Raw genomic sequence first — 43,339 nt, forward strand, 5'->3', positions numbered from 1 at the left:
ACCAGCTTGATCAAAAATGGTGCCGAATTTTAATCCGATAGCTACGGCTTTGTAAAGTACTTTGTCGCTTACAGTCTGTACAAAATTTGTTTGTGAAGCCAAGCCGAGGTAACATGACGCCAATTTCGAATTCTAGATGACAGCGTGCTGAGAAAACTATGCGCATTATTGGTATTGAAACCTCTTGTGACGAGACAGGTGTAGCGATTTACGACGATGAGAAAGGATTGCTGTCGCATCAACTCTACAGTCAGATCAAACTTCATGCAGATTACGGCGGCGTGGTGCCAGAACTGGCTTCGCGCGATCATGTCAAAAAAACAATTCCTCTGATTAAAGCGGCAATGGCCGACGCGAATTTAACCCCTGCGGACATTGATGGTGTGGCTTACACCGCAGGCCCGGGGCTTGTGGGCGCGTTGCTGGTTGGCGCAACCATTGGCCGCAGCTTGGCTTATGCGTGGAATGTGCCGGCAGTGCCTGTACACCACATGGAAGGCCACTTGCTGGCGCCGATGCTGGAAGACAATCCGCCGCCATTTCCGTTTGTGGCTGTGCTGGTGTCTGGCGGTCACTCCATGATGGTGGAAGTGAACGGCATTGGCCAATACCACATTCTGGGTGAATCGATCGACGATGCGGCGGGTGAAGCGTTCGACAAAACGGCGAAGCTGATGGGGCTGGATTACCCCGGTGGTCCCCTGTTGGCGCGTTTGGCGGAAAAAGGCACGCCGGGTCGCTTTAAGTTCCCGCGCCCGATGACGGATCGTCCGGGTTTGGACATGAGCTTCTCTGGCCTGAAAACGTTCACGGCGAACACCATTGCCGCCAACGGTGATGATGAGCAGACGCGCGCCGATATCGCTTATGCGTTCCAAGAAGCGGTGTGTGACACCTTGGTGATCAAGTGTCGTCGTGCGTTGGAACAGACGGGCATGAAGCGCATTGTGATTGCCGGTGGCGTGAGTGCCAATAAACAGTTGCGTGCAGATTTGGGTAAATTGGCTCAGAACGTGGGCGGTGACGTCTATTACCCGCGTACCGAATTTTGTACCGACAACGGTGCGATGATCGCCTATGCTGGTATGCAACGTCTGAAAAACGGCGATGTGACGGACTTGAGCTTGGAAGCACGTCCGCGCTGGCCGATTGATCAGCTCACGCCGATCAACAATTAATTGGGAACGACGGTCGCTTAGGCGGCCGTTTTTATATCAGTGAATCAAGCGATTAGGCGCCAGTGGTCCATCTGCTCAGAGCTGATGATGCCGAAGGCAGTGGTATAGTCGCGCCAAATTTGATGACAGGAAAAGAAGCATGCACACGTTTAACGTCGACGGGCAGCAAATGCGCTATCAGGATGTGGGTCAGGGGGACGTCATCGTCTTGGGTCACAGCTATTTATGGGACAGCACCATGTGGGCGCCACAAGTGGCCGCGCTCAGTCAGCAGTACCGCTGCATTGTGCCCGATATGTGGGCACACGGTGAATCGGATGCCGCGCCAGCGGCGATGCGCAATCTGACTGATTACGCGCAGCACGTGTTGGCGTTGATGGATCATTTGGACATTGAAACGTTCTCGGTTGTGGGGCTGTCGGTTGGCGGCATGTGGGGCGCAGAGTTAGTCGATTTGGCGCCGCAACGCGTGAAAGCGTTGGTGATGATGGATACCTTCATTGGCTTGGAGCCAGAAGTGACGCACGCCAAGTACTTTCAGATCCTCGATACCATCAGCCAATTGCAAGCCGTGCCGGAACCTTTGGTCGAGGTGGTGACGCCGATGTTTTTTGCGCGCGAAGCCACTCAGAAAACGCCAGCGTTGGTGCAGTCATTCCGAAGCCGTTTGGCAGCGCTTCGCGGCACCCAAGCGGTCGAAGTGGCACGCATTGGACGCATGGTGTTTGATCGCCGCGATCTGATGGAAGATGTGGTGGAAAAGTTTGCTTTGCCGGTTTTGGTGGCGGTCGGGGCTGAAGATGCGCCGCGTCCGGTTCTGGAATCGTACTTAATGCACGACAGCATTACGGGCAGTGAGTTGGTGGTGGTGCCAGAGGCTGGCCACATCAGTAACTTGGAACAACCGCAATTTGTGACAGACATGCTGACGCGTTTCTTGGCCAAGGTGCAGGCGTAACGATAAACGTAAAAAAGGCCGTTAGGCCTTTTTTATTGTGCAGAATCTCTACTCAAGCGAAGACGAGAGTTAATCGAGGCCGCTCGGCTTCTTCTCGCCCACCTTGGGTTCGGTGCCGGCAAATAGGCGCTTAATATTTTGATGATGGCGCAGCACAATCAGGCAGCACAGCATTGCGACGGGCAACGTATATTGCGGTTTGACCATCCAGGTATAAAACGGCGCCAATAACACCGTGACCAAGGCGGCCAGTGAGGAATAACGAAAGATCACAGCGACCACCAACCAAGTGAGCATGATCATCAGCGTGAGGTCGAGCCCGATTGGTGCGATGGCACCCAAGGCCGTGGCGACACCTTTGCCGCCTTTAAAATGGAAAAACAGTGGGTACATGTGACCCAAGCAGGCCGCAATGGCGATGATGCCGAGCAGCAGTGAATCAATGCCGAGGAAATAAGCGCTCCAGACCGGAATGGTGCCTTTGAGCATGTCGCACAACAGTACGGCTACCGCGGTTTTCTTTCCGCCGATGCGCAGCACGTTGGTGGCACCGGGGTTGTGTGAACCGACAGCGCGTGGATCCGGCAATCCCATGACACGGCAGATCAACACCGCGCTGGAGATGGACCCCAACAGGTAAGCGGAAATGATCATAATGAGTGCCAATGGCGTCATAATTGCCTCAACGTGGTGTTTTACCTAAGCGACGGCTCACAAGTCTTTGTAAACCAAGCTCAAAAGTAAAAATTCTGTTCGGATTTCGCATCTTGAGGTGGTTTGGGTATATGATATCGCGATTCGCTAAGATAGTACGTTTTTTTACTCAATTTGGGTATCCGACCTGTAAAAAGGATGCAATAGAACTATGGATAAAGTTTTTATCGAACAACTGGAAGTGATCACGACGATTGGTGTTTACGACTGGGAGCAGGAAATTAAGCAGAAGCTGGTGCTGGATCTGGAAATGGCACACGACAATCAGCCTGCCGGTAAAAGTGATGATGTGGCGGATGCGCTGGACTACGCCCAAGTGAGTCAGGCGGTGATTGAACACATCGAAACAGGTCGTTTTCTGTTGGTTGAGCGTGTGGCAGAAGAAGTGGCACAGCTCATCATGACACGCTTTTCTGTGCCTTGGATTCGTATTCGTCTCACCAAACCCGGCGCCGTCGCGCAAGCGAAAGGGGTGGGTGTGATCATTGAGCGAGGAAACGCATGATCACCACGTATGTGGGTATCGGTTCGAATCTACAACGTCATCAACACATTGAAGCCGCCGTGGGCGAATTGCGCCGCATCGGCCATGATTTGCGTTTGTCGACTATTTACGAATGTGAGTCGGTGGGCTTTGACAGCCATGCGTTTTATAACCTCGTGGTTGAAATGAAGACGGAACTTAGCTTGGCGGAATTGGCTCTAACCCTGCGCGACATTGAATTGCGTTGGGGGCGGGAGAGCCAGGCGAAGAAGTTTCAGGATCGCACGCTGGATCTGGACATCATCCTGTTTGGGGACACGATTTCAGCCACCGCGCCGGTGCTGCCACGGCCGGATATCTACCATTATCCTTTTGTGATTCAACCGTTGTATGAACTGTGCCCAGAACGTTGTATTCCCGGCACACAGGACACCATTCAACATGTATGGCAACAAGCCCAGGGATTAGAGGCATTAAAGCCCGTCGAACTGTGGTTTGCTCTTAACTAATCAACGAGAAAACAATGAGTTATTTCGAATCGTTCATTTTGGCTTTAATTCAGGGCTTTACCGAATTCCTTCCTATTTCCAGTTCTGCACACCTGATTTTACCCTCGGCTATTTTCGGCTGGGCGGATCAGGGGCTTGCGTTTGATGTCGCGGTACACGTCGGCACATTGGCGGCGGTTGTGATTTACTTCCGCCGTGAAGTGGTGTCGTTGCTGCGGGCATTTTTCGGCTCAATCTTTCAAGGGGATCGTAGCAAAGAAGCGAAGCTGGCTTGGCTGATTGTGCTGGCCACCATTCCGGCCTGTGTATTTGGCTTCCTCATGAAAGACATTGTCGAAGTCTATTTGCGCAGCGCGTGGGTGATTGCAACCACCACCATCGTGTTTGGTTTATTGCTGTGGTACGTCGATAAGCACGCATCATTGGTTGACGATGAATATCAGGCCGGTTGGAAGAAAGCCCTGTTCATCGGGGTGGCGCAAGCCATGGCAATCATTCCCGGCACGTCACGTTCTGGCGCAACCATGACCGCAGCGCTGTACTTAGGGTTTACCCGGGAAGCGGCAGCGCGTTTTTCATTTCTGATGTCGATTCCGATCATTATGCTGGCGGGTGGTTACTTAGGTTTGAAACTGGTGACCAGTGGCGAGCCAGTACATACCGGATTCCTACTGACGGGGGTTGTGACGTCGTTCATTAGCGCTTATATCTGTATTTTCTTCTTCCTGAAGCTGATTTCCCGCATGGGAATGACCCCGTTTGTGATTTATCGTCTGCTGCTGGGCGCGGGTCTGTTTGCGTTTCTGCTCAGTCAGTAAGCGCTTCTCCCTTGTGCTGACTCGCCTGAGATTCGGGGGTGTGGTATAAGTGGTGAACGTTTGTTAACAATGAATCTCATCTTATGCCGCCTTTGTGCGGCATAGTTTCACTTCACGAGAGAGACGGTTATGCGAGTATTTGCGGTGGCACTGACGCTGCTGTTTGCCTTACTACAATATGATCTGTGGATGGGGAAAAACGGCATTGCTGATTATCGCGCGGTGTCGAGCGAAATTCAGGTTCAAGAGCAGGTGAATAGCAACCTGCATCTGCGCAATCAGGAAATGTTCGCAGAGATTGACGACCTACGTCAGGGGCTGGATGCCATTGAAGAGCGTGCCCGACACGAACTGGGTATGGTGAAAGAGGGGGAAACCTTCTATCGCATCATTGGTGAGGAAAACCGCCCATGACCGCAAAGATTACCGCGATTGTGCCAGCCGCTGGCGTCGGCAGCCGTATGCAGGCCGATCGCCCCAAGCAATATTTAATCCTGCATGGTCACACCGTGCTGGAGCACACCGTCGAAGCGTTGCTGCGCCATCCTGACGTGGGCCAAGTGGTCGTGGCTGTCAGCGACAGTGACCCTTACTTTGAGTCGCTGACACTGGCGAATCACCCCCGTGTGATTCGAGTCTCCGGTGGCAAAGAGCGCGCTGATTCGGTGCTGTCTGCGCTGGACTATGTGTGTCAGCATCAGCTCAGCGAGTGGGTGATGGTACACGATGCCGCCCGTCCTTGCGTGAAACATGCCGACATCAACCAACTGGTGGCCACGGCGCAAGCGCATGCCGTGGGCGCGATTTTGGCGGCACCAGTGCGTGACACCATGAAGCGTGCCGATGGGCAGCAAAACATTGAACACACGGTGGATCGCGTGGCCTTGTGGCATGCGTTAACGCCGCAAATGTTTCGCGCGCAGCCGCTGCAACAGGCGCTGACGCAAGCACTCGATGCCCAAGCGGTGATCACAGACGAAGCGTCGGCCTTTGAGTGGTTGGGGCTCAATCCGGCTTTAGTCGCTGGGCGCGCGGACAATATTAAAATTACTCAACCAGAAGATCTCGCATTGGCTGAGTTCTATTTAAGCCGCAGTGATTTCAGTGACAATATGATTAAGTAACAAGAAGATCTAAGCAACAAGATGATCTAAGTAACCACAAGGACTGAACATGATTCGAATTGGCCACGGTTTTGACGTACACAAATTTGGCGGAGAAGGTCCGGTGATCATTGGGGGCGTCGCCGTTCCTTACGAACAGGGGCTGATTGCCCATTCTGATGGGGATGTGGCGCTGCATGCATTGAGCGATGCACTGCTGGGCGCGATTGCCGCTGGTGACATTGGCCGTCACTTCCCGGACACCGATGACAAGTGGAAAGGTGCTGACAGCCGCGAGTTGCTCAAAGATGTTTATCGCCGCGTGAAAGCGCAGGGCTACCGTCTGGGCAATGCCGATGTGACCATCATGGCGCAGGCCCCCAAAATGGCCCCGCACATTGAAGCGATGTGCGCCGCGATTGCTGACGATCTTGAAACGGATCTGGGCAACGTCAACGTCAAAGCAACCACCACCGAACGTCTTGGTTTCACCGGCCGCAAAGAAGGCATCGCGTGTGAAGCCGTCGTATTACTCGTGAAGGCTTGATTGTCACTGCTTTCACTTATCGGAATAAAAAATGACAGATCTTTTATCTTCGTTGGCTTATTTATGTGGTAAACCAACAGCAAAGGCCAAAATTAAGGCCAAACCAGAACATTTTAAAGTTGTTGAAGATTTGGGGTACCGTTTTAGCGGTGACGGCGAACACGTGATGGTGCGGATTCGTAAAACCGGCGAAAACACCAGTTTTGTGGCCAACGAATTGGCCAAAGCGTGCGGTGTGAAATCAAAAGATGTCAGTTGGGCTGGCCTGAAAGATCGCCACGCGGTGACCGAACAGTGGCTGAGTGTGCACATGCCGCAGGGGAAATTTCCCAATCTGAGCATGTTTTTGGCGCAATACCCAAGCATTGAAGTGCTGGAAATGCAGCGTCATAACAAAAAGCTGCGTCCGGGCGATCTGCGTGGCAATCGCTTTGAAGTGGTTCTATCGGAAGTCACCGACATGGACGATGTGCTGCGTCGGTTAGCGGTGGTTGCCGAGCAAGGCGTGCCTAATTATTTTGGTAATCAGCGATTTGGCCGTGAAGGAAACAACGTGACGGAAGCGCGCCGCTGGGGACGCGACAATGTTCGCAGTCGTAATCAAAACCAACGCAGTTTGTATCTGTCGAGCGCCCGTTCGTGGATCTTCAACCACATTGTGTCTGCACGTATTGAAGCGGCGTGTTTCTACCGTTTTATTGACGGTGATGTGGCGCTGGTGGGCAAAGAACAAGTATTGGTGGCAGCAGATCAACTGGCAGAGTGGAACGCCAAACTGCAACAGGGTGAAGCGGTGATTTCAGCGGCTCTGGCGGGTGACAATGCGCTGCCGACGCAAAACGAGGCGCTGGCACTGGAGCAGCCTCAGTTAGACGCAGAACCCGATCTGATGGCGCTGATTCGCGGGAATCGCATGCGTCATGACCGCCGCGCGGTGTCGCTAATGCCGCAGGATCTGAGTTGGGACGTCGATGGCGATCAGATCACGCTGCGCTTTGCGTTGGACGCGGGCAGCTTTGCGACCTCGATCGTGCGTGAATTGATCGAAGAAATTCCAGTAGAGCGTGTGTATGAGTGAGAACAAGCTAAGAATCTTGCTGAGTAACGATGATGGCGTGTATGCCGAAGGCATTCGCGCGCTGGCGTACGCCTTGTCCGACTTGGCCGAAATCATTATTGTCGCGCCGGACCGCAACCGTTCAGGGGCATCAAACTCTTTAACGTTAGAGCAGCCGCTGCGCGTCACGCGTATTGAGCCGAATACCTATTCTGTGCAAGGCACGCCGACCGATTGCGTTCATTTTGCCCTCAATGAGCTGCTCAAAGATGACTTACCGGATCTGGTGCTCAGTGGCATCAATCACGGCGCCAATTTGGGCGATGACGTGCTGTATTCGGGCACCGTCGCGGCGGCGATGGAAGGCCATTTCCTGGGCGTTCAGTCGATTGCATTTTCGTTGGTTGGAAAACATCATTTTGCCACTGCGGGAAAAATTGCCCGTCAGCTGGTGCTGCAACATCTTTCTGCTCCGATTCCAACCAACCGTCTGATTAACGTGAATATTCCGGATCTGCCTTTTGATCAACTCAAAGGTCATCAAGTGACACGCCTTGGTGCACGTCATCACGCTGAGAGCATGATCAAACAGAAAGATCCGCGGGGTCATGACATCTATTGGCTTGGCCCTCCGGGGAAAGAACAGGATGCGGGTGAAGGCACCGATTTTCATGCGGTCGAGCACGGTTATGTCTCGATCACGCCGATGCAGGTGGATTTAACGGCACACGAGTCATTGGGCGCGATGAATCTCTGGTTAAAGGAAGGTGCCGATGGCTAACCCGAAGGCGGACAGACTGATTCAATTACTCACTGAGCACGGGATCCGTGATCAGAGCGTACTGGCCGCAATTCATGCTCTTCCGAGAGAAGCATTTGTCGCTCAGGCGATGATGCATCAAGCCTACGACAACAATGCGTTGCCGATCGGACAAGGGCAGACCATCTCACAGCCCTACATTGTGGCTAAAATGACGCAAATGCTGGCGCTCAAACGCGACAGCCGAGTGTTGGAAGTCGGCACCGGCTCAGGTTACCAGACGGCAGTCTTGGCGCAATTGGTGGATCATGTGTTTTCCATCGAACGCATTAAGTCGTTGCAATGGGAGGCCAAACGCCGTCTCAAGCAACTGGATATCTACAATGTGTCGACCAAGCATGGTGATGGCTGGCAAGGGTGGCCGGCCAAAGGGCCGTTCGATGCCATCATTGTGACGGCCGCTGCGCCCGTGGTTCCGCAAGCGTTGTTGGCACAATTGGCTGAAGGGGGGCGTTTGGTAATCCCGGTTGGTGAAGAAGAACAGCAACTCCTGCACATCGTGCGTCAAGGCGATCAATTTGTCACCCAAGTGGTGGAGATGGTGCGTTTCGTCCCTTTAGTGGCAGGTGATCTCGCATAATGAATGGCTTTCAATTCCGCAATTGGATGGTGATGGGACTCTGCTACCTCGTCATGGGGTGCGTTGCGAACACGCCTGCGCCGGTGTTGGGATTGAGAAAAGATTACACTGCGATTGAGCGCGGCAGTTATCGAGGCAGCTACTACGAAGTAAAGCGCGGTGACACGCTTTATTTTATCGCTTACATCACAGATAAAGATGTAAAAGAGTTGATTCGTTACAACAATTTGACCGCGCCATACACGATTCATCCGGGACAAAAACTGAAACTTTGGACGCCGGTATACACGCCGCCAGCCTACGGTGGTACCGGTGCAGGCCCAGTCGTAACTGCGGCCAGCAAAAGTTCAACAGCAGTAAAAACTGTCAATCCTCCCGTTGTTGCGCCAAATGTGAGCAAAAGCTCTAAAACAACCGCCTCATCCCAAAGTACTAAAACTGCACCAAAAGCGGTCAAAAAACAGCCAGAAAAGAGTATTGATCAATCGAAAGCAAAAGAGTATGTTGGAGCCTCAAGTAAACAAAATGTTAATAAAACTGTAAATAAACCTAAACCATCCAACGATAAAGTCGCGAAGTGGTTATGGCCGACTCAAGGCAGAGTTGTTAAGAACTTCTCTGCGGGGGATCAAGGCAACAAAGGGATCGACATTGCAGGACAGCGAGGTCAATCCATTGTCTCCACCGCAGCAGGAACGGTAGTGTACTCGGGCAATGCACTACGGGGTTATGGCAACCTTGTCATTATAAAGCACAACGATCACTATCTCAGTGCTTACGCCCACAACGATCGGTTGCTGGTTAAAGAAGGACAAAGTGTGAAAGCTGGCCAGAAGATAGCAACAATGGGCAGTTCAGGAACCAACAGTGTTCGCTTGCACTTTGAAATTCGATATCAAGGTAAGTCAGTGAATCCAAAACGCTACTTGCCATAAACATACTTGTTTAAGAGTCATGTAGTGACATTCAGAGTAGTAATGTCTTGCTAGCTCGCCAGGGGAGGCGCTATGAGTATCAGCAATACAGCCACTAAAGTCGAAGAGTTTGAGTTCGATTCAGAAGCCGTGAATAACGCGGCGACCGACCAAGAACTGACTACCAACGATAATGACCAATCTGAAGAGGTTCGTGAAGAGTTTGATGCTTCCACGAAAAGCCTGGATGCCACTCAGATGTATCTGAGCGAGATTGGTTTCTCACCCTTATTAACCGCCGAAGAAGAAGTGCTCTATGCTCGCCGCGCCTTGCGTGGTGATGAGGCTGCGCGCAAACGCATGATCGAGAGCAACTTACGTCTGGTGGTCAAAATCTCTCGCCGTTATAGCAATCGGGGCTTGGCACTGCTTGACCTGATTGAAGAGGGCAACCTTGGCCTCATTCGTGCAGTAGAGAAATTCGACCCAGAACGCGGTTTCCGTTTTTCGACTTATGCTACCTGGTGGATTCGTCAGACCATTGAACGTGCCCTGATGAACCAGACTCGTACGATTCGTTTACCAATTCATGTGGTGAAAGAACTGAACATTTACTTGCGTACTGCGCGTGAGCTGTCTCAGAAACTCGACCACGAACCGACCGCAGAAGAAATTGCTGTGGAACTGGATAAGCCAGTGGATGATGTCAGCAAAATGCTCCGTCTGAACGAGCGCATTAGCTCCGTCGATACGCCAATTGGCGGTGATGGTGACAAAGCATTGCTCGATATCATTCCTGATATCAACAATTCCGACCCTGAAGTCTCCACACAGGATGACGATATTCGTGATTCGCTGGTGGCTTGGCTCGATGAGCTCAATCCGAAACAGAAAGAAGTGCTGGCTCGCCGTTTTGGCTTGTTAGGGTATGAACCATCAACACTGGAAGAAGTGGGCCGCGAGATCAATTTGACCCGTGAACGTGTGCGTCAAATTCAGGTGGAAGGTTTGCGCCGTCTGAGAGAAATCCTGATGAAACAGGGTTTGAACATGGAATCGCTGTTTAATGTGGAAAACGACTAATTACAGCCGATAGATTGAAATAAAAAGGCACTCATCGAGTGCCTTTTTTGATCGACGCGGGAAGCGGACTAGAGCATCTTTTTCAGACGGTAGAGCGCTTCAAGTGCTTGGCGAGGCGTGAGATCGTCAGGATCAATCTCGGCTAAGGTTTGTTCGACTTCGCTGGGTTCAGGGATCAAGCTGAGCTGATTGGCAATGTCCACGGTGTTGGGTTTGCTGCTGGGTTGTTGCAAGCTCAGTTGTTCTAACTGCGTTAACTTGGTGCGAGCATTTTTGATCACCGCTTTCGGCACGCCGGCTAACCCCGCAACGGCTAAGCCGTACGATTTGCTGGCTGCGCCTTCTTGCACAGCATGCATGAAGGCAATGCTATCGCCGTGCTCGACGGCATCGAGGTGAACATTCGCCAGATGCGGTAAGGCATTTGGCAATTCAGTCAGCTCGAAATAGTGCGTGGCAAACAGCGTCATGGCACCAATTTCTTTGGCCAACCATTCCGCGCTGGCCCAAGCCAATGACAGGCCATCATACGTGCTGGTGCCGCGACCGATTTCATCCATTAAGACCAAACTACGTTCGGTGGCGTTGTGAAGAATGTTGGCTGTTTCTGTCATCTCGACCATGAAGGTAGAACGACCCGAGGCCAAATCATCAGACGCGCCGATACGCGTAAAGATACGATCCAACGAACCAATCTGCGCCGCTTCGGCTGGCACATAAGAACCAATGTGCGCAAGCAGCGCAATCAACGCCGTTTGACGCATGTAGGTTGATTTACCGCCCATGTTCGGACCGGTGATGATCAGCATCTTGCGTTGCGGATTCAGTTCAATCGGGTTGGCAATGAAGGGTTCGCTCATCACTTGCTCGACCACTGGATGACGACCAGCTTGAATCCGAATCCCCGGTTCATCACTGAGCGTTGGACGGCAGTAATCGAGGCTTTCCGCGCGTTCGGCCAGATTTTGTAGCACGTCAATCTGCGACAGGGCAGATGCCAGATTTTGCATCTGTTCTAAATGCGGCAGTAACTGATCAAACAGGGCTTCCCATAGCTGTTTTTCCAATGCCAGCGCTTTGGATTTTGAATTGAGCACTTTGTCTTCGTGCTCTTTCAATTCCGGAATGATGTAGCGCTCGGCATTTTTCAGGGTTTGGCGACGCACGTAATGCGGCGGCACCAAATGGCTTTGCCCACGGCTGACTTGAATATAGAAGCCGTGCACGGCGTTGTAGCCGACTTTGAGGGTGTCGATGCCATGACGCTCGCGTTCGTCAGCTTCGAGTTTGTCGAGGTACTCTGTCGCGCCATTGGCCAGATCCCGCCATTCGTCTAGCTCTGCGTTATAGCCATCAGCAATCACGCCACCATCACGGATAACGACCGGCGGATTTTCTTTGATTGCCTGTTCCAGTAGTTCACACAGGTTGTCCATCGGTTGCGCGTCATCGCGCAATTGACCCAGATAGGGCAGTGTTAGACTGCTGAGCACATCCGCCAGCTCGGGCAGTTGCTGCAGCGCATGACGCAGGCGAGCTAAGTCGCGCGGCCGCGCAGAGCGCAGAGCGAGGCGCGCCAGAATGCGTTCAATGTCGCCAATCTGTTTGAGCACCGGATGCAACTCGGCAAACAAGGCATGCTGCTTTAATTCCCCAATCGCATCGAGGCGCTGATTCAAGGTGTCTAAACCGCGCATCGGTTGATGCAGCCAGCGTTTGAGCATACGACTGCCCATCGGGGTCGCGCAGTGATCCAACACTTCGGCCAGTGTATTATCGGTGCCGCCGGCTAAGTTCTGCGTCAACTCGAGGTTACGACGGGTTGCGGCATCTAGAATCACCGATTGATCTTGGCGATCAAAGGTCAGTGAACGAATGTGTGGCAGGGCAGTACGCTGAGTATCTTTCACGTACTGAATCAAACAACCCGCGGCGCATAAGCCGAGTTTGGCTTGCTCGACACCAAAACCGACTAAGTCACGGGTGCCGAACTGCTGATTGAGCTGCTGTTTGGCGGTATCCAGTTCAAATTCCCACACCGGGCGGCGGCGGTTGCCTTTGCGGCTGGCCATCAGTTGCACCGGTTCGAAATCTTCAGGAAACAGCAATTCGCGCGGTGAGGTGCGTTGCAGTTCTGCCGCCATCGCTTCTTCCGATTCCGGTTCACACAACTGGAAACGGCCAGAGGTAATATCCAATGTCGCGTAACCAAAGCGACCATCATGGTGATAAATCGCGGCAATCAGGTTGTCCACCCGTTCTGACAACAACGCTTCATCGGTGACAGTGCCCGGCGTGACGATGCGTACGACTTTGCGCTCAACCGGACCTTTACTGGTGGCAGGATCGCCAATCTGTTCGCAAATCGCGACCGACTCACCTAACTGAACCAGTTTCGCCAAATAGCCTTCGACCGCATGAAACGGTACGCCGGCCATCGGAATCGGCTCACCAGCGGACGCGCCGCGCTTGGTGAGGGAAATATCCAGCAATTGCGATGCGCGTTTGGCATCGTCATAGAACAGTTCGTAAAAATCGCCCATGCGATAAAACAGCAAAATCTCCGGGTTCTCAGCTTTGAGCTTGAGGTATTGCTGCATCATTGGCGTATGTTTTTGTTCAGCAGTCACGGGTTACATCTTTTGTTTGTGGACATAGCGGCTTAGGATACGTGAATCCCTATCGAGCGAAAAGACGCAAAGAGGTTTTTGGTTATGGAATTGCACCAAACATTAAGTCAGCAGGTTGGCGAACAATTACAGGCCGCCAATGAAGTGCTGGTGACGGCCGAATCATGCACCGGTGGCGGTGTGGCCACCGCGATTACGGATATTGCAGGCAGCTCCGCGTGGTTTGATCGCGCGTTTGTGACCTACAGTAATGAAGCAAAGCAAGAGATGATTGGGGTGAGCGCAGCCACGTTAACGCAATATGGCGCGGTGTCCGAACCGGTAGTGATTGAAATGGTGCAGGGCGCACTTGAGCACTCTTTGGGCACGGTCGGCGTCGCGATCAGCGGCATCGCTGGGCCCGGTGGTGGCAGCGAAGAAAAACCGGTCGGGACGGTTTGTTTTGCTTGGGCCGATACCCGTGGATGGTTGCTGGTAGAGACGCAGCGTTTCGCTGGCGATCGCGCGCAAGTTCGTCAACACGCGGTGGAATATGCGCTGCGGACGTTGAGCAAACATTTATCAATGGCTGAAGCGTGACGTTTATCGGCTTGCGGCAACTTTTTTCCATACAGGGGTGGACACTGTATGAATCAACAGTATAATGAGCAGCAATCTGACAACAAATGTCGAACCGATTTCTACGCATTCACGTATCACTGTCGGTGCTCAAACATAAATAGATAGTGACAGTCTGGAGAAAGTAATGGACGAGAACAAACAGAAGGCTCTGGCCGCGGCCCTGGGTCAAATTGAAAAGCAATTCGGTAAAGGTTCTATCATGCGCTTGGGTGACAACCGCACGATGGACGTAGAAACGATTTCTACTGGTTCACTTTCTCTGGATATCGCATTGGGTGCAGGTGGCCTGCCAATGGGCCGTATCGTGGAAATCTACGGTCCAGAATCGTCGGGTAAAACCACGCTGACTCTGGAGCTGATTTCAGCGGCGCAACGCGAAGGTAAAACTTGTGCTTTCATCGATGCAGAGCACGCTCTGGATCCGGTTTACGCTCGTCGTCTGGGCGTGAAAATTGATGAGCTGCTGGTGTCTCAGCCAGATACCGGTGAGCAAGCGCTGGAAATCTGTGACGCGTTAGCGCGTTCAGGTGCTGTTGACGTGATCGTGGTTGACTCGGTTGCCGCATTGACGCCAAAAGCGGAGATTGAAGGTGAAATGGGCGACAGCCACATGGGTCTGCAAGCGCGTATGCTGTCTCAAGCGATGCGTAAACTGACAGGTAACCTGAAACAGTCAAACTGTATGTGTATCTTCATCAACCAAATCCGTATGAAGATTGGTGTGATGTTTGGTAACCCAGAAACCACAACTGGTGGTAACGCACTGAAATTCTATGCTTCTGTTCGTTTGGACATTCGTCGTACGGGTTCGATTAAAGAAGGCGATGAAGTGGTGGGCAACGAAACGCGCATCAAAGTCGTGAAGAACAAAATTGCAGCACCGTTTAAAGAAGCCAACACGCAAATCATGTACGGCCAAGGCTTTAACCGTGAAGGTGAGCTGATTGAACTGGGCGTGAAGCACAAGCTGGTCGAAAAAGCAGGTGCTTGGTACAGCTACAACGGCGACAAAATTGGTCAAGGTAAAGCGAACGCATGCAAATACCTGCGCGAAAATCCTGAAGTGGCAAAGTTCATTGACGGCAAACTGCGTGAGATGCTGCTAAGCCCTGAACAAGTGGAAGTTGCGGAAGAGCCAGAGTTTGGTACTGTTCCAGAACAACAAGAAGAGTTTTAATTCAACGCTGATTGATAAAGCCCTGCACATGCGGGGCTTTTTGCTATCCGACTCTCTGCGATGAGATTGTGATTCGATTCTCAATGGAAACACCATGTATTCACGTGCCCCCAAAATGACCTGTAAAGAAAACGCCCTATTTCTGCTCTCGCGACGCGACCATGGGGAGTATGAACTGCACCAAAAGCTGCTGATTAAAGGATTTGAAGTGGCGGACGTCGAACAAGCCGTGTTGTATTGCCAAGAGCAGGGCTACCTCGATGATTTGCGCTACGCACAAAGTCAGGTTCGTCAGCACGTTGCCAAAGGGCATGGTGAACGTCGCATTCGTCAGGAATTACAACAGAAGCGAGTTGCGGCGGATGTGGTGTCTGAGGCGCTCGACGAGGAAGGCGCCGATTGGTTTGAACTGGCCAAACAGACTGCGCAAAAAAAGTTTTCTTCACTCGCGACCCGTGACAACAAAGAATATGCCAAACGAGTACGTTTTTTGCAGTACCGCGGCTTTAGTTTCGATCAAATTCAGTACGCCCTCAGTGACGACGATGATTCCTCAATGGGATAATTTTTCACACTTACAACGGATATTTCTCGCCGCTTGACGCCCAATGAAATCGAATGCGCTACGTCACATGAGGTTTCAATTCAGGTTTCAATTCATTTTCGTCTTTTCTTTAAGAAAACTAGGCGAACTCTTATCCATGCTTTACAATATCGCAAAATTCTAACTTGAGTATTTCAGGAAGAGCTGCATGTACATGAGCACGGATGAGGTTCGCCGCGCGTTCCTCTCATTCTTTGAAAGCAAAGGTCACCAAATCGTCGACAGTTCGTCGTTGGTGCCTGCTAATGACCCGACCCTGCTGTTCACCAACGCAGGTATGAACCAGTTTAAAGATTGTTTCCTAGGTTTGGAAAAGCGCGCCTATACGCGCGCGACCACGGCGCAACGTTGTGTGCGTGCCGGTGGTAAGCACAATGACCTGGAAAACGTCGGTTTCACCGCACGTCACCACACATTCTTCGAAATGTTGGGTAACTTCAGCTTTGGTGATTATTTCAAAGAAGATGCCATCAAGTTTGCATGGGAATTTCTGACTGAAGTACTGCAGCTACCAAAAGAGCGCCTGCTGGTCACCGTTTACCAAACTGACGACGAAGCGTTTGATATCTGGAACAAGCAGGTTGGTATTCCGGCGGATCGTATTGTTCGCATTGGTGACAAGCCAGGCGGTAAAGCGTACGAGTCCGATAACTTCTGGCAGATGGGTGACACGGGGCCTTGTGGTCCATGTACCGAGATCTTCTACGATCACGGCGAACACATCTGGGGTGGTCGTCCTGGCTCACCAGAAGAAGACGGTGACCGTTTCATCGAAATCTGGAACAACGTCTTTATGCAGTTCAACCGTCATGCCGATGGCAAGATGGAACCACTGCCGAAGCCGTCTGTAGATACCGGTATGGGCATCGAGCGTATCTCTGCCATCATGCAGGGTGTGCACTCCAACTATGAAATCGACGTCTTCCAAACACTGATCAAAGCTGCGGCTGATGTGATTGGCTACGACGATCTGTCGAACCAATCTCTACGCGTGGTTGCAGACCACATTCGTTCTTGTGCTTTCTTGATTGTTGATGGTGTGATGCCGTCAAACGAAGGTCGTGGTTACGTGCTGCGTCGTATCATTCGTCGCGCCGTTCGTCACGGGAACAAACTGGGCGCGAAAGGCGCATTCTTCTACAAACTGGTTGGCCCACTGGCAGACGTGATGGGTTCTGCGGGTGAAGAGCTGAAGAAACAGCACGCGATTGTGGAAAAAGTTCTGCGTATCGAAGAAGAAAACTTCGGCCGTACGTTGGATCGCGGCATGGCAATTCTGAACGAAGCGCTTGATGCACTGTCAGGCACTGAGCTGGATGGCGAAACCGTTTTCAAACTGTACGACACGTACGGCTTCCCAGCAGACTTGACCAATGATGTGGCACGTGAACGTGGCTTTACCATTGATGAAGCTGGTTTTGAAGCAGCGATGGAAGAGCAGCGTCAACGTGCACGTGAAGCGGGTCATTTCGGTACCGACTACAACCAGTTGATTAAAGTGGAAGGTGCAACGGAGTTCTGCGGTTACAGCGCGACTCAAGGTGAAAGCACCATCACAGAAATGTTTGTGGAAGGCCAAGCTGCGGCGTCTTTGTCTGCGGGCGATAAAGCCATCATCGTGCTGAATGAAACGCCATTCTATGCGGAATCGGGAGGTCAATGTGGCGATGCGGGCGTGCTGAAAACTGACGCCGGTGTGTTCCACGTGGTCGACACTCAGAAACTGGGTAACGCGATTGCGCATCACGGCGTGATGGCCGAAGGCGTATTTGCTCAAGGCGATACCGTTCATGCGATCGTCGACGCGAAACGTCGCGCTGCGATTTCTCTGAACCACTCTGCGACGCACTTGCTGCACGCTGCGCTGCGCCGCGTTCTGGGCGAGCACGTCACGCAAAAAGGTTCGCTGGTTCGCGCTGAAGGCCTACGTTTTGACTTTTCTCATCTGGAAGCTGTTTCTGCGGCTGAGCTGAAAGAAGTTGAGCGTCTGGTGAACGAACAAGTGCGTACCAACCACCGTATTGAAACCAACATCATGGATATCGACGCTGCGAAAGCAAAAGGCGCGATGGCTCTATTTGGTGAGAAATACGACGAACAGGTGCGTGTGTTGTCCATGGGCGATTTCTCGACTGAACTGTGTGGCGGTATTCACGCCAGCAGTACCGGTGATATCGGTCTATTCAAGATCACCTCGGAAAGCGGCATCGCTGCGGGCATTCGCCGTATTGAAGCGGTTACGGGTGAAGCAGCATTGGATTATCTTGACGCCCAGCACGCTCAGTTTGAAAGCAAAGTGGCTGACATGGCCTCGAAAGCCAAAGGTCTGGAAAAAGAAATTCAGCACCTGAAAGACAAACTGGCGGCGAAAGAAAGTGCCAGCCTGACGAGCAAAGTGAAAGACATTGCTGGCGTCAAAGTGCTGGTGGCACAGCTTGACGGTGCGGATAACAAAGCACTGCGCGGTATGGTTGATGAACTGAAAAACCAACTGGGTAGTGGCATCATCATGCTGGGTAACGTGGCAGACGATAAAGTTGGCCTGATTGCCGGTGTAACCAAGGACCTGACGTCGAAAGTGAAAGCTGGAGAACTGGTGAACATGGTTGCGCAGCAAGTGGGTGGTAAAGGCGGTGGTCGCCCAGATATGGCTCAAGCCGGTGGTAGCGATGCAGCGGCATTGCCATCCGCCTTGGAGTCTGTAGACGCTTGGATTGCTGAGCGTCTATAACAAACTGAAATAATTAGCGCTCAATCAAGACAAATTTTGATTGAGCGTAACTTTATCTGGTCAACCAAGTGGTTTAATTGGCGTGAGTTTCATACAGTCGATTAACCGCTTGGTTTTGTTTTTGTAACTACTAAACTGATAGACAACTCGTTGGTGAGCAACAGTTTAGTCCGAATGAGACTTTGGTCTTGGGAAGGTGAATACTGGTGAAAAAGCCCCTTATCGTGCAAAAGTTCGGTGGAACTTCCGTTGGCTCAATTGAGCGCATGCATACTGTCGCCGAACACATCATTAAAGCGAAAAATGATGGTAATCAAGTTGTTGTTGTTGTTTCTGCCATGTCAGGAGAAACCAACCGACTGCTGGGTTTAGCCCAACAAGTGGATAGCGTACCAACCGCTAGGGAACTTGATGTTTTGCTCTCTGCTGGTGAGCAGGTGTCTATGGCACTGGTAGCGATGACTCTGAATAAACTGGGTTATGCTGCTCGCTCTCTAACCGGAGCTCAAGCGAACATTGTGACGGATAATCAACACAATGACGCGACGATTAAAACGATTGATACACGAACGATTACGGAACTGCTGGCGCAAGACCAGATTGTTGTTGTAGCCGGTTTTCAGGGTATCAATGAAAATGGGGATATCACCACTTTAGGTCGTGGTGGCTCGGATACCAGTGCAGTGACATTGGCCGGAGCGCTCAACGCAGATGAATGTCAAATCTTCACTGATGTTGATGGGGTTTATACATGTGACCCTCGTGTTGTACCCAAAGCAAAGAAACTGGACATCATTGATTTTCCATCGATGGAAGAAATGGCTCGTAAAGGCGCGAAAGTGCTGCACCTGCCGTGTGTTCAGTATGCTTGGGAAAATCAGGTTCCACTGCGCGTGCTGTCGACGTTTGATGTAAACGACGGCAGCTTGATTAAAGGCGAACAAGGTTCGCAAGCTGTATGTGGCCTGGCAATCCAACGTGACATGTCTTTGGTGACCGTTGAACAGGATTCATTAGCCAGCCTGATGAAACAGTGTCAGATGCTAGGTGTAGAAGTCTGGAATGTGATCGAAAAGACAGAATGGGCAGGTGTTGTGATAAAACGCGATGCCTGTGCCAAGTTGGATCTGGTGTTCAGCGACAAAATCCGTAATAGTGAACATGTGAGTTTACTGACTACGGTCGGTCTGCAAGCGCCTGACTTAGCGGAGCATTCTTGTGCATTGTTGTCAGAACAGGGCATCGATGTACATTATGTCTCCACGACTTCACAATCATTGATGTTAATGCTTGCGCCGCACTGCGTTGAGGAAGCGGCAAATATTTTGCACGAAGCTTATATCGATTCTGAAACACTCGTGGACTTTCAGCCTAAACATGCATTTTTAGGCTGATTTGACTGCAATAGAGAGTTTACGAAAATATAACTTTTAGTGGATAATAACGTAGTTGCAAGATAATACAGAGATTACTCAAGGAGCAAAGAATGCTAATTTTGACTCGCCGCGTTGGCGAAACACTCATGATCGGTGACGAAGTAACAGTAACTGTACTGGGCGTAAAAGGTAACCAAGTACGTATCGGTGTGAACGCACCGAAAGAAGTTTCTGTGCACCGTGAAGAAATCTACATGCGCATTCAAGCTGAAAAAGGTAATGGTAACGTTGCGTCAGGCAACTACTAATTATCAACGAAAAGGCTGGCAATTTTGTCAGCCTTTTTTGTGCTTCATGTGTCCGTTTTTAATAAAAGTGTAATTTCACACCGCTTTGATTAAATAGCCAACGGTTAAGCAGTTTTTTCCAATTTTTGCCAAGAAAGTGTTTGACATATTTTTGGTAAATCGTAATATGTGCCTCCGCAAGACGGTGAGGTGGCCGAGAGGCCGAAGGCGCTCCCCTGCTAAGGGAGTATGCGGTTTATAGCCGCATCGAGGGTTCGAATCCCTCCCTCACCGCCATTTCTTGCGACGCTTAATTTAGCACATTAAGTGAAATGCGCGTCCGTAGCTCAGCTGGATAGAGTACCTGGCTACGAACCAGGCGGTCAGAGGTTCGAATCCTCTCGGACGCGCCATATTCTCTCGGGAATATGAAGATTCTGAAACGTAAGTTTTGGAAAAGAAACGTGGTGAGGTGGCCGAGAGGCCGAAGGCGCTCCCCTGCTAAGGGAGTATGCGGTTTGTAGCCGCATCGAGGGTTCGAATCCCTCCCTCACCGCCATTTCTTCGCCTTCGGGCAAATTTTTGTTTTCAAACAACAAAAATGTGATATACTTCACACCCTGCGCGCTCGTAGCTCAGCTGGATAGAGTACCTGGCTACGAACCAGGCGGTCAGAGGTTCGAATCCTCTCGAGCGCGCCATTATTAATAAGCTCTTGATTTATCAGGAGTCGATTGTGAAAACAATCAAGCCTGCGCGTCCGTAGCTCAGCTGGATAGAGTACCTGGCTACGAACCAGGCGGTCAGAGGTTCGAATCCTCTCGGACGCGCCATTCTTTCTTCTTGAAAGAATACAGTGAATAAGGGTAATGCCCTGATCCTGAACAGTTTTGTTTAGCATCGAAAACAGCGCGCTCGTAGCTCAGCTGGATAGAGTACCTGGCTACGAACCAGGCGGTCAGAGGTTCGAATCCTCTCGAGCGCGCCATTATTAATAAGCTCTTGATTTTTCAAGAGTCGATTGTGAAAACAATCAAGCCTGCGCGTCCGTAGCTCAGCTGGATAGAGTACCTGGCTACGAACCAGGCGGTCAGAGGTTCGAATCCTCTCGGACGCGCCATTCTTTCTTCTTGAAAGAATACAGTGAATAAGGGTAATGCCCTGATCCTGAACACCCTTGTTTGGTATCGAAAATAGCGCGCTCGTAGCTCAGCTGGATAGAGTACCTGGCTACGAACCAGGCGGTCAGAGGTTCGAATCCTCTCGAGCGCGCCATCCTTACAAAGCCTCGCATTCGCGAGGCTTTTTTATTTACATTTCATTATCATCTTGTTTATCTATATTTTACAACTCATTGTTTTAAAGGGATTTTTTCCACTTTATTAACTGCATCTCAATTTTCGTTTTGAATCTTCTTTAATCTGGGCATATTCGCCACAAAAGTTAGAACGTTTGTCGGTCATTTCACGACGTTTTGTGATTTGTGTGACGAATTTTCAACCGATTGTGTGTGCCGAGCACAACTGTGTAGTGAACAAAATTGACAATTTTTCACCAAAATTGATAATTTCGTTTCACATGTTGGCGTGAGATGGTCGCTCATGCTCAGCATATGTTGTCAGGATGACAAAGAAAGGAAGCAACATGACTAATATTGGAAGCCTGCTAGTGGATGCGGCCACCCTCATGATCACGGGGATGTCGGTCGTATTTCTATTCCTCACCATTCTGGTTTATCTCGTTCGATGCATGTCTAAATGGGCACCACAAGAAGTGCCACCATCGTTCGCCGCACCAACCCCAGCGAAAAAAGTGCAACCCACCTCTGCGGCTGTGAGTCCTCAGGTTGTCGCCGCTATTTCCGCTGCCGTACATCAGTATCGTACTTCAGCGTCGAAGTAGTCCGGATTAAAAGGAGTTATACACATGTCTAAACCTCTCGCTATTACCGATGTCGTCCTTCGTGACGCGCATCAATCACTGTTTGCGACGCGTCTGCGTCTGGACGATATGCTGCCGATTGCGGCTGAACTGGATAAAGTGGGTTACTGGTCGCTGGAAACTTGGGGTGGCGCGACCTTTGACGCTTGCATTCGTTATCTCGGGGAAGACCCATGGGAACGTCTACGCACGCTCAAACAGGCCATGCCGAACACACCGATGCAAATGCTGTTGCGTGGGCAAAACTTGCTGGGTTATCGCCATTACGCTGATGATGTGGTGGCAAAATTCGTGGAACGTGCGCATACCAACGGGATGGATGTGTTCCGTATCTTTGATGCCATGAACGATGTCCGCAACTTCGAACAAGCGGTCAAAGCGACGATTGATGTCGGCGCGCACGCTCAAGGCACGCTCTCTTACACCACCAGTCCAGTGCACAACGCGGATACGTGGGTTGATTTGGCGAAACGCTTGGAAGATCTCGGCTGCCATTCGCTGTGTATCAAAGACATGTCAGGGCTGCTGAAGCCGTATGAGGCAGAAGAGCTGATCACACGTATCAAAGCATCCTGTGCTGTGCCCCTAGCGCTGCATTGCCATGCCACTACAGGTTTATCGACCGCAACGGCAATCAAAGCGGTGGAAGCGGGCATTGATATTCTTGACACCGCCATCTCTTCGATGAGTCAAACATACGGGCATACCCCTACGGAAACCGTGGTGGCGATGCTGCAAGGTACGGCGCGTGATACGCATTTGCAGCTGGAACAACTGGAACCGATTGCTGCTTATTTCCGTGACGTACGCAAGAAGTACGCGAAGTTTGAAGGTCAGTTGAAAGGGGTGGATTCACGCATTCTGATTGCTCAGGTGCCGGGCGGCATGCTGACGAATATGGAAAGTCAGTTGAAAGAGCAAGGAGCCGCGGATCGCTTGGATGAGGTTCTAAAAGAGATCCCTCGCGTGCGTGAAGACTTGGGCTTTATTCCTTTGGTGACGCCGACCTCGCAAATTGTGGGCACGCAAGCGGTGATCAACGTCTTGACCGGTGAGCGCTATAAGAGCATTACCAAAGAAACTGCAGGTGTTCTCAAAGGGGAATATGGTGCGGCACCAGCCTCAGTCAATGCGGAGCTGCAAGCCAAAGTGCTTGAAGGGAAAGCCGCTATCACTTGTCGTCCTGCGGATCTGCTGAACGCCGAAATGGATCATTTGACCACTGAATTGCTAGAAAAAGCGAAAGCGGACGGCATTTCACTGGCTGAAGATACGGCCGATGACGTGCTGACTTATGCCTTGTTCCCTCAGGTAGGGCTCAAGTTCCTGAAAAATCGTCATAATCCGGACGCTTTTGAGCCGGCTCCAGGTTGTGAACCTGCGCCAGCAGCGTCACCTGTCGTATCGGCATCGAGCGGAGGTGTGGAAACTTACAGCGTACGCGTTGATGGACAGGTATATAACGTTGAAGTCGGCCCCCAAGGTCAGCTCACTTCAGTGACTCCTACAGCAGCAACCCAAGCGGCTCCGGTTGCCGCACCCGCTGAGACTGTATCGGATGCGGAAGCCGTTCCGGCTCCTCTGGCGGGGAACATCTTCAAAATCAATGTGCAAAGCGGGAGCGAAGTGGCCGAAGGTGACATTTTGATCGTGCTGGAAGCGATGAAGATGGAAACCGAAATTCGCGCGGCGCGCGGCGGTGTTGTGCAGGATCTTCATGTTAAAGAAGGGGATTCTGTGACGGTTGGTGCGCCTCTGTTGAGTTTGGCATAAGGAAGAACCATGGACGGATTAATCACCTTATGGTCTGAAACAGGCATTGCAAACTTCGAACTCGGCCAGATCATCATGATCATGGTGGGCGGCTTGCTGCTGTTTTTGGCGATTCGTAAAGGGTTTGAGCCTTTGCTGCTATTGCCCATCGGGTTTGGCGCTGTGTTGGCCAACATTCCCAATGCTGGTTTTACTGAACCGGGTGGTCTGCTGTACTACGTCTATCACGTGGGGATTGAGTCAGGGGTCTTCCCACTCTTGATCTTCATGGGGGTTGGGGCGATGACGGATTTCGGGGCATTGATTGCGAACCCGAAAACGTTATGGTTAGGTGCGGCAGCGCAGTTGGGGATTTTTGCGACCCTGTTCGGCGCTATTTTGTTGAACTACGTGCCGGGCATGGAATTCACCATGGCAGACGCTTCCTCCATCGCGATTATCGGAGGCGCGGATGGCCCAACGGCGATATTCCTTGCCAGTCAGCTTTCGCCTGATCTGTTGGGCGCGATTGCGGTGGCGGCCTACAGCTACATGGCGTTGGTGCCGATCATTCAACCGCCCATCATGAAAGCGTTGACCACACCAGAAGAACGTCAGATCAAAATGGCGCAATTGCGCCACGTTGGCAAAACCGAAAAAATCATCTTTCCTTTGGTGGTGTTATTGATGACGATTTTGTTCTTGCCTGCGGCGACACCTTTGGTGGGCATGTTCTGTCTCGGTAACTTGATGCGCGAAGCGGGCGTCGTGGAGCGTTTGTCGAAGACGGCGCAAAACGAGCTGATCAACATCGTGACGATTTTCTTGGGCTTAGGGGTCGGTTCAAAATTGCAGGCTGATAAATTCCTAAACCTTGAAACGTTGGGCATTTTGGCGCTGGGCGCGGTCGCGTTCAGCATCGGGACGGCTGGCGGTGTGATCATGGCGAAGATCCTCAACAAGTTCTCCAAAGAAGACATCAACCCACTGATTGGTGCGGCCGGTGTGTCGGCGGTGCCAATGGCGGCGCGCGTGGTGAATAAAGTGGGTTTGGAAGCCAATCCACAGAACTTCTTGCTGATGCATGCCATGGGGCCCAACGTGGCTGGGGTGCTGGGGTCGGCGGTTGCGGCCGGGGTGCTGTTGGCGCTGGTCGGTTAATCTCTGGTTAAATTGCGAACTGAGAGTTAACGGTTACTAATAAAATGGTATATATTCAAAGGGATGCTTCGGCATCCCTTTTTATTTGCCTCAATAGGGACCTTGGAAATGGACAACAAGCAGATTGCAATCACCCAGTTTGGCGGGCCAGAAGTGCTCGCGATTCAAACCACCGCGATACCTGAACCTCAGGCTGGCGAAGTGTTAGTCAAAGTGGCATTTTCAGGCATCAACCCTATTGATGTAAAAACCCGTGCCGGTCTTGGCTGGGCAGCCGCGCAGAACAAAGACAATCTACCTTGGGTGCCGGGCTACGATATTGCAGGCACCGTGGTCAGCGTGGGTGACGGCGTTCGCGAACTCAAAGCTGGGGTTCATGTGGCCGGTTTTATTGGTTTTCCACTGCGTGGCGGTGGGTACAGCCAATATGTGTGCGTGCCGGAAAAAGAGCTCAGCATTGTTCCTGATGCCGTGACCCTTGAAGCTGCGGCGGTGCTGCCTCTGGCGGGGCAGACCGCGGCACAGGCGCTCAATAAAGCCCAAGTGAAAGAGGGCGATCGGGTGTTGATCCTCGCAGGTGCCGGTGGTGTGGGGCATTTGGCGGTGCAAATCGCGATTGCAGCGAAAGCCGAAGTCTATACCACATGCAGCGAAAGCAACCTCGATTATCTGGCGACTTTGGGCGCGCACGCGATCAATTATAACTTTGCGCCAGTGTCTCAACGCTTAGAGCAAGTGGACGTGCTGATCGATTTGGTTGGTGGTGATGCAGCGTTGGATGCGCTCAAATGTCTGAACGATCATGCCCGTGTGGTGACGGTACCGACTTTGAGTGCGGAACTGATCTGCGAGAAAGCCAAAATGCTCGGCTTTGAGGCGACTGGCATGCTGGTTGACCCCAACCCAGAACAACTCAACACCATGCTCTACATGGTGAGTGTTGGGCTCTTGAAGACCGAAATTCAGCAAGTGTATCCAATGAGCGACGTGCAGCAAGCGCACACTCAAATTGAGTCCGGACACACGCGGGGCAAGGTGTTGCTTGATATGCAATGCTAGAGTGGTTTAACTCTGGCTTTACCGAACTGGCACTGTTGTTTTCCAACTCCGCCCTCTGGGTTTTGTTCCTCGGGGGCTTTTTGAGTGCAACGTTGCTTCCGGGCGGCTCGGAAGCGGCGTTATTGGCAACGCTGTCTCTGCAACAATATTCCGTGTTGATGGTGATCGTGGTCGCGACCGTGGGCAATACCCTCGGTGGCGTGACCAACTATTGGTTAGGTTTGTGGCTGCCTAATCGAACTGAACACGAAAAACAAGGTCATAAAGCATTAGCCTGGCTGAATAAACACGGCTATTGGGCATTACTGTTGAGCTGGTTACCCATCATTGGTGATCCGCTCTGTCTGGCAGCTGGCTGGCTTCGCATGAATTGGTTTCCCGTCTTTACACTCATCCTGATTGGTAAAGCATTACGTTATTCACTGCTGGCTGCTCTCTTTTATGGTTTTTTCTAAGGAGAAGTCATGAGAAAACTTTGGTTTGGTGCTGTTTCTCTTATCGCCTTGTATGGCTGCTCATCCACATCGGCACCGGTGTCGCTTTTCTCCTCTCTGCCTTCCGGAGTGTCGCTGGTCGAAACCGTCGACGCACAACCGGGAAAAGTGATGATCCCGTATTCCAAATACCGTCTTGATAATGGGTTGACGGTGATTCTATCGCCGGATCACTCCGATCCGCTAGTGCATGTGGACGTGACTTATCACGTGGGATCTGCCCGCGAAGTGGCCGGGAAATCGGGTTTCGCGCATTTCTTTGAGCACATGATGTTTCAAGGCTCAAAGCACGTTGGCGATCAGCAACATTTTCGCATTATCACCGAAGCGGGCGGGTCGCTGAATGGCACCACCAACCGCGACCGGACCAACTACTACGAAACCGTACCGTCGAATCAGTTGGAAAAAGTGTTGTGGTTGGAATCGGATCGCATGGGCTTTTTGCTCGATGCGGTATCGCAGCGTAAATTTGAAATTCAGCGCGATACGGTGAAAAACGAGCGCGCGCAAAACTACGACAACCGTCCGTATGGTTTGATCTGGGAGAAAATGGGTGAAGCCATGTACCCAGAAGGTCATCCGTATTCATGGCAAACTATTGGCTATGTTGACGATCTCGACCGAGTCGACGTGAATGATCTGAAAGCGTTTTTCCTCCGCTGGTATGGTCCGAACAATGCGGTGCTCACCATTGGTGGTGACATCGATGTGGATAAAACGCTGGCGTGGGTGAGCAAATACTTTGGCTCGATTCCACAAGGCCCTGAAGTCGACAATGCGCCCAAACAACCTGCTACCTTGACCGAAGATCGCTTTGTGACGCTGCAAGATCGCATTCAGCAACCGATGGTGGTGATTGGTTGGCCAACGGCTTATCGCGGCGCAAGCGATCAGGCCTCACTGGATGCACTGGCCAAAGTGTTGGGCAGTGGTTCAAACAGCTTGTTGTATCAGAATCTGGTCAAAACACAAAAAGCGGTCGATGCCGGCGCGTTCCAAGATTGTGCGGAATTGGCGTGTAATTTTTACGTTTATGCCATGGCGCCTTCGGGGGACAAAGCGCAGCTTCAACCGTTGTATCACGAGTTGATGCAGACGTTGCAACAGTTCAAACAGTCGGGTGTTGATAAAGCGCGCCTTGAGCAGATCACCGGCATGGCGGAAGCCAATGCGGTGTTTGCGCTGGAAAGCGTGCAAGGCAAAGTGACTCAACTGGCCAGTAACCAAACGTTCTACGGCCAACCGGATCGCATCGAAACGCAACTCGCGGAATTACGTGCAGTGTCGCCACAATCGGTGTCGCAGGCGTATCAGCGTTACCTTGAAGGGCAGCATAAAGTGACCTTGAGCGTCGTGCCGAAAGGTCAAACGCAACTGGCGGTTCAAGCGGATAACTTTACGCCGCCAGCACGCACCTTGCCGACGTATCATAAGATCAGCGACAGTGATCTTCATTATCGTGCAGTGAAGGACAATTTCGATCGTTCATTGATGCCGAAAGTGGCTGAAGCGGTGCAAGCACACATGCCACCGCTGTATGACATCTATTTCGACAATGGTGCAGAACTTCTCGGCACGCAGACCACCGAAACACCTACCGTGCTGGTCGAGATCAAGCTGCCTGCAGGGGAGCGCCATGTGGCACCGGGGAAAGAAGGATTGGCGAATCTGACGGCAGCCATGCTGGAAGAAGGGTCGACGACGCGAACCGTTGAGCAGATTCAAGCCCAATTGGATCAATTGGGCTCGCAAGTGAGTGTCAGTGCCAATGCTTATTCAACCAGCGTTGTGATTTCGAGTTTGAAAAAGAACCTAGCCGAAACCATGGCTGTGGTTGAAGAAGTGCTGTTTAAACCCGGATTTCGAAAAGACGATTTCAACCGCATCAAACAGCAAATGATTCAAGGCACCGTGTATCAACACCAGCAACCAGGGTGGTTGGCTTCGCAAGCCACGCGTCAGGTGCTGTTCGGCGATTCGATTTTTGCGCGCGCCAGTGATGGGACGCAGGCATCCATTGCGGCGTTGACGCTCGAAGATGTGAAGCACTTCTATCACCAATACTACACACCGCATGGTGCGCAGATTGTGGTTGTGGGCGACATCGGTAAACGGGACGTGCGTAAACAGCTGCAATTCTTTGCTCAGTGGCAAGGGGAAGCGTCTCCATTGCTGCGCCCGCAAGTGGTGCCGAATCTGACGGGGCAGAAAATCTACCTCGTTGATAAACCGGGAGCGCCGCAAACCATCGTCCGTTTGGTGCGTCGAGGTCTGCCGTTTGACGCGACTGGCGAGCTGTATTTAAGTCAACTGGCCAACTTTAACTTGGCCGGGAATTTCAACAGTCGCATCAACCAGAATCTGCGTGAAGATAAAGGCTACACCTACGGCGCCAGCAGTTACTTTGCCAGCAATCGAGAAGTGGGGGCGATTGTGTTCAATGCGCAGGTACGCGCCGATGCCACAGTGCCTTCGATTGTCGAAATGGAAAAAGAGATGGATCGATTTAGCCAGCAAGGGCTGACAAAAGAAGAGATGACGTTCTTGCGTTTGGCGGTGGGCCAGCAAGATGCGCTCAGTTATGAAACGCCATCACAGAAAGCGCAGCTCCTAAGTAGTATCCTGACTTACAGCTTGGATAAGGATTATCTGCAGCAGCGCAATGACATCGTCAAAAGCGTGGATAAGTCGACATTGGATGAACTGGCCGCAAAATGGTTTGTGCCAACGGACTACCAAATCATTGTTGTGGGTGATGCCAAATCGCTCAAACCCCAACTAGAAAAGTTAACTATTCCCGTAGAAGAGCTTGAAATCATCCGCTAGAGTACACATTAAAGAGGAGGCGAAGTTCCGCCTCCTGCTTCTATCGTGGCGGGTTAAGCTCAGCTTCATTGGATTTATAACATTTATAAGCGAATCTCATTTTGACTAATTTTGCCGCGCGACTTGAACGAGTTGCTCATCAACCTGAAGTGTTTCAACAGTTTGGCCGAGGTGTTGAACGTGAAACGCTGCGTTACACTCCTGAGGGGGCGATTGCCCAAACACCTCATCCAACCGCGCTGGGTTCGGCACTGACCAATCGCTGGATCACGACGGATTTCGCTGAATCTCTGCTGGAGTTTATTACTCCGGTTTCGCATGATGTTCCGACGTTGATGTCGCAGTTGGCCGATATTCACCACTTTGCACAAAGCAAAATCGGTGAAGAAAAATTGTGGCCATTGTCGATGCCATGCTATGTCGGCAATGAAGATGATATCACGCTGGCTCAATACGGCTCGTCCAATTCTGGCCGCATGAAAACCCTTTATCGTACCGGCCTGAAGCGTCGCTACGGTAGCCTGATGCAAATCATTTCTGGTGTTCATTTCAACTTTTCTTTCCCGGACTCATTTTGGGACGCCCTGTATGGTGAGCAATCAGAAGAACAACGTCAGGCCACTAAATCGGATGCCTATTTTGCGCTGATCCGCAACTATTACCGCTTTGGCTGGTTGATCCCTTATTTCTTTGGGGCGTCACCGGCATTGTGCTCGTCATTCATTCAAGGGCGTGAAACGTCGTTGGCGTTTGAGAACATCGGGCAGACCTTGTATCTGCCGCATGCCACCTCTTTGCGTTTGAGTGATTTGGGTTACACCAACCACGCACAAAGCGTGCTTAAAATTGGATTTAATGGCATTGAGCAATACCTCGCCGGACTCAATGCGGCGATTCGCACCCCGTCTGACGAGTTTGCCGAGATTGGCGTGAAAGTGGCGGGTGAATACCGTCAGCTCAACAGTAATGTGCTGCAGATTGAGAATGAACTCTACGCGCCCATTCGTCCAAAACGTGTGGCGAAAAGTGGCGAGAAACCGTCTGAAGCGCTGGCGCGTGGCGGCGTGGAATACATTGAAGTACGCTCACTGGATGTGAACCCATTTAGTCCGATTGGCATCAGCGAGCAGCAAGTCCGCTTCCTCGATCTGTTCCTCACGTGGACAGCATTGACCGATTCGGATCCAATGGACGATTGCGAACTGGCTTGCTGGCGTGATAACTGGAGCAAAGTGGTGCTGGAAGGGCGCAAGCCAGGGCTGGAGCTGCAAATTGGTTGTCATGGCGAGAAATTGTCGCTGCAAGCTTGGGCCAAACGCGTATTTGCTGATTTGTCTCTGATTGCTGAACTGATGGATTCCGTGCATGGCGGCAGTGCGTATCAGGATGTGTGTCGCGAGCTAGAAAGCTGGATCGATCATCCGGAACGGACGTTGTCAGCACAGACGTTGGCGCTAACCAAAGAACATGGCGGTCTTGGAAAAACGGGCTGCGCACTGGGCTTGAAATACCGCGAACAGAACTTGAACCATCAATACAAAGTGTACTCCGCGACGCTCATGGAAGAGGAAGTTGTGCGCTCGGTTGCCGCTCAGCAGCAGCTTGAGCAGCAAGACCAACAGAGCTTTGATGCGTTTCTTGAACACTACTTTGCCTATCTGAAATAACATGGCAACAAAGGCGAAATGGCTTTCGGTGAGCACACTCCTGCTTTTGGCGGGGTGTGCGACCACACCACCAAGCCAACAAAGCAATCTGTGTGACATTTTTCGAGAAAAGCCGCAATGGTATGACGATGCGGTGGCGATGAATGACGCGTGGGGCACGCCGATTCAGATTGCGATGGCGATCATCAAGCAGGAGAGCAGTTTTCGCCACGATGCCAAACCGCCCAAAGATTACCTATTAGGGTTTATTCCCTGGGGCCGAGTCAGCAGTGCGTATGGCTATGCGCAGGCGCAAGATCCTGCTTGGGAAGATTTTCAACGCGCGACCGACCACGGTGGCTCGCGAACCAATTTTGATGATTCGTTAATGTTTATTGGCTGGTATACCAGCGAAACACAAAAAACGCTTGGGATCTCGAAATGGGATACCTATCATCAATATCTCGCCTATCATGAAGGTCGAGGCGGCTTTAAGCGTAAAAGCTACCAGTCAAAACCGGCCTTGATCAAGGTGGCTCGTAAAGTCGAGCAACAGGCAAAAGACTATGGATGGCAGCTCAAACAGTGCCGTCAGGAATTAGAAGACAATCGAAGCTGGTTTTTCTGAACTGGCATGCAATGGAGAAAGGACAATGCCATTATTAGACAGTTTTACCGTCGACCACACTCGCATGAACGCACCGGCTGTGCGTGTTGCGAAAACCATGCAAACGCCGAAAGGCGACACCATTACGGTGTTTGACCTGCGTTTCACCATGCCAAACAAAGACATTCTGTCCGAGAAAGGGATTCATACGCTGGAGCATCTGTACGCTGGCTTTATGCGTGCGCACCTCAATGGCGCGAACGTGGAAATTATCGACATCTCGCCGATGGGATGTCGCACCGGGTTTTACATGAGCCTGATTGGTGCGCCAAGCGAAGAGCAAGTCGCCGCCGCTTGGTTGGCGTCGATGCAAGACGTATTGAGTGTCGAAAGCCAGGATCAAATTCCTGAGCTGAACGAATACCAGTGCGGCACCGCAGCGATGCACTCCCTGAATGAAGCCAAAGCGATTGCTGAAACCGTGATTACCGCAGGCATTCAGGTCAACAAGAATGATGAACTGGCGTTGCCCGAATCGATGCTTAATGAGCTGAAAGTGCACTAAAGCTGCGCGTAACGATTACTGAGCGTAACCATTGCGAGTGAAAATTCGAGTAATAAAAAAGGCTTGGGATGACCAAGCCTTTTTTGTGGATGCTGAATGTGGGCGCTTACGCTTTCTTCGTTTTACGCGGGTAGACTCGAACCAGTTTGATGCGGTTTTCTTCGAGTTCGACGATCTCCATCGGATGACCAGCAACTTTGACACTCAGGTGACTGGCTGGAATTTCTTCCAGATGTTCCAAAATCAACCCGTTGAGTGTGCGAGGACCATCGGTCGGCAATTTCCACTTCAAGCTCTTGTTGATGTCACGGATGTTGGCACTGCCTTCCATCAGGAAACTGCCATCGCCTTGCGGGGTAATCTCTTCCGCTAAACTTGGCGCAATCGATGTGGTGAACTCGCCGACAATTTCTTCCAGAATGTCTTCTAGCGTGATGAGACCAATGATGTCGCCATACTCGTCGACGATGAGGCCAATCCGCTCTTTATTGCGCTGGAACTTGAGCAATTGCACATTGAGTGGGGTACTTTCTGGAATGAAGTACACTTCATCGGCGGCCCGCAATAAGGTCTCTTTGGTGAATTCGTTTTTCTCCAACACGAAACGCGCAGCTTCACGCAGACGCAACATGCCAACCACTTCATCAATGTGATCGCGATACAGCACCACGCGGCCATGTGGTGAGTGTGTTAGCTGACGCACAATGGATTTCCAGTCATCGTTGATGTTGATGCCGGTGATCTCGTTGCGGGGAATCATGATGTCGTTCACGGTGACGTGTTCCAAATCGAGGATCGATAGCAACATGTCTTGGTGGCGACGTGGGATCAACCCACCGGCTTCATTCACCACCGTGCGTAGTTCTTCCGAGCTGAGCGGGTCATCGCCTCCGTGTTGCGCAGAGAGCCCCAGCAGGCGAATAAATCCATTGGTAATGAAGTTGACGAACACCACCAGTGGCGACAACACCTTCATCAAAATCGAGAGCAGGACGCTGCTGGCGTAAGAGACGCGTTCTGGATACAGCGCGGCCAGCGTTTTGGGCGTGACTTCGGCAAACACCAAAATCACTAAGGTGAGCACACCGGTGGCAATGGCCACGCCGATATCCCCGTACAGACGCATCCCCAAAATGGTCGCAATCGCCGACGCTAAAATGTTAACGAGGTTATTACCGATCAGAATCAAGCCGATCAAACGGTCGGGGCGGCCAAGGAGTTTTTCAACGCGTTTGGCGCCTTTGTGTCCCGTGTTCGCCAAGTGTTTCAGGCGGTAGCGGTTCAGCGACATCATGCCGGTTTCTGAACCCGAGAAATAGGCGGAAATAATAATAAGACACGCGAGTAGCGCAAATAAGATACCCGTTGATATGTCGTCCAAAACGCTTGTTTTCCTTATAACAGTTTTCGGTAAATAAAGGCCTATCCCAGGCGGGGGTGTTCATGTCGATTCAGGTCTAATTCGTTGACCTTAGCGCAGAATAATCTCTCTGACAAATCGGCTGCCAAAGTACGCCAGCGTGAGCAAGGTTGCCCCGGCCACGGCGAACCAAGTGACTTTACGTCCGCGCCAGCCTTTCTGATAGTGTCCCCACAACAAAATGGAATACACGACCCAAGCAATAAACGAGAGAATGCCTTTGTGCGCTTTGCCTTGGGCGAACATATCCTGAACGAACACAAAACCGGTGATCAGGGTGCCGGTGAGAAGCAGGTTACCGATCAAAATAATTTTGAACAGGTGACGTTCAACCATCAGCAAGGGCGGCAGGTTCGGGTTGATGGTAAGTCCTTTTTTCTTCTTTAACTTGTAATCCAACCAAGCCAGTTGCAAGGCGTACAACGCGCCAATCGACAAGGTAGAGTAGGAGAAGAGTGCTAAAGAAATATGAAACATCAGCTTGGGATCATTTTCCAGATGGGTCATGAACGTCCCAGGTAGAAACGCCGCCGCAGAGAGGTTAATGGCGGAGAAGCTGTACACCACCGGCAGCAGAAACCACAAACGCGCTTTGAACATCGCCACGCTCATGACCAGCGCAATGATAAAGCTGATCAGCGAGGCCACGTTCAGAATACTTAAGTTTTGACCGCTGCCATGCAAAATGAGGTCACTCAATAGCCAGGCATGAAAAAGCAGCGCCAGCGCGGCACTGATAAATACCGTTTTAGCTTTGATCCCTGTTTGGTTGGCCAAGCCCGGTACGATCGTCGCGATGGACAGTGCATACAAGATGGCGGCAACGATAGCGATTAAGTTATCCATGCTTCTCACATAAATGGTGATTGAAGTGGCGAATTATACCCTGCATAACCCCAATGAGCTATGCCGGATCGTGATCGATTTCGAGAGTTGAGATATCGCGATGAAGCCCAATCTAATAAAGAAACGTGGATGCAACCGCGCAATGGGTATGCCTATTCATTTGGCTAAGGTATACTCACCGATATGAATCGCCTTATCGCGAAGAGAAAAAGATGTTTGAAAATTTAACGGATCGATTGTCCAAAACGCTGAAAAATATCAGCGGTAAAGGTCGTCTTACAGAAGACAACATTAAAGAGACGTTACGCGAAGTGCGTATGGCGCTGCTGGAAGCAGACGTCGCGTTACCGGTCGTACGTGAATTTGTCAGCCGCGTCAAAGAGAAAGCGGTTGGTGTTGAAGTTTCGAAATCCCTGACACCTGGCCAGGAATTCATCAAGATCGTTCGCGGTGAACTTGAAGCGGTGATGGGGGAGTCGAATGAAGCGCTAAACCTAGCGGCTCAGCCACCGGCCGTGATTCTGATGGCGGGTTTGCAGGGTGCGGGTAAAACCACATCGGTCGGCAAACTGTCAAAATTGCTGAAAGAGCGCGATAAGAAAAAAGTGCTGGTGGTTTCTGCCGACGTTTATCGCCCTGCGGCAATCAAACAGTTGGAAACCCTGGCGAACGATTTAGACGTGGATTTCTTCCCCTCTTCGCCGGATCAAAAACCCATTGATATTGCCAATGCAGCGATTGATCACGCGAAGAAAAAATTCTTTGACGTACTGATTGTCGATACCGCGGGTCGTCTGGCGATTGACGAGCAGATGATGGGCGAAATCCAAGATCTGCACAAAGCGATCAACCCAGTTGAAACGCTGTTTGTGGTCGATGCGATGACCGGTCAGGATGCGGCCAATACTGCGAAAGCGTTTGGCGACGCGCTGCCTTTAACCGGTGTGATTCTGACGAAAGTCGATGGTGACGCCCGTGGCGGTGCTGCGCTGTCTGTGCGTTATATCACGGGCAAACCGATCAAATTCCTTGGTGTGGGTGAGAAAACCGACGCCCTGGAACCATTCCACCCGGATCGCGTGGCGTCACGTATTCTGGGCATGGGTGACGTTCTGTCGCTGATTGAAGATCTGCAACGCAATGTCGACCAAGAAAAAGCCGAGAAACTGGCGAAGAAATTCAAAGAGAAGAAAGGCTTCGATTTGGAAGACTTCCGCGAACAACTGGGCCAGATGCAAAACATGGGTGGCATGATGGGCATGTTGGATAAACTGCCGGGCATGTCGCAACTGCCATCGGACATCAAAGACAAAGTTGATGACCGCATGTTTAAGCAGATGGAAGCCATCATCAGCTCCATGACCATGAAAGAGCGCCAAAACCCCGACCTCATCAAAGGCTCGCGTAAAAAACGCATTGCCGCTGGTTCAGGCACGCAAGTTCAAGACGTCAACCGCCTGCTGAAGCAATTTACGCAGATGCAGAAGATGATGAAGAAAATGCAAAAAGGCGGCATGAAAGGCATGATGCGAAACATGCAAGGCATGATGGGCGGCGGTGGCGGCTTCGGCGGCGGATTTTTCGGTCGTTAAGCATGCAGGTGAGCACCGAAAGTTTTGATGACTAAGTTTTCAAACTGTTAACATGCTCACGGTAATTTGCCCCCACTTTTGGTGGTGAAAAAATAGCTAAAACCCTTGCAATGCCTCGGAATAAGAGTAAAATTCCGAGGCTTTATTTTGGCACGAGACCCCAAACTGTTTTAGAACAACGGTTTTTGGGGTTAATTTTATTTTTGAGAAAGCAAAGAGGACGACATGGTAACCATTCGTTTGGCACGTCACGGCGCTAAAAAGCGTCCATTCTATCAAATCGTTGTTGCTGACAGCCGCAACTCTTCAACTGGCCGTTTCATTGAGAAAGTTGGTTTCTTTAACCCAACTGCTCAAGGTCAAGAAGAAGGCCTACGCCTAGATCTAGCGCGCGTGAACCACTGGGTTTCACAAGGCGCATCTGTATCAGATCGCGTAGCTAAGCTAGTTAAAGACGCTCAAAAAGCGGCTTAATTCTTACTTAGTAAGTAGCACTAGTTTATGTCGATGAAAGGTAAAGAAACAATGAGCAAGCAAGACGAAAAAATTGTTGTAGGTAAGTTTGGTGCTTCTTATGGCATTCGTGGTTGGCTTAAGGTTTTTTCCTATACAGACGATGCTGAGAGCATTTTTGATTACAGCCCATGGTTTGTGAACCATAAAGGCGAATGGGTCGAGTACAAAGTAGAAAGCTGGAAACGCCATAACAAAGGTATGGTGGCAAAACTTCAAGGACTTGATGTTCGAGAAGATGCGAACCTGATGACTAACTTTGAAATCGCGATTGACCCTGCATCACTACCTGAATTGTCAGAAGATGAGTTCTACTGGCGTGAATTGTTCGGTATGCAAGTGGTGACAACACAAGGCTACAACCTTGGTGAAGTTGTCGACATGTTAGAAACTGGCTCGAACGATGTTCTCGTGGTGAAGGCGAATCTAAAAGATGCTTTTGGCCAAAAGGAACGATTGATTCCGTTCCTTGAAGAGCAAGTGATCAAAAACATTGATCGCACGGCTCAACGGATCGAAGTTGACTGGGATCCTGCGTTTTAATTCTGAATCGATAAGGCAGAGAACACATGTGGGTTGGCGTCATTAGCCTATTTCCTGAAATGTTCCGCAGCGTTACCGATTTCGGAGTAACAGGTCAAGCGGTAAAAAAAGGGGTGTTGTCCATTGAGACTTGGAATCCTCGTGATTTCACTCATGGCAAACGTCGCACTGTCGATGACAAACCCTACGGTGGCGGCCCTGGCATGTTAATGATGGTTCAACCTTTAAGGGATGCCATTCAGACAGCCAAACAGGCGGCACCGGGAAAGACGAAAGTCATTTATCTTTCTCCTCAAGGTCGAAAACTCGATCAGCAAGGGGTCGAAGAGCTGGCAACACATGAGAACCTGCTTCTCATCTGTGGCCGCTACGAAGGGGTAGATGAGCGCATCATTGAGTCTGAAGTTGACGAAGAATGGTCAATTGGCGACTTTGTGATGACGGGTGGGGAGCTCCCAGCCATGACGTTAATTGATTCGGTCTCTCGGTTTATTCCGGGGGTACTCGGTGATTTTGCGTCGGCAGAAGAAGATTCTTTTGCCAATGGCTTGTTGGATTGTCCGCACTATACGCGTCCAGAAGTGTTGGATGGAAAAGAGGTGCCTCAGGTGCTGAAATCTGGAAACCACGAGGACATTCGTCGTTGGCGACTGAAACAGTCGCTAGGCCGAACTTGGCTGAGAAGACCAGAGCTCCTGGAAAACCTAGCTCTGACTGACGAACAGGAACAATTACTGGCTGAGTACATTAAAGAGACCCAGACCCAGTAACCTATTAAATTTAGTATCAGTTTATTCTAGGAATTTAGACAATGAGTAACATCATCAAGGCTCTTGAAGAAGAGCAAATGAAGCAAGACCTACCTCAATTTGCACCAGGTGACACTGTTGTTGTACAAGTTAAGGTAAAAGAAGGTGACCGTGAGCGTCTACAGGCTTTTGAAGGCGTTGTAATCGCAATTCGTAACCGTGGCCTACACTCAGCATTCACAGTTCGTAAAATCTCGAACGGTGAAGGTGTTGAGCGTACGTTCCAAACTCACTCTCCAGTAGTGGCTAGCATCGAAGTTAAACGCCGTGGTGCAGTACGTCGTGCCAAACTGTACTACCTACGCGAACTATCTGGTAAAGCAGCTCGTATCAAAGAGAAGCTTGCTAAGAAATAATGCTAGAACTCGCGTTCTCATGAAAAAGCGGAGCCCATGGGCTCCGCTTTTTTGTGTCTGAATGATGGGGTTTTCAATTGAGTATGGTGTTTTGAAATGGAACCGTGCTTTTAATTGGGATTGAGAGTCTCGCGTGGTTACGGGGCTGTTGGTTGTGAAGCGAACCGACTACTCGCGCGAATCCTCCGCAATGGTCACGGGTAACGTGATCTCTTCGCCTTTACGCAGCAGCGTGAAGTTCACCACGGTTCCTGGACGCAGATCTGTGACCGTATCCATCACGCTTTGACGGCCGTTGATCTTCTGTCCATCAATTTTCAGGATAATGTCTCGCGCTTGGAAGCCCGCACGCGATGCTGGCCCATTCGGGTCGATACCCAACACCACAATGCCACCAATGTGTTCGCTGCCAAGCAGGCGTGAGGTGACTGCGTTGATGTCTTGGCCATCGACGCCAATGTACCCGCGAATCACACGGCCATCGGCGATGATCTTATCCATGATTTTACTGGCCAAAGTGAACGGGATCGCAAAAGAAATCCCATAGGTTTCCATTTCCGTTGCTTGTTGAAATGAGGCGGTATTGATGCCTACCAATTCCCCTTGCGTATTCACCAGTGCCCCGCCGGAGTTCCCTTCGTTGATGGCTGCATCGGTTTGAATAAACGCTTGGCGACCATCGGCACTGATCGATGAGCGGCCGGTTGCGGAAATGATACCAAAAGTAGTGGTTTGACCGAGGTTATATGGGTTCCCGATCGCAAGCACAACATCACCGACTTTGGCTTGATAGTTCGGGTTTTGTGGAATGATGGGCAGGTTTGTCCCTTCGACGCGCAGCACTGCGATGTCGGTACGGCGATCTTTGCCCACCAATTGCGCAGCGGCAACGCGCCCATCTTGTAATGCCACGATGATTTGATCCGCCTGAGCGACCACGTGATAGTTGGTAATGATGTAGCCTTTTTCACTAACGATCACGCCAGAGCCCAGCCCCTGTGTCGACAGTTTGGTTTTATCACTTTCTGAATATTTGCGGCTATAGATGTTTACCACCGCAGGTGCTGCGCGGCGGACGGCCTCATTAAATGAGATTTGAAGAGAGGCGAAATTGGCTGGTTGCGCACTTTTTTCGGGCATCACATGGCTGCGCAACGATGGCACGGCCGCAATCACGACCGCTGCCGTGACCAGCCCAAGTCCGACTGAACGAACCAGAAATTTCAGCATATAGTTTCCAACCACTTACTCAACGAACTGACGAATGAACGTTACGCATCGATAAATTAGGATGATACGAATCTGTAACGAGTTCGAAGAATAGCATTACCTTACCGAATAACAAAAGGGCAGCGTAACAATGCTGCCCTTTTCTCAAGCGACGAGTCTCGTGTTTATCGCACAACCAGATAAATGGTGCGGTCACCTCGTTGAATATTCAACGCCAGCACGTTCGGACTTTTCTCCAGAATGGCGCGTAAATCGGCGATGTTTTTCACGCGTTTACGGTTCACACCAATAATGATGTCGTCTTTTTGCAGTTGATAGCCTTCTGCGGGAGAGTCTTTCGCTACGCTGGTGACTTTCACTCCTTGAATCACATCGCTGGCGGTGGTGTTACTCAGTTCAGCCCCGCTCAGACCTTGGTGCAGTTTGTCGGCCTTGGTCTTGTTGTTGCTTTGCTCGCCCAAGGTCACTTCGTAGTTCTTCTCTTTTCCGTCGCGAATCACACCCAGTGTCACGGTTTTACCTGCGCCCAATGTGGCCACTTTGGCGCGTAATTCGGCAAAGGTTTCGACTTTCTTACCGTTCACAGAGATGATGATATCGCCAGCTTTGAGCCCGGCTTTATCTGCGGCGCTGTCAGGGAGGACCTGACTGACAAATGCGCCTTTGCTGGATTCATAACCCAATGCGTCCGCCAGCTCAGAAGTAATTTCGCCCCCTTGAACACCAAGCATGCCGCGTTTCACTTCACCGAATTCCAGAATCTGATCGGCGAGGTTTTTCATCATGTTGGATGGGATCGCAAAACCGATACCGACGTTGCCGCCATTGGGGCCCAGAATGGCGGTGTTGATCCCGATGAGTTCGCCGTTGAGGTTGACTAAGGCACCACCGGAGTTACCGCTGTTGATGGCTGCATCCGTTTGAATGAAGTTCTCAAAGTTTTCGATATTCAGGCCGCTGCGACCGAGCGCAGAAACGATCCCGGAAGTGACGGTTTGGCCAAGGCCAAATGGGTTACCGATCGCCACGGCAAAATCGCCGACGCGCAGTTGATCCGAATCTGCAATCTTAATTTCCGTGAGATTTTTCGCCTTTTCCAGTTTGAGCAGGGCGATGTCGGACATTTGGTCGCCGCCAACCAGTTCTGCGTCGTATTCACGACCATCATGCAACTGAACTCGGATTTTTTCCGCGCCGTTGATGACGTGATAGTTGGTCACGACGTAGCCTTTTTTAGCATTAATCACAACGCCTGAGCCCAAGCCACGGAACGGACGTTCTTGCAGTTGCTCCGTTGGAAAATCCGGGCCAAAGAAGAACCGGAATTGATCGGGAATACGTTGACGAGAGACTTGAGTACCTTCAACCGCAATGCTGACCACGGCCGGGGTGACCTTTTCCAGCATGGGTGCCAAACTCGGAACTTGCTCTCCACTCACGGAGAGAGGTAGCGCGGCAGAGGCCGGCAAGGGGGTGATGATGGAACTTAAGCTTAGAGACAGAGCGGTTAAGACAAGCAAAGGTTTTTTCATCATAAAACTCCTCATAGATTAACGCCTGGTTACAGATATATTTGTTACAAAATATAAATTTTCAACAGACTCAGTGAGAGTTATGACTCAAAAACCTTTGCAAAGTTCAGTGGTCGATGATTCAACCGTGGATTAAATTAACTCGCTTTCGCGTTGACCACTTCGGAAGAGTGAATGATCGCTTTCTCTTCTGTTTTCAGCAGACCTGTTGCACCCAGCGCGTAGTCTTTCGGTGGCTGTTCGAACGATTCGTCTGCGTTGCCTGCGGCTTCATTTTCTTTGTGCTGCGCAATTTTCTTCACAAACGGATTATCTTGCTCTGGCAAATTCGGTAATAGCTCAGACGAGGTTTTGGCCATGTGTTGGTAAAGTTTGGTGTAATCCTTACCGAGCGTATCCAGCATTTCAGCCGCCTGAGCGAAATGATCAGCCAGCTCTTGGCGATGCTGTTCAATTTCAAATTTGGCGCTGTCCAAGTCTTTTTGTAGGGACTTTTGCGTCTTGTACTGCGGGGTGGTCAGGCGAGCAATAACGATCCCTGCAACAATCCCCACTAGCAAGCCCACAATGGCGTAAATCCAAGGCATAACTGCTCCTTATTGTTGTTATTTAACATGTTTTTCACTGGTTGGTTACACATGTTCAAGGGACATGTTACTATGAGACTGTTGGCGGATAAAGCAAAAAGCATGTGCTTTCAACGTCAGTTTTTTGCCCTTCATTTTTGCAGTAGACACTCATGACACCGAAGCAACGATACGAACAAGATTTAAAACGATCGGATTTTCAAAGAGATGACGCTCAGGCGCGAGCCGTCGATGGGTTGGATGCGCTGTATCATCAACTGATCGAATTCCTCGACACACCAGTGGTACGACCTTCTCGCTGGCAAAAATTACTCGGGAAAAAGGTGGAGCGTCCTATCCCGCCCAAAGGACTGTATTTTTGGGGCGGCGTGGGGCGTGGCAAAACGTATCTCATGGATACCTTTTATGACGCACTGCCCACGGAACGTAAGATGCGGGTCCATTTTCACCGTTTTATGTATCGCGTGCACGATGAACTCAGATTACTGGGCGAAACCAGTGATCCGCTTGAGGTGGTGGCCGACAAGTTCAGCCGCGAAGCGGTGATCATCTGTTTCGATGAATTTTTTGTGTCTGATATTACCGATGCGATGATTTTGGGCACGTTGTTTCAAGCCTTGTTCCGTCGTGGCGTAGTGTTGGTGGCGACATCAAACATTCCACCGCACGACCTCTATCGCAACGGGTTACAACGGGCGCGTTTTCTACCGGCTATCGCCTTAATTGAAGCCAACTGCCATATTCTGAATGTCGATAGTGGTGTCGACTACCGATTACGCACGCTTGAGCAAGCGGAAATTTACCATTATCCACTTGATGAGCAGGCGCGGGCGAATTTGAGTCAGTACTACAGTCAGTTGGTGGGGCATGAGAAACCGAACGTCAATGAAATCGAGGTGAATCGTCGCAAGCTCAGTGTGATTGAAGCCAGTGATGGCGTGCTGCACGCGTCATTTGCTCAGTTGTGTCAAACTGCGCGCAGTCAAAATGACTATATCGAAATGTCGCGTTTGTACCACACCGTGCTCTTGGCGGATGTGAAACAAATGGATCGCACCTTAGATGACGCAGCGCGTCGTTTTATCGCATTAGTCGATGAATTTTATGAGCGACACGTGAAACTGATTATTTCCGCAGAAGTAGCACTGGAATCGCTTTATACCCACGGTCAGTTGGAATTTGAGTTTAGACGTTGTCAGTCAAGGCTGATTGAAATGCAGAGCCGCGATTATCTCGCCAAAGAGCATCTGGTGTAACCACAAAATTTTTGTCATCAATCACGGGCGAAAAAATTTGTGAATTTATGCAAAAAGAGGTGATTTTTTCCGCGCTCTTCTCTATAATCCTGCGACCCACCGTTACTGCAGGTCTTTTTTAAGGCCGAGAGTGCCACCCACTCGAAGGGGTGATGACTGGGCTCTTAGACAGTGGGAGCGTATGCTCCTTTAAGTGTAAATTTGATTAAACGGGTTATTATTAGCATGAAAACTTTCGTTGCTAAACCAGAAACTGTAAAACGCGACTGGTACGTTGTAGACGCTGAAGGTAAAACTCTTGGCCGTCTAGCAAGTGAAATTGCATCTCGCCTACGTGGCAAACACAAAGCTGAATACACTCCACACGTTGACACTGGTGATTACATCATCGTTGTAAACGCGGAGAAAGTTGC

The 43,339-nt window shown here is 50.8% G+C and carries 42 protein-coding genes and 8 tRNA genes; 43 read left to right on the forward strand and 7 right to left on the reverse strand.

Annotation, left to right across the window (positions count from 1 at the left end):
* The first annotated feature begins 158 nt into the window (after positions 1 to 158).
* Together tsaD and VFA_RS00310 are read left to right on the forward strand one after the other, a co-directional pair.
* Complete coding sequence (gene tsaD, locus VFA_RS00305) at positions 159 to 1,178, forward strand: tRNA (adenosine(37)-N6)-threonylcarbamoyltransferase complex transferase subunit TsaD (protein WP_004723811.1); 1,020 nt, start codon at positions 159 to 161, stop codon at positions 1,176 to 1,178.
* A gap of 139 nt (positions 1,179 to 1,317) precedes the next feature.
* Positions 1,318 to 2,136, forward strand: coding sequence for an alpha/beta fold hydrolase (locus tag VFA_RS00310; protein WP_004723814.1), 819 nt, complete (start codon positions 1,318 to 1,320; stop codon positions 2,134 to 2,136).
* A gap of 69 nt (positions 2,137 to 2,205) precedes the next feature.
* On the opposite strand, the gene plsY is transcribed toward VFA_RS00310, so the two are convergent.
* Entirely contained in the window at positions 2,206 to 2,811 is a 606-nt protein-coding gene (plsY, locus tag VFA_RS00315) for a glycerol-3-phosphate 1-O-acyltransferase PlsY (protein WP_004723816.1), read from the reverse strand.
* 190 nt (positions 2,812 to 3,001) lie between these two features.
* Here plsY and folB point away from each other — a divergent pair, with 190 nt between their 5' ends.
* The 11 genes from folB to rpoS all read left to right on the forward strand — a co-directional run bounded on the left by folB (position 3,002) and on the right by rpoS (position 10,765).
* The gene (gene folB, locus VFA_RS00320) at positions 3,002 to 3,355 is read left to right on the forward strand and encodes a bifunctional dihydroneopterin aldolase/7,8-dihydroneopterin epimerase (protein ID WP_004723818.1); all 354 of its coding nucleotides are present in this window, start codon (positions 3,002 to 3,004) and stop codon (positions 3,353 to 3,355) included.
* Positions 3,352 to 3,843 carry a 2-amino-4-hydroxy-6-hydroxymethyldihydropteridine diphosphokinase gene (folK, locus tag VFA_RS00325; protein ID WP_004723819.1) on the forward strand — a complete coding sequence of 164 codons (492 nt, stop codon included), beginning with the start codon at positions 3,352 to 3,354 and terminating at the stop codon, positions 3,841 to 3,843. The genes folB and folK overlap by 4 nt, the downstream gene beginning before the upstream one ends.
* A gap of 14 nt (positions 3,844 to 3,857) precedes the next feature.
* Positions 3,858 to 4,661, forward strand: a complete 804-nt coding sequence (locus VFA_RS00330; RefSeq protein WP_004723821.1) for an undecaprenyl-diphosphate phosphatase — start codon at positions 3,858 to 3,860, stop codon at positions 4,659 to 4,661.
* Between the two features lie 129 nt (positions 4,662 to 4,790).
* Positions 4,791 to 5,075, forward strand: coding sequence for a cell division protein FtsB (gene ftsB, locus VFA_RS00335; RefSeq protein WP_004723824.1), 285 nt, complete (start codon positions 4,791 to 4,793; stop codon positions 5,073 to 5,075).
* Positions 5,072 to 5,785, forward strand: a complete 714-nt coding sequence (gene ispD, locus VFA_RS00340) for a 2-C-methyl-D-erythritol 4-phosphate cytidylyltransferase (RefSeq protein WP_004723825.1) — start codon at positions 5,072 to 5,074, stop codon at positions 5,783 to 5,785. The genes ftsB and ispD overlap by 4 nt, the downstream gene beginning before the upstream one ends.
* A gap of 49 nt (positions 5,786 to 5,834) precedes the next feature.
* Positions 5,835 to 6,311, forward strand: coding sequence for a 2-C-methyl-D-erythritol 2,4-cyclodiphosphate synthase (ispF, locus tag VFA_RS00345; RefSeq protein ID WP_004723827.1), 477 nt, complete (start codon positions 5,835 to 5,837; stop codon positions 6,309 to 6,311).
* A gap of 31 nt (positions 6,312 to 6,342) precedes the next feature.
* Positions 6,343 to 7,389, forward strand: a complete 1,047-nt coding sequence (gene truD / locus VFA_RS00350; protein WP_004723830.1) for a tRNA pseudouridine(13) synthase TruD — start codon at positions 6,343 to 6,345, stop codon at positions 7,387 to 7,389.
* Positions 7,382 to 8,149 (forward strand): 5'/3'-nucleotidase SurE, encoded by a 768-nt coding sequence (surE, locus tag VFA_RS00355; RefSeq protein WP_004723832.1) that lies wholly within the window; start codon positions 7,382 to 7,384, stop codon positions 8,147 to 8,149. The genes truD and surE overlap by 8 nt, the downstream gene beginning before the upstream one ends.
* Positions 8,142 to 8,768, forward strand: a complete 627-nt coding sequence (locus VFA_RS00360) for a protein-L-isoaspartate(D-aspartate) O-methyltransferase (RefSeq protein ID WP_014205779.1) — start codon at positions 8,142 to 8,144, stop codon at positions 8,766 to 8,768. Before surE ends, VFA_RS00360 begins: the two co-directional genes overlap by 8 nt.
* Positions 8,768 to 9,703 carry a murein hydrolase activator NlpD gene (gene nlpD / locus VFA_RS00365; protein WP_004723836.1) on the forward strand — a complete coding sequence of 312 codons (936 nt, stop codon included), beginning with the start codon at positions 8,768 to 8,770 and terminating at the stop codon, positions 9,701 to 9,703. Before VFA_RS00360 ends, nlpD begins: the two co-directional genes overlap by 1 nt.
* Before the next feature lie 72 nt (positions 9,704 to 9,775).
* Positions 9,776 to 10,765, forward strand: coding sequence for an RNA polymerase sigma factor RpoS (gene rpoS, locus VFA_RS00370; protein WP_004723838.1), 990 nt, complete (start codon positions 9,776 to 9,778; stop codon positions 10,763 to 10,765).
* Between the two features lie 68 nt (positions 10,766 to 10,833).
* On the opposite strand, the gene mutS is transcribed toward rpoS, so the two are convergent.
* Positions 10,834 to 13,395 (reverse strand): DNA mismatch repair protein MutS, encoded by a 2,562-nt coding sequence (gene mutS / locus VFA_RS00375; RefSeq protein WP_004723840.1) that lies wholly within the window; start codon positions 13,393 to 13,395, stop codon positions 10,834 to 10,836.
* An 84-nt stretch (positions 13,396 to 13,479) separates the two neighbouring features.
* Here mutS and pncC point away from each other — a divergent pair, with 84 nt between their 5' ends.
* The 23 genes from pncC (at position 13,480) to luxS (ending at position 32,242) form a co-directional block, all read left to right on the forward strand.
* Positions 13,480 to 13,974 carry a nicotinamide-nucleotide amidase gene (gene pncC, locus VFA_RS00380; protein ID WP_004723843.1) on the forward strand — a complete coding sequence of 165 codons (495 nt, stop codon included), beginning with the start codon at positions 13,480 to 13,482 and terminating at the stop codon, positions 13,972 to 13,974.
* Between the two features lie 166 nt (positions 13,975 to 14,140).
* A complete protein-coding gene (recA, locus tag VFA_RS00385) occupies positions 14,141 to 15,193 on the forward strand; it encodes a recombinase RecA (protein ID WP_004723845.1) in 1,053 nt (350 codons plus the stop codon).
* Positions 15,194 to 15,287: 94 nt separating this feature from the next.
* Positions 15,288 to 15,758, forward strand: a complete 471-nt coding sequence (gene recX, locus VFA_RS00390; protein WP_004723847.1) for a recombination regulator RecX — start codon at positions 15,288 to 15,290, stop codon at positions 15,756 to 15,758.
* A gap of 187 nt (positions 15,759 to 15,945) precedes the next feature.
* On the forward strand, positions 15,946 to 18,528 hold the full coding sequence (alaS, locus tag VFA_RS00395; RefSeq protein WP_004723850.1) for an alanine--tRNA ligase: 2,583 nt from the start codon (positions 15,946 to 15,948) through the stop codon (positions 18,526 to 18,528).
* A gap of 206 nt (positions 18,529 to 18,734) precedes the next feature.
* The gene (locus tag VFA_RS00400; protein ID WP_038150576.1) at positions 18,735 to 19,922 is read left to right on the forward strand and encodes an aspartate kinase; all 1,188 of its coding nucleotides are present in this window, start codon (positions 18,735 to 18,737) and stop codon (positions 19,920 to 19,922) included.
* A gap of 92 nt (positions 19,923 to 20,014) precedes the next feature.
* Entirely contained in the window at positions 20,015 to 20,212 is a 198-nt protein-coding gene (gene csrA, locus VFA_RS00405; RefSeq protein WP_004415691.1) for a carbon storage regulator CsrA, read from the forward strand.
* A 183-nt stretch (positions 20,213 to 20,395) separates the two neighbouring features.
* Positions 20,396 to 20,488, forward strand: a tRNA-Ser gene (locus VFA_RS00410).
* Between the two features lie 39 nt (positions 20,489 to 20,527).
* Positions 20,528 to 20,604 (forward strand) — tRNA-Arg (locus VFA_RS00415).
* 53 nt (positions 20,605 to 20,657) lie between these two features.
* A tRNA-Ser gene (locus tag VFA_RS00420) sits at positions 20,658 to 20,750 on the forward strand.
* Positions 20,751 to 20,815: 65 nt separating this feature from the next.
* A tRNA-Arg gene (locus VFA_RS00425) sits at positions 20,816 to 20,892 on the forward strand.
* Between the two features lie 55 nt (positions 20,893 to 20,947).
* A tRNA-Arg gene (locus tag VFA_RS00430) sits at positions 20,948 to 21,024 on the forward strand.
* 78 nt (positions 21,025 to 21,102) lie between these two features.
* Positions 21,103 to 21,179 (forward strand) — tRNA-Arg (locus VFA_RS00435).
* A gap of 55 nt (positions 21,180 to 21,234) precedes the next feature.
* A tRNA-Arg gene (locus tag VFA_RS00440) sits at positions 21,235 to 21,311 on the forward strand.
* Between the two features lie 78 nt (positions 21,312 to 21,389).
* Positions 21,390 to 21,466: transfer RNA gene (locus tag VFA_RS00445), tRNA-Arg, on the forward strand.
* Positions 21,467 to 21,835: 369 nt separating this feature from the next.
* Complete coding sequence (locus tag VFA_RS00450) at positions 21,836 to 22,093, forward strand: oxaloacetate decarboxylase subunit gamma (RefSeq protein WP_004723853.1); 258 nt, start codon at positions 21,836 to 21,838, stop codon at positions 22,091 to 22,093.
* Positions 22,094 to 22,117: 24 nt separating this feature from the next.
* On the forward strand, positions 22,118 to 23,905 hold the full coding sequence (gene oadA, locus VFA_RS00455) for a sodium-extruding oxaloacetate decarboxylase subunit alpha (RefSeq protein WP_004723856.1): 1,788 nt from the start codon (positions 22,118 to 22,120) through the stop codon (positions 23,903 to 23,905).
* Positions 23,906 to 23,914: 9 nt separating this feature from the next.
* Positions 23,915 to 25,045, forward strand: coding sequence for a sodium ion-translocating decarboxylase subunit beta (locus VFA_RS00460; protein ID WP_004723858.1), 1,131 nt, complete (start codon positions 23,915 to 23,917; stop codon positions 25,043 to 25,045).
* A 108-nt stretch (positions 25,046 to 25,153) separates the two neighbouring features.
* Positions 25,154 to 26,104, forward strand: a complete 951-nt coding sequence (locus tag VFA_RS00465; RefSeq protein ID WP_004723861.1) for an NADP-dependent oxidoreductase — start codon at positions 25,154 to 25,156, stop codon at positions 26,102 to 26,104.
* A complete protein-coding gene (locus VFA_RS00470; RefSeq protein WP_004723862.1) occupies positions 26,098 to 26,559 on the forward strand; it encodes a YqaA family protein in 462 nt (153 codons plus the stop codon). The genes VFA_RS00465 and VFA_RS00470 overlap by 7 nt, the downstream gene beginning before the upstream one ends.
* A 9-nt stretch (positions 26,560 to 26,568) precedes the next feature.
* Complete coding sequence (locus tag VFA_RS00475) at positions 26,569 to 29,424, forward strand: M16 family metallopeptidase (protein ID WP_004723865.1); 2,856 nt, start codon at positions 26,569 to 26,571, stop codon at positions 29,422 to 29,424.
* Positions 29,425 to 29,525: 101 nt separating this feature from the next.
* Positions 29,526 to 31,091 (forward strand): glutamate--cysteine ligase, encoded by a 1,566-nt coding sequence (gshA, locus tag VFA_RS00480; RefSeq protein WP_004723866.1) that lies wholly within the window; start codon positions 29,526 to 29,528, stop codon positions 31,089 to 31,091.
* Between the two features lies 1 nt (position 31,092).
* On the forward strand, positions 31,093 to 31,698 hold the full coding sequence (locus VFA_RS00485; protein ID WP_004723868.1) for a transglycosylase SLT domain-containing protein: 606 nt from the start codon (positions 31,093 to 31,095) through the stop codon (positions 31,696 to 31,698).
* A gap of 25 nt (positions 31,699 to 31,723) precedes the next feature.
* Complete coding sequence (luxS, locus tag VFA_RS00490; RefSeq protein WP_004723869.1) at positions 31,724 to 32,242, forward strand: S-ribosylhomocysteine lyase; 519 nt, start codon at positions 31,724 to 31,726, stop codon at positions 32,240 to 32,242.
* Between the two features lie 106 nt (positions 32,243 to 32,348).
* On the opposite strand, the gene VFA_RS00495 is transcribed toward luxS, so the two are convergent.
* A complete protein-coding gene (locus VFA_RS00495; RefSeq protein ID WP_004723872.1) occupies positions 32,349 to 33,623 on the reverse strand; it encodes an HlyC/CorC family transporter in 1,275 nt (424 codons plus the stop codon).
* A 90-nt stretch (positions 33,624 to 33,713) separates the two neighbouring features.
* Positions 33,714 to 34,508 (reverse strand): cytochrome C assembly family protein, encoded by a 795-nt coding sequence (locus VFA_RS00500; RefSeq protein WP_004723874.1) that lies wholly within the window; start codon positions 34,506 to 34,508, stop codon positions 33,714 to 33,716.
* A 212-nt stretch (positions 34,509 to 34,720) separates the two neighbouring features.
* Here VFA_RS00500 and ffh point away from each other — a divergent pair, with 212 nt between their 5' ends.
* The 5 genes from ffh (at position 34,721) to rplS (ending at position 38,321) form a co-directional block, all read left to right on the forward strand.
* Entirely contained in the window at positions 34,721 to 36,100 is a 1,380-nt protein-coding gene (gene ffh / locus VFA_RS00505; RefSeq protein WP_004723876.1) for a signal recognition particle protein, read from the forward strand.
* A gap of 225 nt (positions 36,101 to 36,325) precedes the next feature.
* Complete coding sequence (rpsP, locus tag VFA_RS00510) at positions 36,326 to 36,574, forward strand: 30S ribosomal protein S16 (protein WP_004723879.1); 249 nt, start codon at positions 36,326 to 36,328, stop codon at positions 36,572 to 36,574.
* Positions 36,575 to 36,601: 27 nt separating this feature from the next.
* Positions 36,602 to 37,156, forward strand: a complete 555-nt coding sequence (gene rimM / locus VFA_RS00515) for a ribosome maturation factor RimM (RefSeq protein WP_004723882.1) — start codon at positions 36,602 to 36,604, stop codon at positions 37,154 to 37,156.
* 26 nt (positions 37,157 to 37,182) lie between these two features.
* Positions 37,183 to 37,926, forward strand: a complete 744-nt coding sequence (gene trmD, locus VFA_RS00520) for a tRNA (guanosine(37)-N1)-methyltransferase TrmD (RefSeq protein WP_004723884.1) — start codon at positions 37,183 to 37,185, stop codon at positions 37,924 to 37,926.
* Positions 37,927 to 37,967: 41 nt separating this feature from the next.
* On the forward strand, positions 37,968 to 38,321 hold the full coding sequence (rplS, locus tag VFA_RS00525; protein WP_004723886.1) for a 50S ribosomal protein L19: 354 nt from the start codon (positions 37,968 to 37,970) through the stop codon (positions 38,319 to 38,321).
* 168 nt (positions 38,322 to 38,489) lie between these two features.
* Here the strand turns inward: rplS and degS are convergent, their stop codons facing one another.
* The 3 genes from degS to zapG form a co-directional block, all read right to left on the reverse strand.
* Positions 38,490 to 39,551 carry an outer membrane-stress sensor serine endopeptidase DegS gene (gene degS, locus VFA_RS00530; protein ID WP_004723888.1) on the reverse strand — a complete coding sequence of 354 codons (1,062 nt, stop codon included), beginning with the start codon at positions 39,549 to 39,551 and terminating at the stop codon, positions 38,490 to 38,492.
* A 164-nt stretch (positions 39,552 to 39,715) separates the two neighbouring features.
* Positions 39,716 to 41,083: a DegQ family serine endoprotease gene (locus VFA_RS00535; protein WP_038150580.1), complete on the reverse strand. Its 1,368-nt coding sequence runs from the start codon at positions 41,081 to 41,083 to the stop codon at positions 39,716 to 39,718.
* A 137-nt stretch (positions 41,084 to 41,220) separates the two neighbouring features.
* Positions 41,221 to 41,670 (reverse strand): Z-ring associated protein ZapG, encoded by a 450-nt coding sequence (gene zapG, locus VFA_RS00540; RefSeq protein ID WP_004723891.1) that lies wholly within the window; start codon positions 41,668 to 41,670, stop codon positions 41,221 to 41,223.
* Positions 41,671 to 41,822: 152 nt separating this feature from the next.
* Here zapG and zapE point away from each other — a divergent pair, with 152 nt between their 5' ends.
* Together zapE and rplM are read left to right on the forward strand one after the other, a co-directional pair.
* A complete protein-coding gene (gene zapE, locus VFA_RS00545) occupies positions 41,823 to 42,926 on the forward strand; it encodes a cell division protein ZapE (RefSeq protein WP_004723893.1) in 1,104 nt (367 codons plus the stop codon).
* 225 nt (positions 42,927 to 43,151) lie between these two features.
* A partial coding sequence (gene rplM / locus VFA_RS00550) for a 50S ribosomal protein L13 (protein WP_038150583.1) occupies positions 43,152 to 43,339 on the forward strand: 188 nt, incomplete at its 3' end.

Origin of the sequence: Vibrio furnissii CIP 102972 (assembly GCF_000176175.1) — a bacterium.
Classification (GTDB): domain Bacteria; phylum Pseudomonadota; class Gammaproteobacteria; order Enterobacterales; family Vibrionaceae; genus Vibrio; species Vibrio furnissii.

What these genes read in the sequence shown, in the direction of transcription:
- trmD (WP_004723884.1), top strand. Translation starts at nt 37,183, where the DNA reads ATGTGGGTTGGCGTCATTAGCCTATTTCCTGAAATGTTCCGCAGCGTT.
- VFA_RS00450 (WP_004723853.1), top strand. Translation starts at nt 21,836, where the DNA reads ATGACTAATATTGGAAGCCTGCTAGTGGATGCGGCCACCCTCATGATC.
- zapE (WP_004723893.1), top strand. Translation starts at nt 41,823, where the DNA reads ATGACACCGAAGCAACGATACGAACAAGATTTAAAACGATCGGATTTT.
- VFA_RS00360 (WP_014205779.1), top strand. Translation starts at nt 8,142, where the DNA reads ATGGCTAACCCGAAGGCGGACAGACTGATTCAATTACTCACTGAGCAC.
- truD (WP_004723830.1), top strand. Translation starts at nt 6,343, where the DNA reads ATGACAGATCTTTTATCTTCGTTGGCTTATTTATGTGGTAAACCAACA.
- VFA_RS00465 (WP_004723861.1), top strand. Translation starts at nt 25,154, where the DNA reads ATGGACAACAAGCAGATTGCAATCACCCAGTTTGGCGGGCCAGAAGTG.
- recX (WP_004723847.1), top strand. Translation starts at nt 15,288, where the DNA reads ATGTATTCACGTGCCCCCAAAATGACCTGTAAAGAAAACGCCCTATTT.
- folB (WP_004723818.1), top strand. Translation starts at nt 3,002, where the DNA reads ATGGATAAAGTTTTTATCGAACAACTGGAAGTGATCACGACGATTGGT.
- VFA_RS00485 (WP_004723868.1), top strand. Translation starts at nt 31,093, where the DNA reads ATGGCAACAAAGGCGAAATGGCTTTCGGTGAGCACACTCCTGCTTTTG.
- nlpD (WP_004723836.1), top strand. Translation starts at nt 8,768, where the DNA reads ATGAATGGCTTTCAATTCCGCAATTGGATGGTGATGGGACTCTGCTAC.
- rpsP (WP_004723879.1), top strand. Translation starts at nt 36,326, where the DNA reads ATGGTAACCATTCGTTTGGCACGTCACGGCGCTAAAAAGCGTCCATTC.
- zapG (WP_004723891.1), bottom strand. Translation starts at nt 41,670, where the DNA reads ATGCCTTGGATTTACGCCATTGTGGGCTTGCTAGTGGGGATTGTTGCA.
- pncC (WP_004723843.1), top strand. Translation starts at nt 13,480, where the DNA reads ATGGAATTGCACCAAACATTAAGTCAGCAGGTTGGCGAACAATTACAG.
- csrA (WP_004415691.1), top strand. Translation starts at nt 20,015, where the DNA reads ATGCTAATTTTGACTCGCCGCGTTGGCGAAACACTCATGATCGGTGAC.
- oadA (WP_004723856.1), top strand. Translation starts at nt 22,118, where the DNA reads ATGTCTAAACCTCTCGCTATTACCGATGTCGTCCTTCGTGACGCGCAT.
- rpoS (WP_004723838.1), top strand. Translation starts at nt 9,776, where the DNA reads ATGAGTATCAGCAATACAGCCACTAAAGTCGAAGAGTTTGAGTTCGAT.
- VFA_RS00535 (WP_038150580.1), bottom strand. Translation starts at nt 41,083, where the DNA reads ATGAAAAAACCTTTGCTTGTCTTAACCGCTCTGTCTCTAAGCTTAAGT.
- rimM (WP_004723882.1), top strand. Translation starts at nt 36,602, where the DNA reads ATGTCGATGAAAGGTAAAGAAACAATGAGCAAGCAAGACGAAAAAATT.
- recA (WP_004723845.1), top strand. Translation starts at nt 14,141, where the DNA reads ATGGACGAGAACAAACAGAAGGCTCTGGCCGCGGCCCTGGGTCAAATT.
- ispD (WP_004723825.1), top strand. Translation starts at nt 5,072, where the DNA reads ATGACCGCAAAGATTACCGCGATTGTGCCAGCCGCTGGCGTCGGCAGC.
- VFA_RS00500 (WP_004723874.1), bottom strand. Translation starts at nt 34,508, where the DNA reads ATGGATAACTTAATCGCTATCGTTGCCGCCATCTTGTATGCACTGTCC.
- rplS (WP_004723886.1), top strand. Translation starts at nt 37,968, where the DNA reads ATGAGTAACATCATCAAGGCTCTTGAAGAAGAGCAAATGAAGCAAGAC.
- ftsB (WP_004723824.1), top strand. Translation starts at nt 4,791, where the DNA reads ATGCGAGTATTTGCGGTGGCACTGACGCTGCTGTTTGCCTTACTACAA.
- ispF (WP_004723827.1), top strand. Translation starts at nt 5,835, where the DNA reads ATGATTCGAATTGGCCACGGTTTTGACGTACACAAATTTGGCGGAGAA.
- alaS (WP_004723850.1), top strand. Translation starts at nt 15,946, where the DNA reads ATGTACATGAGCACGGATGAGGTTCGCCGCGCGTTCCTCTCATTCTTT.
- VFA_RS00310 (WP_004723814.1), top strand. Translation starts at nt 1,318, where the DNA reads ATGCACACGTTTAACGTCGACGGGCAGCAAATGCGCTATCAGGATGTG.
- VFA_RS00460 (WP_004723858.1), top strand. Translation starts at nt 23,915, where the DNA reads ATGGACGGATTAATCACCTTATGGTCTGAAACAGGCATTGCAAACTTC.
- tsaD (WP_004723811.1), top strand. Translation starts at nt 159, where the DNA reads ATGCGCATTATTGGTATTGAAACCTCTTGTGACGAGACAGGTGTAGCG.
- ffh (WP_004723876.1), top strand. Translation starts at nt 34,721, where the DNA reads ATGTTTGAAAATTTAACGGATCGATTGTCCAAAACGCTGAAAAATATC.
- surE (WP_004723832.1), top strand. Translation starts at nt 7,382, where the DNA reads ATGAGTGAGAACAAGCTAAGAATCTTGCTGAGTAACGATGATGGCGTG.
- luxS (WP_004723869.1), top strand. Translation starts at nt 31,724, where the DNA reads ATGCCATTATTAGACAGTTTTACCGTCGACCACACTCGCATGAACGCA.
- VFA_RS00475 (WP_004723865.1), top strand. Translation starts at nt 26,569, where the DNA reads ATGAGAAAACTTTGGTTTGGTGCTGTTTCTCTTATCGCCTTGTATGGC.
- folK (WP_004723819.1), top strand. Translation starts at nt 3,352, where the DNA reads ATGATCACCACGTATGTGGGTATCGGTTCGAATCTACAACGTCATCAA.
- degS (WP_004723888.1), bottom strand. Translation starts at nt 39,551, where the DNA reads ATGCTGAAATTTCTGGTTCGTTCAGTCGGACTTGGGCTGGTCACGGCA.
- VFA_RS00330 (WP_004723821.1), top strand. Translation starts at nt 3,858, where the DNA reads ATGAGTTATTTCGAATCGTTCATTTTGGCTTTAATTCAGGGCTTTACC.
- plsY (WP_004723816.1), bottom strand. Translation starts at nt 2,811, where the DNA reads ATGACGCCATTGGCACTCATTATGATCATTTCCGCTTACCTGTTGGGG.
- VFA_RS00470 (WP_004723862.1), top strand. Translation starts at nt 26,098, where the DNA reads ATGCTAGAGTGGTTTAACTCTGGCTTTACCGAACTGGCACTGTTGTTT.